Genomic DNA, 57,075 nt, shown 5'->3' on the forward strand with positions numbered 1-57,075 from the left:
TGAATCCGGTGTCATCATCTCCGGCACGGTGATGCAGAACGGCAGCATACAGGTGGCGGCGAAATGATCCGGAAGCTAGCCAAAATCTTCAGCATCTGGATCGCCATGCTTTGTCTGGCTGGGTCCGGACCAGGTCCCGCTTCAGCCCCGGGAACGGGATCAGGAACCGGTCCCGGTAATGTCGCCGATTTCGCTTCAGGATCAAACCTGAGCTTCATCCGGCCGGCAGGTGCTGCTTCCCGTATCAAGGATATTGCCTCCCTGCAGGCCGGGCGTGACAATCAGCTGATTGGCTATGGTCTGGTTGTCGGATTGCAAGGCACCGGCGACGGCCTTCGAAATTCCCCGTTCACCGAGCAGTCGCTCCGCGCCATGCTGCAAAACCTCGGTATTTCGACTGAAGGCGGCGCATCGCGTGTCAACAATGTTGCGGCCGTCATCGTTACGGCCAATCTTCCGCCATTCGCAAGCCTCGGTTCGCGAATTGATGTGACCGTCTCCTCACTCGGCGATGCCAGTTCGCTGCGGGGCGGCACACTGGTGATGACGTCGATGTCCGGCGCTGATGGCCAGATTTACGCGGTCGCCCAAGGGTCGGTGATTGTTTCTGCGGTGAACGCGCAAGGCGATGCGGCTACTTTGCAGCAAGGTATAGCCACTGCAGGGCGCTTGCCCGGCGGCGCGATCATCGAACGCGAAATTCCGGCCACCTTCAAACAGGTTGACGGACTGGTCTACCAGCTTCGCAATCCTGATTTCACCACGGCCGTGGGAATGGCAGATGTCATCAATGCTTTCTCCGAGGCGCGCTACGGCAGCGCAATTGCAGAGGCACGTGATTCCACTACCGTTGCAGTTCGCAAGCCAGCGCGTGCCGATCTTGCCCGCTTGACCGCAGAGCTCGAAGGGCTGGTCGTTGAAACGGATTCGCCCGCCCGCGTTGTCGTCAACGAGCGAACCGGCACCATCGTGATTGGCAATGACGTACGCGTTTCCAAGGTCGCGGTCAGTCACGGTACTCTGACAGTGCAGATCAATGAAACCCCGACTGTTGTGCAGCCATTGCCATTTTCGGATGGGGTGACGGCGGTCGAACCGCTTACCGACATCACGGCGGGCGTTGACGGTGGCCAGGTTGCCATCATCGACGGGCCGGATCTGAGAACACTGGTCGCAGGCCTGAATTCGATCGGCGTCAAGCCTGACGGCATTATCGCCATCCTTCAGGGCATCAAGTCTGCAGGTGCCCTGCATGCAGAACTGGTGCTGCAATGAGTACGAAGACGCAGTTGGTTGCTCGCAGATGGTTACGTGGCGCAGGCGCCGCAGCGGTCATCATGCTTGGCATGATCGCACCTGGCGCATTTGCGCAGCAGGCGCCGGCGCCGAGCCTGGAAGACGAAATCCATGCCTTTTGCGGCAATATCGCAGATGCAGCGCGTGACCAGCGCTATCTCATGCAAAAGCAGGAGCTCGAGGAGCTTCAGGCTGGTGTGGACGAGCGCATCCGCTTGCTTGAGGAGCGTTCCGTCAAATACCGGGATTGGCTGCAAAAGCGCGAAGACTTCATGCGCGTCGCTGATACGCAACTGGTTGAAATCTACAAGAACATGGCGGCTGATTCTGCGGCCGCGCAACTGGAAATTGTCAATCCGGGCATAGCGGCAGCAATCGTCATGAAGCTCAGTCCGCGGCTGGCAAGCCAGATTCTCAATGAGATGGACACCAAAAAGGCTGCCGCCCTGACCAGCATTCTCGCTGCAGCCGCAGCACCCGAAAAAACCGAGGATCCGTCATGATTAGGGCTTTAGCCATTACCGTTGTTGCGCTTACCCTGGCCGGATGCAATTCCCAGACAATCAGAGAGATTGGCCAGGCCCCTTCAATGAGCCCCGTCGGCTCAGGGCTTGCCTATGGCGAAACGCCGCAAATGGCGGCCTATCCGAAACAGCCGCCGGTGCGCTCGAGCAGTTTCTCGCTCTGGGATGACCGCAGATCAAAGCTGTTCCAGGATGCTCGCGCGGTCAGCGTCGGTGACATTCTTACCGTCGATCTAGCCATCAATGACAAGGCCAGCTTCGACAACGCCACCGACCGCAGTCGCAAGAATTCGAGCGGCATGAATGCAAGCCTTAACCTCCCAGTCATCAGTACAATAAATGCCGGAGACGTGAGTTACGGTTCGGACACGTCGACCAAGGGAAGCGGAAAAACGGCTCGTTCTGAAAAGCTTCAGCTGCGCGTCGCGGCTGTCGTCACAGGGATTTTGCAGAACGGCAATCTGGTCATCAGCGGCAGCCAGGAAGTGCGGGTCAACCAGGAACTCCGCATTCTCAATGTCGCAGGTATCGTGCGGCCTCTGGATGTGGATCACAACAATACCGTGGCCTATGACAAGATCGCCGAAGCCCGTGTCTCCTACGGCGGCCGTGGAAGGCTCACGGAAGTTCAGCAGCCTCCGTATGGTCAGCAGCTTGTCGACATTCTTTCTCCAATTTGATGGCATGATCCATGGCTGATTTTGACGCCGCAGACGAAGACGAAGGCAAGAAGAAGTCCGGCCTGATTGTCACCATAGCGATTGTGCTGGTCCTCAGCCTGATCGCTGCAGGCGGCGGTTGGATGCTCGGCGGGGTGATTGCGCCTCAAGTGGATCAGCCTGAGACGGCTGCGGCTGAAGAACCGCACGGGGAAGGCGATAAAAAAGAGGACAAACCCGAAGACAAGCCGCGGGAAAACGTCGTGGTGCTTGAGCCGATCACCACAAACCTGTCATACCCTTCTGACAACTGGATTCGAGTCGAAGTGTCGCTTGTGTTCGCCAATGAACCGGATGAGGCGATTTCGGATCAGATCCACCAGGACATTCTTGCCTATCTGCGGACTGTATCGCTTCAGCAGATAGAAGGGCCGCGCGGCTTTCAGTACTTGCGCGAGGATCTGCGTGAACGCGTGAAATTGCGGTCGGAAGGCCGCGTCAACGACCTGCTTATGAGGACATTTGTGATCGAATGATTCGATTTATCTCAGCCTTTGCAGCCATGATGGCATTTGCAACGGCGGCTCACGGCCAGATTCTGGACCCGAATTTGCTTCAGGCTCCGGTCGACGGTTCTGTTGCCAGCTGGATCATTCGCACCTTCGGACTGTTGACTGTCCTGTCGGTTGCGCCAGGCATACTGATCATGGTGACCAGCTTTCCGCGGTTCATCATTGCATTCGCCATTCTGCGCTCCGGCATGGGATTGGCCACTACGCCTGCCAACATGATCCTGGTCAGCCTTTCGCTCTTCATGACTTTCTATGTCATGGCGCCGACGTTTGATCGGGCGTGGGAAAGTGGTATCAGTCCTCTTCTTGAAAACCAGATCACCGAGCAGGAAGCGATCATGCTGGTCGCCGACCCGTTTCGGGAGTTCATGTTGGTCAATACGCGTCCCAAGGACCTGACCTTGTTCATCGATATCGCCACCGAACGCGACCAGGCCACGGAAACCGATGGCAAGATCGACATGCGCGTTCTGGTTCCCGCGTTCATGATTTCCGAAATCAGGCGAGGTTTTGAAATTGGCTTCCTGGTGGTTCTGCCGTTCCTCGTGATCGACCTCGTGGTGGCGACAATCACCATGTCCATGGGCATGATGATGCTGCCGCCAACGGCGATATCGCTACCCTTCAAGATACTGTTCTTCATTCTGATTGACGGCTGGAACCTGCTTGTCGGCAGTCTCGTGCGATCTTTCGTCTGAACTGCCAACAGCTCGAACAGACCGCTCGTGAGCGGAGATTGCGTCACCTGAAACGGTGACAGCATCGCGACAAGGCCGTGCGTGAAGTTCCGTGCTCAAAGGGGGGATGGCAGCTCTTCGAGGCACCGCAAGTCACACCCAACTGAATGCATCCGGTTTTGATACGCATCGGCACCTCTTCTCGCTCGCGGCAAGCCGGTCCCTTCAGTTTCCGTTAACCATGTTGAAATTGCAAGACTATTTCGAATTCGATTAATCAATTCGAAAGTCGTTGATGTGATTATGCTGGCAACATGACGGGGAAGGAGCACCGCTGCGAAGCCAGCGGGTTTTGACAGGCATGATGCCGAACCGCATGACCGGTAAAACCATAAGCCCGGTATGTCCCTCACTTGTATCTCGTAATTATAAGGGACAACCCTATGACTAGCATCATGACTAACTCCGCAGCTATGTCTGCGCTTTCCACCCTTCGTTCAATCAACAACGACATGGAAACCACGCAGAATCGTGTTTCCTCCGGTTACCGGGTCGAAACTGCAGCCGACAACGCTGCTTATTGGTCGATCGCAACCACAATGCGTTCGGACAACAAGGCGCTGTCGACCGTCAGCGACGCTCTCGGCCTCGGCGCCGCGAAGGTGGACGTTGCCTACACCGGCATGAGCGCCTCGATCGATGTGGTCTCCGAAATCAAGGCAAAGCTGGTTGCGGCCCGCGAGCCTGGCGTTGACAAGACCAAGATCGACAAGGAGCTCACAGAGCTCAAGAACCAGCTGATCTCGATCTCTGAATCGGCTTCGTTCTCCGGTGAAAACTGGCTCAACAACACGACTGCGGCTGCAGCCGGCACCAAGGAAATTGTTGGTGGCTTCAACCGTGACGCCAGCAACAACATCACCATCACCACGCTTGACGTCGACACCTCCAAGACCTCTCTGATGGCTTCTGCTCTCGGCGATGCGCAGAACGGCCTGCTGACCAAGGACGTTGACTCTGACGCTCTTGACCCCGACGGTGTTTCCACGGACGGTAGTTTCTACCTTCTCGACAACGGTGCCACCACTGCAGCGACTGGTAACGAGATCAAGCTCACCGCAACCACCTCGGATTCCGAAGTCACTTCCATGATCCGTGTTGTTGACTCGATCTTGCTCGAGATGACAGATGCTGCTTCGAACCTCGGTGCAGTGAACAGCCGTATCACCATGCAGGAAGACTTCGTCGGCGACCTGATGGACTCGATCTCCAAGGGTGTTGGCCGTCTCGTTGATGCTGACATGAACGAGGAATCGACACGCCTGAAGGCTCTGCAGACGCAGCAGCAGCTGGGCATCCAGGCGCTCTCGATCGCCAACTCGAGCTCGCAGAACATCTTGTCGCTGTTCCGTTAAGGGGCATTTCAAGCTCGTTTCAAGAGTTGATCACAACGAAACGCCGGGGAGAAATCCCCGGCGTTTTTTGTTCGGAGTTAGCCAGTTAAAAGAAGTCGTCCGCGGTTAAATGTTCGGTAACCATAATCCGCCATTTTGGATCTCAAGAAATGGTGGGTCGTTGATCGGAAGATACCGGAAATGACTGGCATGATGCCTTACCACTGTTGCCGGTAACCAACTCCGGCATGTCCCCATGTACACTGTCTAAAGGGACAAGTTTATGACGAGTATCATGACCAACTCTGCAGCAATGTCTGCACTCGCTACTCTCCGTTCTATCAACTCCGATATGGAAATGACGCAGAGCCGCATTTCGTCCGGCTACCGGGTGGAAACTGCAGCCGACAACGCTGCTTACTGGTCGATCGCAACAACCATGCGTTCGGACAACAAGGCGCTGTCGACCGTCAGCGACGCCCTCGGCCTCGGCGCCGCGAAGGTGGACGTTGCCTACACCGGCATGAGCGCCTCGATCGATGTTGTGTCTGAAATCAAGGCAAAGCTGGTTGCGGCCCGCGAGCCCGGCGTTGACAAGACCAAGATCGACAAGGAACTCACCGAGCTTAAGAACCAGCTGATCTCGATCTCTGAATCGGCTTCGTTCTCCGGTGAAAACTGGCTCAACAACACGACTGCTACTGTAGCCGGCACCAAGGAAATTGTTGGTGGTTTCAACCGTGATTCCAGCAACAACATCACCATCACTACGCTCGACGTCGACACCTCCAAGACCACTCTGGTTGCTTCCGCTCTTGGCGATGCGCAGTTCGGCCTCCTGACCAAGGACGTGGACTCTGACGCTCTGGATCCAGACGGTCTCTCCACCGACGGCAGTTTCTACCTGCTCGACAACGGCGCGACCACTGCAGCGACCGGTAACGAGATCAAGCTAACCGCAACCACCTCGGATTCCGAAGTCACTTCCATGATCCGTGTTGTTGACTCGATCTTGCTCGAGATGACGGATGCTGCTTCCAACCTCGGCGCTGTCAACAGCCGGGTTTCGATGCAGGAAGAATTCGTTGCCGATCTGATGGACTCCATCGACAGTGGTATCGGCCGCTTGGTTGATGCCGACATGAATGAGGAATCAACACGCCTGAAGGCTCTGCAGACTCAGCAGCAGCTCGGCATTCAGTCGCTGTCGATTGCCAACTCGAACTCCGAGAACATTCTGCAGCTCTTCCGTTAAGAGTGAGCAAAGCCGGGGCCGCTCTTGGGCGGCCTCAAATAGCGAATTTCAAAAGGCCGCATCGGAAACGATGCGGCCTTTTCCGTTTCACCCCTGGCAACGTCGGCACGAAACAGTCTCATTTTTGGTTGCGTTGCGGTAACGCCTTGAAACGCCAATCATTCAACGTTCGAAAAAAGACACTTTCTGCGAACCGAGCTGCGTTCCCTAATAGATTTAGGGGTTGAATTAACCAGCCGTTAACCATACACGTTTACATCTTAGTTACCAACGATGAACCGGGTAGACAGGCATACGCCAATCCGGTTGCATGACGCACAATCATCGTCACCGGAATTGTGGCCGGTATGTCCCTGGGCAATTATTAGGGGGCATTTAAATATGACCAGCATCATGACCAACGCAGCTGCAATGGCTGCACTACAGACACTCCGTACTATCAATTCCGAAATGCAGGAGACCCAAGCGCGGGTGTCCTCTGGCTATCGCGTTGAAACAGCCGGTGACAATGCGGCTTATTGGTCGATCGCAACGACCATGCGATCGGACAACAAAGCGCTTTCAACGGTGAAAGACGCTCTCGGCCTCGGCGCAGCGAAAGTGGATATTGCCTACACCGGCATGAGCGCCTCGATCGATGTGGTCTCCGAAATCAAGGCGAAGCTGGTTGCGGCCCGCGAGCCTGGCGTTGACAAGACCAAGATCGACAAGGAACTCACCGAGCTCAAGGCCCAGCTGATTTCGATCTCTGAATCGGCGGCGTTCTCCGGTGAAAACTGGCTCAACAACACCACAGCTACCGCAGCTGGTACAAAGCAGATTGTCGGCGGTTTCAACCGTGACGCAAGCAACAACGTTTCCGTCACCACTCTTGACGTCGACACCTCCAAGACCACTCTGGTTGCGTCTGCGCTTGGCGATGCACAGTTCGGACTGCTGACCAAGGACGTTGATTCCGACGCACTTGATCCAGACGGTCTCTCCACCGACGGAAGTTTCTTCCTTCTCGACAACGGCGCCACCACTGCAGCGACCGGCACCGAAATCGCACTTACCTCAACCACCTCGGATTCCGAAGTCACGTCCATGATCCGGGTTGTTGACTCGATCTTGCTCCAGATGACGGATGCGGCCTCCAACCTTGGTGCGATCAACAAGCGCGTCTCCATGCAGGAAGACTTCGTTGCAAATCTGATGGACTCCATCGACAAGGGTATCGGCCGTCTGGTTGATGCGGACATGAACGAGGAATCCACGCGCTTGAAGGCACTGCAGACGCAGCAGCAGCTGGGCATTCAGTCGCTGTCGATCGCAAACACCAACTCGCAAAACATCCTCTCGCTCTTCCAGCAGTAAGCTGGCGCGGCCCGCATCTGAACGGGCCTGCAGAGTGAACACATTCTGCCGTGCCGCCGGTCAACGGTCATGGTGGATCAGCTGGTCCGCACCAAAATTGCCCTTGGTGCGGACCAGCGGCAAACTCGGTGAGAATAGACACTTTTCATCAGGTCGGGCAGCCTGAGGTCATTCTCACACAAGTTTAGCTGAATAGGTTTCTCACGCGCATGAAGGCGCAGTCGGATACTGCAGTCCTCGCCTTCAGATCTTGAAGGGAAAAGACCTTGAACCGGCTATCGTCAGCAATTGCCACGAATCGGAGAGGCTCATGACGGCCAGCTTTGCACGATATCTTCCTGATTTTGAATTCGGCGACATGAGCGGCTTTCACGCTGACCAGCATGTGCAAGAGGAAGACAAACCCGCAGCTCTGCCCAACATAAACATCGAGAGCGTCCGCGCCGAGGCGAGAGCCGAAGGCGAAGCGATTGCCCGTGCCGAGCTGACCCGGAAATTCGAAGCTGAACATCTCGCGATTGAAACTCTCCACGCAGCCGAACTCCAGGCGTTGCGGGAGGAGATGGAAGCAAAAGCCGCCAAAACCATTCCTGATGCAATTTCCGCCAGAAGTGCTGAAATAGCCGAGTTGATCGCCAGCGATGTCGAGACAGTGCTGACGCCATTGATCAATGAAGCAATCCGCAATCAGATCATCTCTGGCCTGGCCGGTGAGGTGCGCAAGATACTTGCGCTCGAAAATGCTCAGGAAATCCGCGTTTCGGGTCCGGAAGCCCTCGTCAGTGCACTGCGCGAACAAATCGGCGCGGATGACGAACGGATTGTCACCCGCGAAAGCGAAGGATTTGAAATCGAGATTGATGTGAATCGTACCCAGTTCGCCAGCCGCCTGGCCGACTGGTCCAAAGCCCTCGCCGAGGTTCTCTGATGGCTGAAGGCGACTCGACCCACCAGGGCAAGAATGAAATCATCATTGTCAAAAGACGTGGTGGCAATGAAGAGGAAGGTGGTCACGGCGGCGTTTGGAAAATTGCCTACGCCGACTTCATGACCGCCATGATGGCCTTCTTTCTGGTTATGTGGCTGGTCAACGCTGCCAACGAGGAAAGCAAGGCATCGGTTGCAAGCTATTTCAATCCGATCAAGTTGATGGACGACAAGCCGACCGATCGCGGCATCAAGCAGGTCGGCAATACGCAGGATGGTGAGGCCAAGGCGCCAAAATCAAAATCGGATGGTGAGGGGACCACTGACGGTTCAGCCGCGGAAGCCGGCGACAAGGAAAACGCTGCGGCCGGCGAGAAACAGGATTATTCGGAATCTGACTATTTCGAAAACCCTTACGCTGTCTTGGCAGAAATTGCCCAGGAAACCGGAACCCAGACCAACATATCCGAAAAGGGTGATGGCGGCGCCTCACAATCGGGACCAGCGAGTGGCGCTTCCGGCGGCGAGGCATATCGTGATCCGTTCGATCCCGATTTCTGGTCCAAGCAGGTCGAACAGGAGCGCAAGCCGCTTGAGGACACTCAGGCCATGGTCGCGGCTGATGATTACCAGAAAAGCATGGCTCCGCCTGATGCAGTAGATGATTTCGGTCTGCAGGACGATCCCTATGCACAGGCCGGAAATTTCGGTGGCAAGACGCAGGACGGGCCGCAGGGCAACAAGGCTGCGGAAACACCTGGCGAGGGCGGAACCGGAACCCAAGCCGAGCAGGCGCAGCAAGCCAAGGTAGCCAAGATCGAAGCCGACGCAGAGGTTCTCAAGGAGGAAATCGCAAAGGCGCTCGGCGGTGGAACCGGAAGACTTGCCGAAGGTCTGACCGTCACGCCCTCCGAAGGAGGCTTGCTTGTCTCTCTCACCGATCAGCTGGACTTTGGCATGTTCAATGTCGGCTCTGCGGTGCCTGGGCGGGATCTGGTCGTAGCCATGGAGAAAATTGGCGAGTTGCTGGCAAAGCGTCCCGGCGCGATTGCAATCCGCGGGCACACGGATGCCCGGCCCTATACGTCCGGCAATGATGACAACTGGCGCCTTTCGACAGCGCGTGCCCATTCCGCCCTGTTCATGCTGGTACGCGGTGGCGTGCCTGAAGACCGGATCACCCAGGTTACGGGTTTCGCAGACCGGCGTCTCAAGGATCCTGAAAACCCTTATGCTGAGGTCAATCGCCGGATCGAGATCCTTATCGAGGCCGAAGGGAGCTGATGGTGCGGCACGCTTGTCATTTTGCGCCTGTCAGCCTCGCCGTTCTTACGGCGATGTTTGCGTTCGGGGCTTGCGCTCAAGAGCCGCAACAACCGCTTCCATTCGAGATCTTTCACGGTGCTCAGCCGGCTACGGACCCTCACGGGGGAACCGCGCCGGCAGATCATGTTGAAACGGCGCCGGAAAGCCATGCCGCTGATGCCGCTCACACCGGCGACCAGCTGCCTGACGCCCACGCAGCTGGTGCCGAAGCTGCAGCCAATTCGGATCAGTCAACCAACGCGCCCGAGATCGAGGGCGTAAAGGCGCCTTTCTCCGAGCCTGGTGCGGTGGCTGGCTTTGAAATGGGCGACCAGATGGAAACGCTCGAACCCTACAAACTGGTCCGATCTCTGCAATTTGTTCAGGATGCGGTTGTGCAGGGCGACCATTCCGCCATGGAGATGCAACGGTTTCTCATCGGCGTAATTGACACCCGTCTGCGCCAGGCGGATCAGAAAGTCTTCGACGATCCGAGAAATGTTGACGCCGCCCTGATCTACGCCATGAGCGGCGGTAATCCCGCAACACTCGATATTCTGGCTATCAAGGATAAGTTCGGAAACTTCGACAACGAAGTCACCACAGTCCTAAGAGCCTACCTGAACGGTCGCGCGGCCAAGACGCAGACAACGCTGAATGACGTGGTCAAGATTTACCGGGACACCGAGATCGGCCCTTATATAACGTTGGTGGCGGCCAATGTTATGGCCTCCATGAATGACGTGTCTGCGCTGGAACTGTTCGATTGGGCAAGGTTGACCGCTCCAGGTACGCTTGTCGAGGAAGCTGCACTCCGGCGGTCGCTCTTTATAACGTCGCAGAAGAACATGGTGGATGAGGCATTGCACTACGCGCAGCTTTATGCGCGCCGCTTCATCAACTCTCCCTATGCAGGTCAGTATGCAGATCTCCTTGTTGACCTTGTGCTGCTGAACTACAAGACGGTGGGCGATGAGGGGCTGAGTGAAATTCTGTCCTTTATGGATCGTCCGAGAAAGCGCGAGATCTATCTGCGTATTGCCCGGAAGGCAGCCATCTCCGGCTTGCGCGAACTCGCGGTCTTCTCTTCCGACAAGGCTGAGTCACTGCTCGGAAGTAATGACCAGACGCCGCAAGCAATGGCGGAACTCTATTCAGGAATGGCCAAGATACCCACTGATGGTGTTGATGGTGTCCTTCAAAGTATAAATGCCTTGTCCGGAGCGCGTTTATCCAGGCGAGACCGCGCTTTACGCGAGGCGGCAAGGGTTGTTGCAACCGAGGTCGTCAGGAAACCTGTGCTCGACAGCTTCACACAAGCATTACCGTCCATCATGGCGCAACCGGCCGTGAAACAAGATGATGAAACCATCAAGTTAGCGGCCGACACAGAGAAGGCAGACACAGAGAAGAAAGCCGAGAGTTCGATCTTCAGGCGGGCAAAATCCGATGATGAGTTGAACCGGGCTGCTGAGGAAGAAGCATTCAAGGGTTTTGTATCCGACCGGAAGCTAGCGCTAGAGCGCATAGACAAGCTGCTTGAATGAATTGAAAAGGAACGCGTCGTGAGTGCATTGGATATGGTATTGCAGCGGCAAGTGCCAGCACGGACAGCCGCCAAGACCGGCGAGGGGTCCAGCGGTGCGGATACGGCTGCTGACACCAGGAATGACGCATTCTCGGCCGCTCTTTCTCAGGAAAAACGCAGCGCAGCTACCGAGCGCGACAAGGTTGAATTAACAGACGAACCGGAAGTCGGCGCGAATATTGATGATCCGGTCGGCTCTGACGCGAGCCAGTCCGACGATATCCTCAACCTGCTGGCCGGGTTGATGTCGAGCGCTTCCTACAGCGACGACGCAGAACTCGGAACAGTCGTAGGAGTAGATGGCGAGCTGGCTGAAGCGGCCGCTGCGGTTGAAGCCGAGGCTGCGATCACCGAAGACGCTGACGCAGCCATCCCGCTCAATACGAACCTTGCTGCGACGATTGATGGTAATGCTGCCGGGGCGAAGGAGACTGCCAAAGTCGCAGTTGCCAGGAATGCTCAGGTATCTGCCGAAGCTTCTAAGGAGGCTAGCGATGCTGAGGCTGTTGCAGCAGCCAAAACCGCAGAGAGCCAAACCGGACAGACATCCGTTACCGACAAGTCAACTGCGCCAGCACCTGCCACTCTTGTTTCCGCGGCTGGTGGCGCACTCGCGGTCCAGGGCACACCAGCACAGCCAAAGAGCACCGATTCAGTATCGGAGCGGCAGAAGGCCCAGGCAGCGGTCAAGGATGGCTCGCAAACCGTTGGTGGCCAGGGCGAAGCTGAACCAGCTGATGCCGAAGTTGTCCAGTTACAGACCCGGGTCCGCAATACAGGTAACAGACAGAGCGATGCCGCTGATCGTCGGATCGAAGAGCGTGCAGGCTCCAAGGACGGCAAAGTCGAAGTCATTGAATCGCGCCGTTTCATGCCTGTTCAGAACATGACGGCAAACGGCCAGTTGCTAACTCGTTCGCTGGTTGACGCGAGCAGTGCCGCACTGGCGACACAGCGTGCCGCGGCGGCGGCGGCGCAGCCGGCTGCGGGGACGGCAGTACAACAGACAGGGCAAACGCTCCATACACTCAAGCTTCAGCTCAATCCGGTCTCGCTTGGCAGCGTGACTGCCATATTGAAGCTCTCGGGTGATGAACTGTCTGTCGAAATCAAGGTGCAGACTGCTGAAGCATACCGGCAGGTCAAGGAAGACAATCAGGCAATGATCAAGGCTCTGCGCGGGCAGGGCTTTGGCGTTGAGCAGATCACCGTACAGCATGTCACCGGGCCAGACCGCTCTTCAAGCCAGACCCCTCAGCAGGGGTTCCAGGCGGGCCAGCAGGGACCTGGATCTAGTGACGCCCAATCTTCCGGCAGGGAGAGCGGTCGCAACAATGCAGGGCAGCAAGGCTCCGGCAGCCAAGGGGGGCAAGGCCATGAACAAGGTTCGTATACTGGTTCTGGCACTGGTCGCACTGACGGCGTTTATCTCTGATGGTCTGACACAGCGTAGTGCTTTTGCCGCGACAGGTGTCTGCGAGGCGGAAATCATGTCCGCTGCAAGAGCCTACGGCGTACCTCCGGGGATCCTGCATTCAGTCGGTCTGACAGAGACAGGGCGGAAGGGGTCTCTCTATCCCTACGCCCTGAACATCGAGGGGCGCACGGTCTTTGCCAAGAGCCGGAGCGACGCACTGCGTGAATTTGAGCAGGCCAGGGCCGAGGGCAAGACCCTGATCGACCTTGGATGCATGCAGATAAACCACCGCTATCATGGCGCTGAGTTCCCTTCGGTAAGTGCTATGCTGGACCCGCATGCCAATGTCGCTTACGCGGCACGCTTCCTGGCCCGGCTGCATGCACGCCATGAAACCTGGACGATGGCGGTAGCGCGCTATCATGCAGGCCCTAATAATGATCCTGCACAGAAGAAATATGTTTGCCGGGTCATTGCAAATCTGGTCGCAACCGGTCACGGAGCGTGGACAAATGAGGCTCGGTCTTTCTGCGGATAATGCAACCTTGGATAGCAGCTGCCGTTTTTCTGCCTGATTTGTAGCAATTTGTTAAGATTTAGGCGGTTCTAAACAACGCAAGAAAAAAATTAACCTTTTGTTAACTTTTCCCAACAAAATTGTGTGTGATGTCGGATTGGGCTACCATATCTAGGCAAATCAGCGGAAAACATGGTTAATCAATTGTTAATTGTCACCGGATTCATTTCATAGTTTACCAAGATTCAGCGGATTCGTACTTCTAATGCAATGAAGCACCACACTGATTCGGAGGCGAACGAATGATCGTAGTGGTTGATGATCGGCAATTAGTAAAAGATGGCTACACATCCCTTTTTGGGCGCGAAGGAGTTCCTTCGGCGAGCTTTGATTCCGTTGAATTCGGCGAGTGGGTGCACACGGCGGCAGATTCCGATCTTGCTGCGGTAGAAGCATTCCTTATCGGCCAGGGAAAACAGATGATGGATCTGCCCAGGGCGATCCGTGATCGTTCACAGGCTCCGGTGATCGCAGTCAGCGATACGCCATCACTTGAATCGACACTGGCGTTTTACGACAGTGGTGTGGACGACGTGGTGCGCAAGCCGGTCCATCCCCGGGAAATTCTGGCGCGGGCAGCGGCGATCCGTCGTCGTCTCAAGGCGATTACGACTCACGTCGAAATCGGACCTATCCGGGTCTTTTCCGATGGCCGGGATCCAGAGATCGAAGACCGCACTTTCGCGCTTCCAAGACGCGAACGCCGCATCCTCGAGTATTTGGTCGCCAACCGCGGCCGCCGTGTGACAAAACAGCAGATTTTCAGCGCCATCTACGGGATCTTCGACGAAGACGTCGAAGAGAACGTTGTTGAGAGCCACATTTCCAAGCTGCGCAAGAAGCTGCGCAAGCGCCTGGGCTTTGACCCGATCGATTCAAAGCGGTTCCTCGGATACCTGATCGACTGGAAGTAAGTGGGCTTTGGCCAGCTGATAAAAATCGGTTGGCCGGCGCCATTCGCATCACAAGCAATCAGGTTCACGCAAGGCCCGCAAGCTAATCTAGATCGCAGTAGCAAACGAGGGATTACGCGATGAGCCTTTACGGAATGATGCAGACCGGTGCGTCTGGAATGAACGCGCAAGCAAACCGCCTGAGCACGGTTGCAGACAACATTGCGAACTCCAGCACTCCTGGCTACAAGCGCGCAACTACTGCTTTTTCCTCACTTATTTTGCCCAGTAGCGCCGGTTCGTACAATTCCGGTGCGGTGCAGACCAGTGTGCGTTACGCCATCACCGATGCCGGTTCGCTTGAATTCACAACGTCAAACACTGACCTCGCTATCGACGGCGATGGCTTTTTCATCGTTAGTAATGCCAGCGGCACCCCGTTCCTGACGCGGGCAGGGGCATTCGTAAAGGATGGCGACGGCAACCTGGTCAACGCTGCTGGTTTCACCCTGATGGGTTATGACTACACAGGTGGAACGCCGGCTCCGGTGGTCAATGGTTTCGACGGTCTGGTGCCGGTGAACGTGGAATCAGCTGGTCTGACTGCTACGCCATCCTCAACAGGTACGTTCAATGCAAACCTTGATGACAGCGAGGCTATCATCGCGCCGGCAGACCTGCCTTCGACAAACTCTCCGACCGCACAATACTCCCACAAGAGTTCGCTGGTGGTCTACGACACGGTCGGCAAGGAAATACTGCTCGATTTCTACTATTCCAAAACTGCCGATGATAATTGGGAGGTTGCTGTCTACGACCGCTCGACCGCAACACCGGGGACGGGTTTTCCCTACGGTTCGCCCGCTCTCGCCACCCAGGCGCTGACATTTGACCCTGCACTCAACGGCGCCCTCGCGGCAGCCAGTGCCACAACGATCACTATGGCCGTCCCTGGCGGCGCATCGCTGACCATCGATATGGCAAAGATGTCGCAGCTCAACTACCCCTTCACGGTGGATGCTGCCGACGTTAATGGCAACGCGCCAAGCGCCGTTACCGGCGTCGAAATCTCGTCCGATGGTACCGTCTACGCGAAATATGAAAACGGTGATCTCAAGCCGCTCTATCAGGTCGCCTTGGCAAACGTTCCCAGTCCCGACAATCTCATTCCGCTGCCCGGAAACGTATACTCCCAGGGAATTGATTCAGGCGTCATCACAACCGGTTTCGGTGGGTCTGGCGGCTTCGGTAACCTCATTTCCGGTGCGATCGAGGGGTCGAATGTCGACCTGGCCGGCGAACTGACAGACATGATCGCGTCCCAGCGCAGCTACACGGCCAACTCCAAGGTTTTCCAGACAGGCTCGGACCTTCTGGATGTCCTCGTCAATCTCAAGCGATAGTTTCGTTTCGAGAGCTAGAAAGAACAGTCAATGTCTCTGACATCAGCCCTTAATACAGCGCAAACGTCTTTGTCGAATTACGCGACACAGACCAGCACGATCTCGCGCAATATTTCAAACGCTAGCGACCCCAATTATTCCCGTCGTGATGCAATTTTGACAAATTCGCTGATCGGATCTCAGGGCGTCAGTATTCAGCGTGCTCAGGATAGCGCTTTGTTTGTGCAGAGCGTCACCTACATGTCGGTGTCGAGCGCACAGGAGACCCTGCTCGGGGGGCTGACTGATCTGAAAAGCATTATGGGTGGCAATGACTACGAAACATCGCCCTCGGTATTGATAGCAACCATGCGCGATACTCTCGCGACGTATGCCGCGAAACCTGGCGAAGCGACGCTGTCGCAGATGGCGATCGCCGATGCGGTAACCGTTGCCAATGGACTTAAGGATGCTTCGAACTCAGTCCAGACTGTCAGGTACGAATCTGACAAGGAAATCGGACGTCAGGTCGACCAGCTCAACGAGTTGCTGGCGCGTTTCGAAACCAACAACAATAAGGTCATTAGCGGCACCGGGGCCGGCAAGGATGTGAGCGCTGAGCTTGATGAGCGTGAATCGTTGATCAAGCAGATTTCTTCGATTATCGGTGTGACGCAGGTCAGCCGGTCGGGTAATGACATGGCGCTTTACACAAGCGACGGCGTTACATTGTTCGAGACGATTGCGCGTCCTGTCGAGTTCCAGACCTCTTCTGGGTTTTCCGCAACGCTTCAGGGCAACAAGATCTATGTCGATGGCGTTCCCCTGGCATCCGGCAGCGGCGCCAGCACGACCGGTCAAGGCTCGCTCCAGTCGCTTCTCCAAATCCGTGACGACTACGCGCCGCAGATGCAGACCCAACTTGACGAGATTGCGCGTGCGCTTGTTGTTTCCTTTGCGGAAACCGATCAGTCCGCCATCCCGACCTTGCCGGACATGCCTGGCCTCTTCACCTGGGCTGGCGGAACCGTTCCCGCAGGCGCCACGGTTGTCCCGGGCATTGCTTCGACGTTAACCGTCAACGCAGCACTCGTGCAATCGCTCGGTGGGAATCCTGAATTGTTGCGTGACGGTGGCATAAACGGCGCGGCCTACAGTTCCAATCCAACTGGTGCCACAGGCTATTCCTCGCTTTTGGACTCCTATGTCCAATCGCTTGATGCCCCGATAGCGTTTGATGCTGCAGCAGGTATCTCGACGAACGCAAGTATTTTGGGGTTCGCTGCCGATTCCATTGGTTGGCTTGAACTTAATCGAAGCGATGCGAATTCGTCATCTGTGTCACGCGAAGCTGCGCTGTTCCGGACGACCGAGGCGCTGTCGAATATCACAGGTGTTTCTCTGGATGAAGAGATGTCGATCCTGCTCGAACTGGAGCAGTCCTACAAGGCATCAGCTCGCCTGATTTCTGCGGTCGATGAAATGCTCCAGGCTCTCTTGGCGGTGGCGAGGTAAGTTCATGAAAACGAGTTTTGTATCAACTCTGGCGCTCCAAAATGCCATGCGGCTGACCATCAGTCGGGGGCAGACTGAAATTCAGAAGCTTCAGACTGAAATCGTGACGGGACGATATGCAGATATCGGATTGTCGCTTGCTGCCAAGTCCTCCAACAGCGTTACGCTGAACGGTGATGTGACCCGGCTCAAGGGTATTCTGGATTCAAACTCGCTGGTAACGCAGCGGCTTTCGGCTTCCCAGGCATCGCTGAACATGATGGCTGATGCTGCCCAACAGATGCTGGAGGCCTTCATTACGGCCGAAGGTTCGGATGATGCCAACCGTCTGCTGATTGCACAGCGCGATGTCAGTAGTTCCCTTGAGGCGTTCACGATCGCGGCCAACAGCTCATCCAACGGCGAATTCCTTTTTGGCGGCATCAATACCAACACGCTGCCAATAGACGATTATCAGGTTGCAGGGTCGTCGTCCAAAGCAGCGTTTGATGCACTGTTCCTGGGTAACTTCGGCTTCGCGCAGGATGATCCCGCGGCAGCCTCCATCACGGTCGCCCAGATGGAGAACTTCCTCTCCAACGTAATGGAGCCGGCGTTCTCGGGTACGGACTGGAACACCAACTGGTCAAGCGCGTCCGACACCAATGTCTCGAGCCGCATATTGAAGAATGAGGTGGTGGATTCCAGTACCAACGCCAATGCCGCCGGCATGCGCAACTTTGCGTTGGCTGCGGTTATAGGTGTTGAGCTTCTCAATTCACCGATTTCGTCCGAAGTCCGCAGCGCGGTCAATGACGCCGCGATCAAGTACGCCGGAAGTGCGGTGACCGGTATCGACAATGAACGCAGTACGCTCGGCGTTTCGGAAAGCCGCATCACCAAAGCAAACACTGCGTTGGAATCGCAAATACGTATCCTCACTCTGCACTTGGGTGATGTCGAAGGTGTGGATGCCTATGAGGCCTCCACTCGAATGCAATCCTTGCTGGACCAGGTTGAGACATCCTACACGCTCACCGCCCGGATCCAGCAAATGAGTTTGATGAATTATTTGTAGTTGCATGGCCTGGCGTTGCCGGGCGTAAATGGACAAACATGAAGGGCGTCTGAATGTACCAATTTTCCTATGCGGATGTTCAGGAGGATGGTGTTGCCGAAGCGCGCGAACGCGAGCGAGAGGCTATCAATCATTCGATCTCGCTGCTGGAAGCAGCCAAGGCCAACGGTCTTGAATCCCGCGATGCAATCGAAGCAGTCTACTTTGCCAGCCGCCTCTGGGTGCGGTTCGTTGAAGACCTCGCATCTCCTGACAACCAGCTCGCCGACGACCTTCGGGCAAACCTGATCTCCATAGGCATCTGGATTATCAAGGAAGCGCAGCGGATCCGGAAACGTGAATCGGCTAACTTCCAGGGCATCATCGATATCTCGATCATCATCAGGGACGGGTTGAAATGAAGAGCTCTTTGCGCATTTCCCTCAAGGCCGGCGAACGCATCTTTATCAACGGGGCGGTGCTTCGGGTTGATCGCAAGGTGGCACTTGAGTTTCTCAATGATGTGACGTTCCTGCTTGAAAACCACGTATTGCAGCCTGAACAGGCAACAAGCCCGCTCAGGCAGCTCTACTTCATCGTCCAGATGATGCTGATCAATCCTGAAGGCGCAGATCAGGCAATGGGCATGTTCCGCAAGTCGGTCGTCATGCTTCTCACCTGCTTCAAGAATGAAGAAGTTCTTACCGAACTCAAGCATATTGATGGTATGGTGACTCAGGGACGTGCATTCGAAGCGCTCAAGGCGATTCGCGCGCTCTATCCCATCGAAGAGCATATACTCGATACGGCCGGCATGTCGGCCGGGACAATTGAACAGATTCGCAAGGAGTTGGCGCCATGGACGTAAATGCAGTCAGCAGCGCATCGGCATCCTCTTCTGCCGCGACCACGGCGTCCAAGAAGGCCACGCTCGATTACGATACGTTTCTGACGCTGCTCGTGCAGCAGATGAAAAACCAGGATCCGACCGAGCCGATGGACGCGACCGAACAGATTGCACAGCTCGCGACCTTTAGCCAGGTCGAGCAGACCATCCAGACCAACAAGAATCTTGAAAACCTGCTGCAGTCCTCGACCCTCAATCAGGCGGGATCCATGATTGGCCGCACCATCGTGAGCGCCGACGGGACGATTACCGGCGTTGTTGAAGAAGTTAAGGTTTATTCCGACGGGCTGGTTGCCGTGCTTGAAGACGGCAAGAAGGTTCTGGTCGGTGCAGGCGTGACGATCCGCTAAGATGAATGAAGCTGACGCCCTTGATATTGTACAAACAGCGATCTGGACCGTGCTTGTCTGCTCGGGCCCTGCGGTCTTTGTGGCAATGTTTGTTGGCGTCGGCATCGCCTTTATCCAGGCTCTGACCCAGGTTCAGGAAATCACGCTGACTTTCGTTCCCAAGATCGTCGCCATCCTGATCACTGTGGCCGTATCGGCGCCCTTCGTCGGCGCCCAGATTTCAACCTTCACAGACATCGTTTTCCAGCGCATTCAATCCGGATTCTAGCGGTTCTGTCGGATTCTGCCTGGTCGATATGAAATCCGGCCCACGGTTGAATTCGTCTACGCATCCGTTTTACTGGATCCCAACGGGGCAAGTTGTTCTCTGTGGCTCGTGATCTGAGCGGTCCCCGCAAAACATTCTGACATCTTCGCGCAAGCTTCGGCCGTTAGGGTCGTGATGAACTATTGCGCGGGCATGACGCCTGCGCTGTGCTCCGGAGCTCCGCAAACATGGCCACCCCGCAAGCGCTGGCGATCCAGAAGACAGGTTTTCAGGGCAAGGACATGGGCTTTGCCTTTGGCATTGTCGTCATCTTATCCATCCTGTTCTTGCCAATCCCGGCTTTCCTCATTGATATCGGGCTTGCGTTTTCCATCGCGTTCTCGGTTCTGATCTTGATGGTGGCGCTGTGGATCCGGCGTCCGCTGGATTTCTCATCCTTCCCGACGATTTTGCTGATCGCAACGATGATGCGCCTGTCGCTTAACATTGCGACGACACGGGTCATTCTGTCCGAAGGCCATCTTGGGCCGGAAGCTGCGGGCAAGGTTATCGGCGGATTTTCGCAAATGGTGATGTCCGGTGACTTCGTCATCGGCGTTATCGTCTTTCTCATTCTGGTAACGGTGAACTTCATCGTGATCACCAAGGGCGCCACCCGCATCGCGGAAGTTGGCGCTCGCTTTACCCTCGATGCCATTCCCGGCAAGCAGATGGCCATTGATGCCGATCTCTCGGCCGGCATGATCGATGACAAGCAGGCCCACGACCGGCGTCGTGAGCTCGAGCTGGAAAGTTCGTTCTTCGGTTCCATGGATGGGGCGTCGAAGTTTGTGCGCGGTGACGCCATTGCCGGCCTCTTGATCACGGGCATCAACATGTTCGGCGGCGTCATCATCGGCTATGCCCGTCATGACATGCAGATCGGCGAAGCCGCAGACGTGTTCGTGCGGCTGTCGGTGGGCGACGGACTTGTCAGCCAGATCCCGGCTCTGATCGTGTCACTGGCGGCTGGCTTGCTCGTTTCACGTGGTGGTCAGCTGGGTTCCACCGACGAAGCGGTTATCGATCAGTTGGGCGGCTACCCCCGCGCACTCTTTGCTTCTTCGGGATTGCTCTTTCTGCTGGCTGTGATGCCCGGACTGCCGTTTCTTCCCTTCGTGTTGCTCGGCGGCGGAATGGCATTTGGCAGCTGGATCATCCCCCGCCAACGTGACCAGAAGGCCCGTGCCGAGGCACAGGAGGTTCACCGCTCCGAGCAGGAGGAAAAGGACAAGGAAAAGGATTCCGTCAAGTCCATCCTCAAGACTGCGGAAATCGAGCTGGTGCTCGGCAAGCAGGTTGCGACCAAGCTGCTTGGATCACACGAGGAGCTTGCCTTCCGTGTCGCCAAGATGCGCAAGAAGTTTGCCACCCAGTACGGCTTCGTCGTGCCTGAAATCAAGGTGACGGACGACATCTCGATCAAGGACAAGAGCTATCATATCCGTATTCACGGAACCACGGTGGCCGCAAATGACCTCAGGGTCGGCGAACTTCTGGTGGTTCTCGCCGGCTCCCATCGCCCCTCGCTTCCTGGTGATGAAATTCGCGAACCCGCATTCGGTCTGCCCGCGCTCTCGGTTCCAGAGAGCTTTGGTGAGGATCTCAAGCGCGAAGGTTTCCAGCCGATCGACAACGTGTCCGTGGTGCTGACCCATCTCTCCGAGGTGATCCGCAACAACCTTCCGCAACTGTTGTCCTACAAGGACATGAAGATCCTCATCGACAGGCTTGATCCCGAATACCGCAAGCTCGCCGATGAGATCTGCACCTCGCACATGTCCTATTCAGGCTTCCAGGCGGTTCTCAAGCTTCTGCTGGCCGAGCGTGTCTCGATCCGCAACCTGCACCTTATCCTTGAGGCTGTTGCCGAGCTCGCGCCGCATGTCCGCAAGACCGAGCAGATCGTCGAGCATGTGCGCATCCGCATGGCGCAGCAGCTCTGCGGCGACATTGCCCGCAACGGCCAGCTCAATGTGCTCAGGCTTGGCAACCGCTGGGACCTGGCATTCCACCAGGCGCTCAAGCGCGATCCGAAGGGCGAGGTCATCGAATTCGATATCGACCCACGCATGCTCGAGGAGTTCTCCGAGGACGCAACCAAGGTTATCCGTGAACACATGGACAAGGGCGTGCCGTTTGTGCTGGTAACTTCGCCCGACTCACGGCCTTATGTCCGCATGATCGTTGAACGGATTTTCGCCACACTCCCGGTGCTGTCGCACGTCGAAATCGCGAAGGGTATCGAGATCAAGCTTCTCGGCTCGATTTCGTGATCGAGGACCCGCAAGGCACTGTGCTTGCACTCTTTCTGGCCTTCTGCAGGGTTGGCGGGTGCTTCATGGTCTTGCCGGGGTTCTCCAGCTTTCGCGTCCCGCTTCAGATCCGCCTTTTTGTTGCAGTCGCCGTATCCATGGCGCTGCTTCCTATTCTCTGGGACAATATCTACCCCAATGTAAAGGGTGGCGGCGTCGAATATATTCTTGTTGTCGGCGCTGAACTGCTCATAGGCGTCACACTGGGCCTCGTTGCCCGCTACATTGTCTTGGCCATCCAGTATGCCGCCACCGCGATATCGATGGCTATCGGTTTCAACTCCTCGCCTGGAGGCGGCGTTATTGAAAACGAGGCTGAAGGTCCGCTCACATCGCTGATCACCTTCACCACTCTGTTCCTGCTGTTTCTGACCGATTTCCACCACATGGTGATCGCGTCATTGGTTCGCTCCTACGGCTTCATGCCGATGAGCACCGGCTTCGAGCCCAGAATGGCGCTGATGACGCTCGCCGACACGCTGGGTGGCGCTTTCATGCTGGTTCTCAGGCTTGCCAGCCCGTTTCTGGTCTATGGACTGATCTTCAACCTGTCGATCGGTATGGTCAACAAGCTCGCGCCGCAGATTCCTGTCTACTTCATCTCGATTCCGTTCATTCTCACCGGCGGATTGATCCTGTTCTACTTCGGCTCGAACACGTTTTTCACCTTGTTTATCGATGGGTTCGAAACCCTTTTCATGGGATTGATCTGACATGTCTTCGACGCGCTCGGAAAAGCTCGCCCGTCTGGTCCGTGTTCAGCGACAGATCGAGCGTATGGCCGAGTACGAACTGTCCCACACCTTGCGGGCGCAGGCAGAGACGGATGCGACGCAGGAGGCATTGGTCTCAGCTGTCGGATCCTTCAATCCCATTCATGCGGCAATGTCGCATCATTACGCCCAGCGGTTTCAGCGTCTTTCTGCAAAATCGCAAATGCTGGACGGAGCCAGGAGCGTCCAAGAGCGTCGCGTGCTGACAGAAAAGACCAAGGCTGACCGGCTGGCAGACCAGGCTGGCTTGGCTGCAGCGGCCGAAGATCGGCTGGAGAGCGACGAGAGCCTTTTTGACCTTCTCGACAGTTCGCTGCAGCGCCGCGGATTTGACTGAAATTCCTGTCAGGCTCTGCTGCGCAAGGCCAGCGTAAGCTTCGTAAGACAAAGTGTGCGGGATCATTTCCGGTCAATTTCTGCGAGGGAAGCTCTTTGTCGATACAAACAGCAACCGACATTATCCTTGATGTCGTTCGCGCGGCGGATCCAGCTGTTGCGCAAAGGGCGGAAGCAATGCTCGAAGCGGCTTCGAGCCGCAAGTCCGAGCAGGCTGCCGGTACACCCGCGTTCCAGCATCAGTTGCTGGCTTCGGCCGATCCGTCATCGCTCGCGACAACGGAAGCCAAGAATGACGCGCCCGATAAATCTCTTGAAGTCTATCAGCGCTTTGAAGCGATGATACTGCAGAATTTCATCGGCAACATGCTGCCTCAAGACAGTGAACAGCTCTACGGCAAGGGAACCGCCGGTGAGATCTGGAAAGGCATGATGGCCGAACAGCTTGGTGCGGCGCTGGCAAAGGGTGGCGGCATCGGCATCGCAGCGCGCATGATGGGTGACCGATTCAGCTCGGGCCTGGCGCCTGAGTCAGCCGATGGCGTTGGTTCCAACGTGTCCAACCGCGCGGCCAGCCTGAGCAATGAAATCCAGAAACAGATGCTGGCTGACGTGGCCGGGTCTGACGAATCCACTGACGCGACAGCGAAATCCAGCCAGAGGCAACAAACAGCATGAGCGAACTGAAATCACACGATCATCGTATCATTGGCGTCTTGTCGCGTATCGAGGCCGTTATTGACGCTGAAAATGCGGCAATCGGCAGCAATCCGAACTTTGACCTGGTGCGGTCCAATTCGATCAAGAGCCGTTGCCTCTATGACATGACGGTACTGTTCAATGGCGTCCGTCCGGGCGAGCTCGAACCTGAGCACCAAACCCATCTGGAAACCGTGCGCAGCAAATTGAAAATCAACAACCTCAAGCTCAAGGCGCACATGGAGGCAGTTCGCGATATTGCCGAAATGATCAAGGAAACCGTCTCGGCCTGGGAAGCTGACGGAACCTATTCCGAAGACCAGTTCAGGGCTTCTGAATTGTCATGATCAAAATGCTCGGCACCGGCGTCTGGATATGCGTAGTGGCGCTGGCATCGGTTTATTTTTCGGTTCAGGTCTCCAACAAGAAGGAGGTCGTTGAGCCGGATCCTGCCATGTTTGGCGGGCTGGAAACCATTCGCGGCGAAGTGACCTCAATTCCGGTCATCAGCGGCGGTGCCGTGCAGGGATATTTCCTGACGCGTTTGTCCTACACGGTCGATCCCCTCAAGGCTGCCAAGCTGAGCATACCGGTCAACGAACTGATCACCGATTCGCTCTATACTGCGCTGGTGGGAGAGCCGGTGATCGACTTCCCGGATATGGAGCGGTTCGATCTCGACGCCTTCAAGGCACATATTCTCACCACCCTCAACGAGCGGGTCGGCGAGGAGTTGTTCCAGGATGTGATCGTTGAACAGATCGATTTCCTGTCGAAGGAAGACATCAGGTCCAATGTGCAGCAGGGGCGTTCTCTCAAGAACAACCCAACGGTTGAGCGCACAACGCCACAGCCGCAGGCGGCTGCTGAAGCTCCGTCACACTGATCGTTGGGAAGTCCGTCTTGTCAGACGGCACAGAGGGCCGCGCGCGCCGTCCCCTGTTTCAATTGCTTTCGGGGTTCCGGTACTGCTCATTGACCAGTCCGAACTCCGCCATCAGCCGTCCGACGGCCACCTGTATATGATAGAGGCCGATGACTGCCGAGCCGGTTTGAAAGCCCAGGCGGAGCCCGCGCAACGGCGAAGCTGCCAAGAGCGCCAGCGATTTGGCCAGCGTGCGCATCCGGCCAGGAACACCCGGCCACTGTCGCTTCTCCAGAATTGCTGAAATCGCACCGTTCCTCAACGAACGCGCGTTGAGCCACGAAAACTCGGCCCGTCGCGATGGCAGCGTTTCCATGACTGCCGCTTCCGCGCTCCAGCCGAAGGCAAAGCCGCGGATCTTGGCCCGTCGGTAAAAATCGCTGTCACCGCCGCCAATGAAATTGAAAGCCGGATCAAGATAAGGTCTTGGCATCATGTCCAGCACCGGTCGCGAGATAAGCACATTGCCTGACGAATAGAGGATGGGGACGAGGCCCGATTCACGGTAGTGCGGCGTAAACACCGGATGTCTGCGCCAGCCGTCGAGCGCCTTGTCGGCAAATACCGGGATTTGTGGGCCACCAACCAGATCGGCGCCGGTTTTGAGCGCGGTCTTCATCAGGCCCGACAGCCAGTCCGGTCCGGCAATCTCGTCATCGTCGATCACGGCGATGTGGGTGAGGCGCGGAAATTGCGCCAGTGCGGTTTCCCAGCCGGCATTGTAGGCATGGCAATTGCCGCGCTGATGCGCGACGATGACGATACCTTTCAACCGTGAGCCTGTCAGCCAGTCTGCAGCGGCTCGCGCGCCTTCCAGTCCTTCGGCGTCATTGTCCATGACGATCACGGCCGTATCGTCGCCAAGACCCTGGGCCTGAAGTGAATCCAGCGTCATCACCAGATGATCTGGCCGGCGGAATGTTGGCAGTGTGATCACGACACGGACACGGTCCGGCTTTAGGTCTTTGGAGCGGGCATGCTCGGAAGCGGAAACGGGGTCTGACGACATGATGGGCATCCGGTTGACGTACCCTTATCCAATCATACGATCCTGAAGAATGCCTGAAGGTGACATGCGGCATTTGAAACAGCTGTTAAGGAGCCTTTCAAGCCTTCCTGATATGATCGGTAGTGATATCGGAACGGAACCCGCATGCATCTCATTTTCATTTCCTCGCTTGTCCCGGTGGCAAACCCGGCTTCAGGCTATGACATTGCCAATCGGGTGATTGTCGATGCGGTCCGGTTGCTGGGCCACAAGGTGTCGGTGCTTGGTTTCCTGCAGCCCGGTCACCAGCCATCCAGCGCTGACGAAACCAGGCTCCTCGGGCAGCTCGAAGTGACCAATGCCCGTGTCGGCAAGATGCAGAAGGCACTCTGGCTCAAGGATGCCTTTCTCCATCGCGAACCGGTATCAGTGGCGAAGATGCATGCGGTCACGCCTGGCGACATCCGCTCGGCGCTGGCTGAACTCGCACCGGTCGACGGCTTGGTTCTCAATTCGGTACAATTGCCCGGCGCATTTCGGGATATTTTCGCGGCCTATCCGTCCGTCTTCGTGGCCCACAATGTCGAGGCTCACAGTGCCGCCGACAATGCCCGCAATGCCGCCAGCCCCATAACCCGCTTCCTGTTCAATCGCGATTCACGGCTTCTCACCGAGCTCGAGAATGCTCTCTGCGCCATGGCGAACCACGTCTTCACGCTTGCCGAACCTGACCGGGCCGCACTGGGTGTCGGCGGAGATGATCGCTCCACTATGCTGCCGTTGGTAACCTCGGTCACGCAACCGCCTTCACCATCCCACCGCGCACCTGTCTATGATGCAGGAATGATAGGGTCCTGGACCTGGGCCGCCAATCGCGCCGGGCTTGACTGGTTCCTTGATAGGATTGCACGGCGACTGCCATCTGATTTCCGTATCGCGATTGCCGGCGGCATTGGTGACGACGTGCCGCCTGCGCCGGGCAATGTCACCTTTCTTGGCCGAGTCCCTGATGCCCGCAGCTTTGTTCAGTCCTGCCGGGTCGTTCCCCTGATCTCGCGTAGCGGCACTGGCGTTCAGCTCAAGACGATCGAGACGTTCGAAATGGGACTGCCATCGGTCGCTACAACAAGTGCCTTGCGGGGAATTGCCGTGCAACCGGCCAACTGCGCGGTCGCAGATGATCCCGAAGACTTTGCCACGTCCCTTATCGGTATGGTTGGTCGGGCACGTGACGGAGACCTTCCAGACAGCGACGGTCATGCCTTTCATGGGCTCCAGCTTGAAGGTTTACTGAGTGCTTTGTCACGCGGGCTGCTCGGTTTGGGCAACGTGGTTAACAAGACGTAAATTGAAACCTTAACCGCATTCGTGAAATGCGGCTGCAGGAAAATTAAGGAAGTGCTAAATCGTTTTTCAGGGTCACCCATGAGGGAATTCCCGCACCAAGGCCCAGATCAAGACAGAGTGTTCGGAGACAGCATGCCAGCAATGGAAAACGGTCAGCATCGCGACATCATGGGTATCCGGGTCGCAGCCCTTGGATGGGACCAGGCGCTTGATGTGTTGACGAACACGATCTACAGCGACGGTCCGCAGCGCATTTTCAATTTCCTCAACGCCAACAACGCAAACCTCGCCATGCGAAATCCCAGCTATCGCCATGGCCTCAGCAAGTCCGAGGTTCTGCCTGATGGAGTAGGCGTCGATATTGCGTCCCGCACGCTCTACGGCTCAGCGTTCCCTGCAAATCTCAATGGCACCGATTTTATCCCTGCACTGCTGGTCTATGCCGACAAGCCGCTGAAGGTAGCGCTCATCGGAGCCCGCGCTGACATTCTCGAAAGAGCAGTGGTCAATTTCAAAGCCGCTACTCCCTGGCATGAATTCATCGCAGTAGCGGATGGCTATTTCGACAAGGCCGACAGCTCGCAGGTGCTTGCGGATCTCGCTGCGATCAATCCTGACATTACCCTGGTCGGGATGGGAAGTCCGTCACAGGAAATCTGGATCGACAGCAACCTCAGGCAGGGCCATGGCCGTGTCGTCTTTGGCGTTGGCGCACTCTTCGATTTCGTATCCGGCGCGGTTCCTCGCGCGCCTGAGGTGTTCCGCAAGTTCAGGATCGAGTGGCTCTGGCGCCTGGGTGTCGAACCGTCCCGCTTGTGGCGCCGCTACATTCTCGGCAATCCGGTTTTCCTCTTTCATTTGTTCCGCTACAAGTTTCTTGGTGCAGGTCGGCGAGCCAGGCAGCCTGCCTGACGCCAGCCTGACGATGCAGCTCAGTATTTGACCGGAACTCCCATGAAGACTGCCGTAATGACCGCGTCCTATGTTGGCGATTTCGATCGTTGCGCACTTCTGTGTGAAAGCATGGACAGGTTCATGCAGGGGCAGTGGCATCACTACCTGCTGGTTGATCGCAATGACGTGACACTGTTCGGCCAGCTTGAAGGTCCGAAGCGGACGGTGCTCAGCGAAGCAGACCTGTTCCCCTACTGGCTCAGATCCTTTCCCGATCCGCTGAGCCTTGGCAAGCGACGCCTTTGGCTCAGTCCGTTCTCGGTGCCGTTGCGGGGATGGCATGCGCAGCAGCTTCGGCGACTGGCAATGGCTCGCCATGTTGAAGCCGATACATTGTTGTCCATCGATTCCGATGTCGTGCTCGTGCGCCCCTTCGATCCCGCTTCCCTCTGGAATGGCGACCGGATCCGAATGTTTCGGGCTGATGACGGCGCAAGGAACGCAACGCCCGGACATCTGGATTGGCTTGCCCATGCGGGTCGCGTTCTCGGTCTGCCGCGCCGGCCCGATCCGGCGCATGATTACATTTCCAACATGGTTCCCTGGCGAATGGACAGCGCCCGCGCGCTTCTCGACCACATCGAGAAACACAACGGCGTGAGCTGGATCCGCGCGGTCATTTCATCGCGTGACATCTCCGAATGCATGATTTACGGCCGTTTTGTCGATGAGGTGTTGGGCGGTGCGGGTCACACACCCGATGCGCGCTCGCTGTCCCACGTTCTGTGGTTCAAGGAAACCTTCCCGCAAACGCCCGAAGGCTTGTCCGAATTCATGCGCGGATTGCGGCCTGATCAGGTTGCCATCGGGGTGCAGTCGTTCGTCGACCATCCTCTCTCCGAGATCAGGCGTATCGCTTTTGCCGTCACCCCTGTCTGAGCCGACACTGACTCCAGTGTTTGAGACCAGTGCTTCAGATAACCCGCTTCACAACTGAACGCAGTGCCCGGTAAGTCAGCAACGCTGATTGCAGATAGAGCACAAGGAACGCCACATTCAAGAGTTCGGCCCAGACGACAACTTCCGTATGCAAACCCAGAACATAGGCGAGCAGCAGCGCTTTCATTGCGCCAAGCGAGGCTAGAACCAGCATGCGAACCACCGTCCGTCCGGTCGCATACAGCAGTTCCGAATGGTACTCGATGAGGTTGCGGAATGCCGGTACCAGGGCCACGAAAATCAGCAGCGGCGCGGCCACGGAGACATTGGCGCCCAGCGCACTGGGGAACAGCCACAGGAACCCGGCCATGCCAAGAAGCCCCGCGGTGGAGACCGCGGCTACCGCACCTTCAAGCAGAATCCTGTTCTTGAGATCATCGAGCATTGCCGAGGTGCGCATCAGACGCTGCGTCAGCACTGTCAGGAAAGCCCGCACCGGAAGTGCTGTCAGGTCAACCAGCCGCATGATGATGGCGTAGATGCCCGCCGTTTCAGGCCCGCCCAGTGACAGCACCAGCACCTTGTCGAGTTCCGATTGTATGTAGAACAGCATTTCCGCACCGGCCACCGAAACGGCATCAAGCCAGCGGCGCGTATAGAGCGCGAGCTTCCAGCGAAGCCGCACACGCGGATAGAAAAACACCACCGCCAGCAACGCCGACAGACCGTTGGCGGCAAGATAATACCAGCCCCAGCTGGCGAGCGACCCATCCGCGAGCCATGTGAAAACAACCGCGGCAATCGTCTTAAGCGCGGTCGCAACGACCACCAAAACGGAGCCTGCGCCAAACCGGTTTGCGCCGTAACTGACAATGACGGCGATCTCCATGATCCGCCAGCACAGCACTTCAGCCACAATGATCTTGGCGAACGTTGCCAGTTGCATTTCGCCGGCGAAGATCAGTGCGTATGTGAGCCAGGCCGCGAGTGCGATCACCGGCGTCGACAGCACCAGCCCGCCCAGGAAGCCTGCGGTGTAGACACCCAGCAGCCGGGTCTTGACCGTTGCGATCCGGTAGAGTGGGGAAACGAAGCCAAACGCCAGAAGCCGCGAAAGCATGATGCCGCAAGCCGAAGCGGTGGCGAAAAGGCCGAACTCGCTGATCGACAACGTATTGGCAATCGCGATGAAATAGACAAGGGAAATCACCAGCCGCCCAGCCGATCCGCCCACCATCGATAGATAGGCACGGATCAAGGCGCTGTTGGCGCTTGCAAGGTTTCTCAGGCGAACAAACATCGAGTACCGTTTTGGGAGGACGATTTCAGTTCCTGCAATCGCCAATTCATCTGTCAAATTGTACGATGAATGTATTAATTTGACGTTTGAAATGGCGGCAATTGTGCGATTGCGACCGCACGCCTGATGCTTATATGCAAAATTGCTAAAAAGACCGAATAACCGGCGTTATTCCAACTGTCTTGCCGGAAATTAACCATTTGTTACCCATGAATTTATAGCTTGCCTTAACGAACCCGACAATTTCGACAATCAGGGCGATCAAAGCCGGACATGAGCGATTTCATCGAAGACAGAAGACACCGCGGCCGCCGCGGATCGCTGCTTGACCACGCTCGCGACGCGCAGCCGGGTTCGAATGAACATGCGCGTGAGGCTGCCGATGGAAATGCTCGTCCGGCCCAGCCTTCTGCCGGCACCGCCTCGTCGCTGCTTGCAACACCGGCCCGCTCCGCACGCATTTCGACATCGAGGTCCACCAGGCGCAGCGATTCTGTGGACGAATCGCAGCTTGAATCCGCATCTGACGCTTATGCCGCGGCTGCCGCGCGTTCGCCGAAAGCCCAGCCCCAAGCCGACAATCAAGCCCAGAAACAATCTCAGCATCAAGCCCGGCCTCTGACGGCTTCTTCACGGCAGGAGAAATTTGGCGACAGGATCGCCCGCTTGATCGGAACCATCGCACCCGATGAAAAGCCTGCCACCCCGCAACCAGCATCCCAGGACCAGGAGCACGACCCAGTCCGGGCCGAAGCATCCCGTGATCCTCGCTCCGAAGCGGAGGATTTCCCGCGATTCTCCGCCGAACCGGATCAGCCACCGTTCCCCTATGATCGCCCTCGCGACGGGTCCCGTCCCCATGATGATCACTATCATTGGCATGCGGCTTCTAGCGGCGGACAATATGAAGATGCAGCGCGGCCCCTGCTGGATGCATCGATCCTGATATCAGCTGTCTGGCGGTTCCGCCGGCTGATTGCCGCTACCGCCGTCGCCGGTGCGGTTGTCGGTGTCCTGATGGCCCTGTCGACGCCGCACAAATATTACGCCGAAAGCCGGCTCTTCGTTGATCCGCGGGAAATCCGTGTGACGGAGGATGATGTCCGCAACCAGCAGCTTTCCACCGAAGCCATGCTGGCGATCACCGACAGCCAGCTGCAGATCTTGTCTTCCACCAGCGTGCTGGAAAAGGTCATTGTCGATCTCGGCCTTGACCGCGATGCCGAGTTCAACGGGTCAATGTCGTCGGGCGGCATCATGGGTGGCCTGTCCCTGATCAAGGAGATATTCACCGGCAAGGGTTCAGCATCGGAAGGCGAGCAAAAAGCACTCAACAATCTCAGGAAGGCACTCTCAGTCGGCCGTGATGCGAAGACATTCGTGATCATTGTCGGTGTCGACACCCGTGATCCCGAAAAGTCGGCGTTGATTGCCAATCAGATCGTTGAGACCTACCTCGATTCCGAAGGCCAGGCCCAATCCAACCTGCTCGAGCGGACATCGGAATCCATCGATACACGTATCAATTCCCTGCGCTCCGATCTTGATGCCGCCGAACGGGAAGTCGAACGCTTCAAGGCTGAGAACGGACTGGTTGGCGTCGGCGGGCAATATATCGACGACAAGGTGATCCTTGCGCTCAGCGATCAGCTTGCCAATGCACGGGCCATGAAGGTCGGCATCAGGGTCAAGGCGGACAACCTTGCCAAGGTCAATATCAACGACGTGCTGTCTGGCGCCTTTCCCGAGGAACTGCTGTCGACGAATCTGACCGAGCTGCGCAAGCAATACACCCAGACAAGATCAAACGCCGAATCTCTCGCCACCCGCCTCGGACCACGTCACCCGCAATATATTTCTGCACTTCAGTCGCTTGAGACGATTACCAAGGAAATCAGCGCTGAGTTGCGCCGGATTGTTGCCAGCTCCCAGACGGAACTGCAGCGCGCGGTTGCGACCGAGCAGGAACTGGCAAGCCAGATGGCAGTGGCCAAGAGCCGTGCCATCGACCAGTCGGTGGAACTGGTTACCTTGCGGGAACTCGAGCGCAAGGCCAACGCCACCCGCGGGATCTATGAGGCCTTCCTGACCCGGTCTCGCGAAACCAGCGAACGCTCCAACCTTTCCACTCGCAATGTCCGTGTCATTTCTCCGGCAGAGGCGCCCCTCCAGCCAACGGGGCCATCGCGCAAGATCATCGTTATTGCCGGTTTGGTTGTAGGCATGTTTGCAGGCATTGGCCTGGCCTTGTTGATTGGCGCTATCGAAAGCATACGCGCCTACAATGGAGCCCAGCCGCAGGCCCGCTTCCCGGGCGCACCATCCGGGGGATACCCCGAGCCGCCGGCGCCTGGTCCGCGAACCCCTCCCAACGGCCCTGGCAATCGTTTCTGGCCACGCCGCGACGAAGCCAGCGGCGGCGGGGGGGCCACCACTGGCACCGCACGCGCGCCATACTCCGCTGCCCGCTCCCAAGCCGCTGAAGCGGTCAGCGATGACGACCCCGCCAAGGTCCAGCCAATCCGTGCCCACCCTGCGGTGGCGAAATCCGCAGAGCCGCAACACGCCTGGGCCGAGACCGGCTTCGATGACCGTGACGAGGCACGATCGAGATCCTTCGCGCCATCAGGCTATGAGGCTCCGCAGCAGGCTCGGCCTGAGCGGGCATCGGTGGTCTACCCGCAGCCACAGACGCCACAATCAGCCCCCGAAACAGGACGCAATGCACAGGCATTCATGTCCGGCAACGGGCAATCCCTTCACCAGGCGCACCCCCATTCCATCCCGCACCAGCAGGTTCTGCAACAACCTCAGATGCAGGCTCCTGTGCAGTCCCAGTGGCAGCCCCAGATGCAGCCTCAGTCAATGTATCAGGGCCATCCGCAGTATCAGCAGCCTCCGCTGCCCGCGCCCCTGTTCCATCCGCTACATGCAGTTGATCCCTATGCTGCGTTTCAGCCGTCCTACAATCCTGGCTATTTCCCGGGGCCCGTCGCGGCGCCAACGGCTTATCCTGTTGCGCAACCGCAGATGATGCCAATCCAGCAGTATCCCATGCAGTATGCCCAACAGCCTGCATTCCCGCCCCAGGCCTATCCCGCCCCCCAGCAGATGGCGGCTCCGGCTCAGAGCCACTACGCGGCTCCCTATGCGGTGCAACCCCACCATCCGGCCCCGGTGCCCATGGCGCCTCAGCCGCAGACCGTCCCTGAGACGCATGCAATGCCAGCTGCCGAGACGATGCAGCCTTCCCGGTCCACCGGCAACGATGCGTCGGTCAGCCGGATCCGCCGCGAAATGGATCAGCTGCGCTCGAGGATTGACGGCTACGGCTCTGATCGCCGCCGCGCCTGACACACCATCCCCCGCTTGAATTTTGACACCAGAGGACGCAAAGAGGCTATCAGCCTCTGTGCTTGGTTGCGTAGGGTTCACCAAAGGCGCCGGCCATGGCGCGACCACTGAGGCCGCAAGGCGACAGATCGAAGAGGATTGGGTATGGCGAAGGTGATTGACGGCAAGGCCGTAGCGGCGGGCGTGGTGGAACAGGTGACCGCGGCCAGCAATGCGCTGGAGGCTCAGACCGGTGCGCGCCCGGGCCTCGCCGTGGTGATCGTCGGCAATGATCCGGCCTCCCATGTCTATGTCTCTTCCAAGAGCCGCATGGCCAAGCAGTGCGGCTTCAAGTCGGTGCAGCACACCCTGCCGCTCGAAACCACGCAAGCAGAGCTCGAAGCCCTCGTCGCAAGACTCAATGCCGATCCCGAAATTCACGGCATTCTGGTGCAACTGCCATTGCCGGATCATCTTGATTCCGACACGGTGATCCAGTCGATCCGGCCCGAAAAGGATGTCGATGGCCTGCATGTCGTCAATGCCGGCAAGCTGATGACCGGCGATCTCGATGGCGGCCTGATTTCCTGCACCCCTGCGGGCGCCATGCTGTTTGTACGTCAGACCCACGGCCCCGATCTCTCCGGCCTCAATGCGGTGGTCATCGGCCGCTCCAACCTGTTCGGCAAACCCATGTCGGCGCTTCTGCTAGCTGCCAATGCCACCGTCACAACCGCCCATTCGCGCACGAAAGATCTGCCCGGCGTTTGCCGCGATGCAGACATCCTGGTCGCAGCCGTGGGCCGCCCGCAGATGGTCAAGGCCGATTGGGTCAAGCCGGGCGCAACGGTGATTGATGTCGGTATCAACCGGATTGACGCGCCTGAACGCGGCGAAGGCAAGACGCGGCTGGTCGGCGATGTCGCCTTTGACGAATGCGCTGAAACTGCAGCCGTGATCACCCCGGTTCCAGGCGGCGTCGGCCCGATGACCATCGCCATGCTGATGGCCAACACCGTCACCGCCGCCATGCGCGCTCACGGCCTGAAGCCGCCGTCGTTCTGATCGGCGCTGCCGGGCAATTTGGCGGTTTGGACTGCAGGAGCGATTGATGCTTTCGGCTTAGAGCCGGCCTCCAAGATCCACTCTGGATACCTCCGCGCAGCCCGTCATGGCTGCCATTCGCGAAGAGCGCGACATTTCGACCGGTGAACCGTCGGTCGGCTGACCGCCTGCCGTCGGACACGCCAATATTTATGTGCTCTTGTGCACTGCTAGCACTGCGCGGTAATAACGGTTAACTGGCGTGCCAGATCTGACGTTTCTTGGCACCCAAGGGGCGTCAGGGAACGTCGCTTGGCAGAGGTGCGTAGTGCCTCCACGCGTTTTTGGACAGGCAGGAGGACGGCTGTTGGCAACCCTTTCCCCGAACCTCAGGGGTGCGATGCTGGGCCTTCTCGGCTTTGCAATCTTTGCGACGAACGATGTCATCGTCAAGGTGCTGGGCCAAACCTACGCTCCGGTTCAGACCCTCTTCTTCCTCGTCTTGTTTGGCTTTCCGGTTGCGCTGTTGATGCTGGTGAGTGACCCAACGGAGGCGAGCCTGCGCCCAAGGCGTCCTCTCTGGGTCGGATTGCGGGTAGTGGGCTACCTCGTGAATTCTCTTTGCGGTTTCTATGCTTTCGCTGTGCTGCCGCTGGCACAGGTCTACAGCCTGCTGTTCACCGGACCGCTGATGATCACGCTGCTCGCAGTGCCCATTCTCGGCGAGCGGCTGGGTGTGCAGCGCCTGGCTGCGATCCTCATAGGCTTTGCTGGCGTTCTGGTGGTCTTGCGCCCGGGAGGAGACACCGAGCTGGGCCTTGGCCATCTTGCGGCATTCGGGGCAGCTTTCGGGGGCTCTCTCGCGGCGGTCGCGGGGCGAAAGGTCGGCGACGTTGAGCGCAGCGCGGTGCTGCTGCTTTACCCGATGCTGGCGGCCTTCGTACTGACAGGCCTGGCCTTGCCAGCGGTCTACATACCGGTCCCGCTCGATCATCTCGCACTTTTCGCCCTCGTGGCGGCGCTGAATTTCGCGGCCACGCTGACCGTGATCGCCGCCTTCCAGGCAGGCGAAGCGGCTGTGGTCTCACCCATGAATTACAGCCAGATCCTGTGGGCGACGGCTTTCGGGGCGTTGTTGTTCGGCGAATTTCCCGACCTCATGACGTTTCTCGGCAGCCTCATCATCATCGCATCCGGTCTCGTTATCGTCATTCGCGAACAGATTGGCGAAAGGTCGCTGATGCGCCCGGTACTGACAACCGTGTCGCGGCTTCCCATTGCGCCGGCGGCATGGCGCGTGGCAGGCCTGCGCAGACGCCCGGGAAAGCGCCACGATAAGCCATGATACGGCCCCTTCGAAGAGACCGCACCAAGGAATGAGCCGCCAAAAGCTCAAATCCCCCGGAGAGAACAATGCTGGTCAACTGACGTGTGACAGCCGGGCGGATGGCCGACATCATGATCACCGCCATGCGCGATCACGCAATCAAATCCGCAACCGCCATGATCGGCGCCTTCAGGTAACGTAAGCTGATTGGATCTGGGCATCGCTTGACCCTTTCGGCCCTTAGCGGGCCTTGGGCGATGCAACGCGAATGGCCGGAGACAGCCTGTCCACGACGTACCGGAATGTAGAATCAACGCCGTCCTATCGGATTAACCGTCTCGTGCAGGCCCCTCGCCGAAATGTGCTTAGAGAAGATCCAATGAAGTGTTGATCGGCTGCACGGTCGGACATAACATCAGCTGTCGAAACGCTGAAGAAGGCAATTCCGATGGAAAACATCTCTCCCTATCTGCCGGGCATCATTTTGTCCTACGGCGCGTTCCTCCTCGCAGTCATAAGCCCCGGCCCAGCCATGATGGCGATCCTGGGCGCATCTATGGGAGCCGGTCGCCCGGCGGGGGTCGGATTGGCTATGGGTGTGGTGGGTGGTTCGTTGACATGGGGTGTCCTGACCGCTGCGGGATTGTCGACAATCCTCGCAACCTACGCGTCGGCCTTGTTCGTTATCAAGGTGTTCGGGGGCCTCTACCTGCTTTGGCTCGCCTACAAGGCATTCAGCGCGGCGGCGTCTCGGCATGACCTCGAGATATCGCGGGCGGCACGGGGGCAGCGGTCGGCATGGGAGTTTGGACGGCGCGGTTACATCTTGGCAATGACGAACCCAAAATCCGTGCTGACATGGATCGCAGTCGTTTCGCTGGGCCTGACGCCCGATGCGCCGCTTTGGGTCGCCGCAGCCATCGTAATCGGAACGATCTTTCTGTCGGCGGTGATCAATCTTTCCTATGCGCTGGCCTTTTCGACGCCGATGATGGTCCGGCTTTACACCCGCGCGCGGCGGGGCATCCAGGCGGTCGTGGGGACGTTTTTTGCCTATGCGGGCCTGCGGATGCTGACGGATCGAGGTTAAATTGAACGGCGCGTGCGAGGACGACAGTGGGCCAGCGTCCCACTTGCAGTAACGCTTCAGTTCGTCTTGCAACGCCGATGCGATCCAGACAGCGTATCTGAAAAAAATGGAGCACCCCCATGCGCATGTTTCAGGTCGATGCTTTTGCGGACCGGGTGTTTTCAGGGAACCCTGCGGCCGTTCTCATCGTTGACGCCTGGCTCGCCGACGAACTGATGGTCGCCATAGCGCAAGAGAACAATCTCGCCGAAACCGCATTCGCTGTGCCGAACGGGGAGGGCGTTTGGCTGTTACGCTGGTTCACACCGGTGCACGAGGTTGATTTTTGCGGCCATGCGACACTTGCGACGGCGCACGTGCTTGCAACGGAGTATTCAGTCAACGTTCCGATGGCGTTCGAGACACGCGTCGGGCAGCTCCGAGTTGATATGGATGGCGATCTCTACCGGCTCGACATACCGCGCTTGAATCCCGAAAGCCTCGACGCGCTGCCATCCATACTCGACGGTGTGTTCGCGCAGACACCCGTGGCGGTGTTCCGCAACTTTGAGAACATTTTCGTCGATCTGGGTTCTGAAGCCGCGGTGCGCGCATTCGTTCCGGATCTTTTGCGTATCGCGAAGTTGGGGCCTGTTGGCCTTGTGGTCACTGGAGAAGGCGACAGCGTTTCGGGTGCGGCATTCGTTTCCCGCTACTTCGCGCCCGGGGCGGGGATTCCCGAGGACCCAGTGACGGGTTCAATCCACGCAACACTGGTCCCATATTGGTCGAATTTCCTCGGTGGCGCACGGCACCAAGCGTTTCAAGCATCACCGCGCGGTGGCTGGCTGGACTGCGAACTCGCTGGGGATCGCGTTCTGCTCAGAGGGCGGGCAATCACCTACATGGACGCGGCGATACGACTTTTCCCTTAGTTGATCGCAAAAATTCGCCTTGGAAGCGAGCCCTTTATGCCGGCTGCAGTCAAAAGCCCGGGTTTTCTGCATCTTTGATGTTCGTTCCTTACCCCGCGAACTTCCGCTCCCCGCCCATTCTGACACAGCCGCCCTTCTACTCCGCAGCCTCCGCCGCACGTCCGCGCGCGCGCTTCCCCTCCGCAGGCGCTGGCCCTGTCGTTGCCCGCACCACCAGGTCCACCGGCCAGATCTCCTGCACCGCTCCGGCTTCAACCCCTGAGATGATGTCGACCAGCCGCTCGCAGATGCGGGCGCCCGCCGCTCGGATGGATGAGCGTGTGGTGGTCAGCTGAACGGTGAAACTCTCAGGCTTGAGAAACGGGAACACATCATCATGGGTGATGATGGACACATCGTCCGGCATGCGCAGCCGCAGCTGGTTGAAGGCCCTGACAATGCCCAGTGTCGTGAACATCGAGGCGCTCAGCACGCCGGTGGGCCGGGTCGCGGGGTCAGTGTCGCGAAACAGCGCCATCGCCAGCCGGTAGCCGTTTTCCTCGTTCATTGCCGCTGAATGATGCTGCAACGTTTCGATGGGCAGGCCATGGGCTGTCATGGCCCGGATCACGCCGTTGAGCCGGTGCACCGCGAATGTGAAATCCGTGTCGCCGTTGATGAAGGCTAGGCGCGTGTGCCCAAGGTGCAGCAGCAGCCGCGTCGCATCGTGAAACGCACCCTCATTGTCAATATCGAGAAACGCATATCCCTCCGCAGGGATCAACGCGCGGCCATGCGCCAGAAACGGAATACCGAGCTTGCGCACCAGCGATATCCTCTGCTCGTCATTGCGCATCGAGGACAGGTAAACCCCGTCCACCGACCGGCTTGCGGCAATCCGGTGGTAGGCCTCTGCTTCGCGTTCATAGGGAGCAGGCGTCAGCGAAAGGTCAACCTCCCGCGCCAGAGCGTGCTCGCCCAAGCCGGACAGAAACTCGACGAAATGCGGATCCAGATCTACATTGCGGCCGACCGGCAGCACGTACCCGATCGAGCCGGCCCGCCCCGTGGCAAGTTTGCGCGCGTTTGAATTGGGTTTGTAGCCGTGGCGCTGGGCTGCTTCGAGAACCTTGAGCCGGGTGCGCTCGCTGACTTCCGGATATCCGTTGAGTGCGCGCGAGATCGTGGTCTGCGACAATTCAAGAAGCTCTGAAAGCTGTTTCAGATTCACAGTACGCGGTCCAAATGTTCAAAGCGCTTTGAAAAGGTCCTTGCGCTTTCACAATCTTGTTCATTCCAGACTTTCCCGTCAACCGTAGTCTGAAAATCAGAAAAAGCAAAAAACATAGGCAATGTAGCTGAAAAGCATGTTGCAGCGCAGCAATAGGGTCGATTCTGAGTGTCAGTGCTCTATTTGGCAACTGTCGAGAAAGTTTGAGCTTGACTCAGCCGGGATGTCGTAATCCTCTTAAAGGAAGCCAAAGCGCTTTGAAATTATTGAGGTGCCGGCTGCTAGAACCTATTCAGCTTCACGAGAAGGCCGGAATTGGCCGGGAGGAAGAATTCTATGAAAAAGATGTTTTTGATGAGCGCGGCCGCAGCTGCGCTGGCACTGGGATCGGCACACGCCGCTGATCTCAAGTTCACCCCGGGAGAGGGTGATTTCAACTGGGAGAGCTACGAGGCACTCAAGGCCACCAAGCTCAACGGCGAAGAAGTGACGGTGTTCGGTCCCTGGCTTGGCCCGGACCAGGAATTCGCCGAGTCGGTCCTGGCTTATTTCGCTGAAGCCACCGGCGCGGATGTCAAATATGTCGGCTCCGACAGCTTTGAGCAGCAGATCGTGATCGACGCCGAAGCTGGTTCCGCTCCCAATATCGCAGTCTTCCCGCAGCCTGGTCTCGCCGCCGATATGGCCAAGCGCGGCTTCCTGTCGCCGCTGCCTGAAGGCACTGCCGACTGGGTCAAGGAAAACTACGCCGCCGGCCAGTCCTGGGTTGATCTGGGCACTTACGCAGGCCAGGACGGCAAGGAAGATCTCTACGGCTTCTTCTACAAGGTCGATGTGAAATCGCTGGTCTGGTACATCCCGGAAAACTTCGAGGATGCCGGCTATGAAATCCCCGAGACCATGGAAGACCTCAAGGCCCTGACCGAAAAGATCGCGGCTGATGGCGGCACCCCTTGGTGCATCGGTCTGGGATCAGGCGGCGCCACCGGATGGCCGGCAACCGACTGGGTCGAGGACATGATGCTGCGGACCCAGGCGCCGGACGTCTACGACAAGTGGGTTTCCAACGAGGTCAAGTTCACCGATCCCGCCGTCATTGGCGCGATTGAGGAATTCGGCTGGTTTGCCCGCAACGACAAGTTCGTCGCCGGCGGTGCCGATGCGGTCGCAACAACCGACTTCCGCGACAGCCCGAAGGGCCTCTTCTCCTCGCCGCCGCAGTGCTACATGCACCATCAGGCGTCGTTCATTCCGGCCTTCTTCCCCGATGGCACGAAGGTCGGCACCGATGCTGATTTCTTCTACATGCCGGCGTATGAAGGCAAGGATCTCGGCAAGCCGGTTCTGGGTGCGGGTACCCTGTGGGCTATCACCAAGGACAGCCCCGGTGCACAGGCGCTGATCAAGTTCCTTGAATCGCCGATCGCCAATGAAATCTGGATGGCCCAGAAGGGCTTCCTGACCCCGCACAAGGGCGTCAACACGGCACTCTTCAGCGATCCGACGCTGAAAAAGATGAACGATGTTCTTCTCGGCGCCACCACGTTCCGCTTTGACGGATCCGACCTGATGCCTGGCGGCGTTGGTGCCGGCTCGTTCTGGACCGGTATGGTCGACTACACGGGCGGCGAGTCCGCCGAAAAAGTAGCCGACACGATCCAGAAGTCCTGGGACGCCCTCAAGTAAGCGCGCAGGTTTGATAAATTGGAAGGTTCCGGCGTCCTGCCGGGATCTTCACCCGCACTGCCTTTTGGGAGAGAAGGATGCACCCGGCACTTCAGGGCTTGATCACGATCATCGTCGGTGTTGGCGGATGCGTGGGTTACTTCTATTTTTCCAATCAGTTCCTCGACAGGGTTCTCTTCCCCGCGAGCGGCAAGAACGCCGGACGCAACATCAACCGGGCAAATCAGATACGGCCCTGGCTGTTTCTGTTTCCCGCACTTTTCGCGCTCGGCCTCTATCTCGCCTATCCGGTCTTCGCCACCCTGTGGCTTTCGCTGACCGATCGCGACGCTGGCGGCGCCTTTGTCGGCTTCGACAATTATGCCCAGATGTTCAGCGAGCCGAAATTCTGGGAAGCCATGCGCAACAACATGCTCTGGCTGGTGATCGTGCCCGCGTTCTCGACCGGCTTCGGCCTGCTTGCAGCCCAGCTGACCGACCGCATCTCCTGGGGCGGCATCGCCAAGTCGCTGATTTTCATGCCGATGGCGATCTCCTTTGTCGGTGCGGCGGTGATCTGGAAACTCGTCTATGACACACGGCCTGCCGATCAGGATCAGATCGGCGTTCTCAATGCCGTATGGCTGAACTTTGACGGCGGGATTTTCTCGGTCATTGCGATTAAGGTCATTCCGGTCCTGCTGATTGCAGCCTTCGCCGCCCTGATGGCCTTCGCCATCTATCAGACGCTTCGTCCGGTGCTTGGCGCTGAAAAGGGCCACGGCAAGTCCCATTGGTGGGGGCTGGTCTTGCGCGGCCTGGCCACCATCGCAGCCGCCTGGATGATCTGGATATCATTGGCTGCGATTGTCTCGCTGGTATCCGCCACGCTGCCTTACGGCGAACCGCAGACGTGGCTCACCATCCCGTTCTGGAACTCGATCTTCCTGATGGTGGTGCTGATCTGGATCCAGACTGGCTTTGCCATGGTCATCCTGTCCGCTGCTCTTCGCGGCATTCCCGAAGAAACCATCGAGGCGGCGGTCATTGACGGTGCCAATCCGTTCCAGATCTTTTTCAAGATCAAGGTGCCGCAGATCATGAGCACCATCGTTGTGGTCTGGACCACCATCACCATCGTCGTGCTCAAGGTGTTTGACATCGTCTACGCCATGACCAACGGTCAATGGGAAACCCAGGTTCTGGCAAATTACATGTTCGACAAGTTGTTCCGGGCCAATGACTGGGGCGTCGGCTCGGCAAGCGCGATGATCATCATGCTGCTGGTCACGCCGATCCTGGTCTGGAACGTTTACAACGCCCGCAAAGAAACACGCTGAGGGAGACGACGATGCAATCAAGATCATCGAAGAAATCGCCTCTCACCTGGGCCGTTCACATCTCGGTCGTGGCGCTTGTAGCACTCTGGATGTTCCCCACCGTGGGCCTGTTCGTGTCTTCCTTTCGCACCGCAGACCAGATTGCCAACACCGGCTGGTGGAAAGCCCTGTTCACTCAGGAACGCCAGGCACCGGCGATCCGGATCGAAGGCAAGGAGATGCAGGTCGATGGCGAATTCGTCATCGCCGGTAACCTGTTCGAGGCCGGTGAGGTCAGCATCAGCAAATGGGGCACAAGTTCGCAGGCGCCCGAGGCCTATGTGCCAGGTGATGTCGTGGATCTCGGTGATGGTGAGGTCCTGACCGTCGCGATAGATGGCGAATTCCGCCTGTCCGCTCCGCAGAGCTTTGGCGACAGTCGCCTGCCGCGTGTGTTCACCACGGCCACAAGGCCACCGGAATTCACGCTTCAGAACTATCAGTTCGTGCTGTTTGATCCGGACAACCGGGAAGGCATGGCCAAGGCCTTCTTCAACACGCTGACCGTCACCATCCCGGCCACCATCATTCCCATCGTGATTGCCGCCTTTGCAGCTTACGCACTGGCATGGATGCGCTTTCCCGGCCGCTCTCTGCTGATCGCGGCCGTCGTCGGGCTCTTGGTGGTGCCGCTGCAACTGGCGCTGATCCCGCTCCTCAGGCTCCACAATGACATCGGCATCGGCAAGGGCTATCTCGGCGTCTGGCTGGCCCACACCGGGTTTGGCCTGCCATTGGCAATCTATCTGTTGCGCAACTACATGGTCGGCCTGCCGCGTGATATCATCGAAAACGCACGGGTTGACGGCGCCACCGATTTCCAGATCTTCGTCAAGATCATCTTGCCCTTATCGTTTCCGGCGCTGGCTTCATTTGCCATCTTCCAGTTCCTCTGGACCTGGAACGATCTTTTGGTCGCGCTCGTCTTTCTTATCGATTCGACCGGTGAAACCACCGTCATGACCAAGCAGATCGTTGAACTGCTCGGCACCCGCGGTGGCAACTGGGAGATCCTGGCGACCTCCGCTTTCGTATCGATCGCGGTGCCGCTGGTGGTCTTCTTCGCCATGCAGAAATATCTCGTGCGCGGCCTTCTGGCCGGCTCTGTGAAATAACGAGGCTTTTATGAAAACCATGACTCTTGCCGGAAAGCGGCTGCAAACCGGCATCGAGATGACAAATGACGCGGATTGGTGGCGCGGCTGCGTGATCTATCAGGTCTATCCGCGCTCCTATCAGGACACCAGCGGTGACGGCATTGGCGATCTGATCGGCATTGCCGAGCGGATTGGCTACATCGCCTCGCTCGGTGTCGATGCGATCTGGATTTCGCCGTTCTTCACCTCGCCGATGAAGGATTTCGGCTATGACGTGTCGGACTACACCAATGTCGATCCGATGTTCGGCACGCTTGGTGATTTCGATTACCTGGTCAAGGTCGCCCACGACCACGGCATCAGGATCGTCATTGATCTGGTGATGTCGCACTCCTCCGATCAGCATCCCTGGTTTGTCGAGAGCCGGGCCGACCGGGAAAACCCGAAATCGGACTGGTATATCTGGGCCGAACCCAAGCCCGACGGCACGCCGCCCAACAACTGGCTGTCGATTTTCGGCGGCTCGGCCTGGCAGTGGGATGGCAAGCGTGAACAGTATTTCATGCATAATTTCCTCACCTCGCAGCCGGACCTGAACCTGCACAATCAGGAAGTTCAGGCGGCGCTGCTCGATGTGGTGCGCTTCTGGCTCGATCGCGGCGTTGACGGCTTTCGCCTCGACACCATCAATTTCTATTTCCACGACATGGAATTGCGCGACAATCCGCCTCTGGCCAAGGAACTCCGCAACGATTCCATCGCGCCTGCGGTCAATCCCTACAATCACCAGCTTCATGTCTATGACAAGAACCGCCCGGAAAACCTCGAATTTCTGCGCCGTTTCCGGGCTCTGCTCGACGAGTATCCAGGAACCACCGCCGTCGGTGAAGTCGGCGACGCCCAGATCGGGCTGCAGATCGTGGCCGACTACACCTCTGGCAACGACAAGATGCACATGTGCTATGCGTTCGAGTTTCTTGCCAACGAGAAACTCACGGTCCCCCGCGTCCGCAAGGTCCTGACAGATTTCATGACCGCAGCACCCGAGGGCTGGGCTTGCTGGGCGTTCTCCAACCATGATGTTGTCCGCCACGCCACCCGCTGGCGCAGCAATGTCCACGATCTCAATCATTATCTGCGGCTGCTTGCCGGTCTGATCATATCGCTCAGGGGCTCGATCTGCCTGTATCAGGGGGAGGAGCTGGGGTTGACCGAAGCCGATCTGGCGTTCGAGGATCTGCAGGATCCCTACGGCATCCAGTTCTGGCCGGATTTCAAGGGCCGCGACGGCTGCCGCACCCCGATGGTCTGGTCCGAGCATGAACAATCGGCCGGCTTTACCATTGGCCAGCCCTGGCTGCCGGTTCCGCCGGAACATCGCCAGCTCGCCGTCGATGCGCAGGACAATGTCCAGGCCTCGATGCTCAATCATTACCGCAGGCTGCTGGCCTTCCGTCACGCGCACAAGCCGTTGATCAGGGGCAGTCTCGAGTTCCACGATTCCGGTGATCAGGTGTTGTCGATGATCAGACGCGACGGAAATGAGTCCATTTTCTGCGCGTTCAACCTGAGCGAGGAGATGCAGGTCATCTCCCGCCCTGAAGGGATCATCGAATCGCTGGATGGCCATGGATTCTCGGGCTTCCTGCGGCCGGAGACAATTGAAATACCACCATACGATGCTTTCTTCGGAAGGCTCGGGTGAAGCCATATCAGGCGTGACGGGGAGATAAAAACATGGCCGGTTTGAAACTTAAGGGCCTCAAGAAGTCCTACGGTGCCGTCAAGGTAATTCATGGCGTCGACCTCGAAATCGACCAAGGCGAGTTCATTGTCTTTGTCGGTCCTTCGGGCTGTGGAAAATCCACCCTGCTGCGCATGATAGCCGGGCTTGAGCAGATCACCGCCGGAACGCTGGAAATCGACGGCATGGTGGTCAATGACGTGCCGCCATCCAAGCGTGGCATCGCCATGGTGTTCCAGTCCTATGCGCTCTATCCGCATATGACGGTCTACGACAACATGGCCTTCGGCCTGCGCATCGCCGGGCAGAGCAATGATGAAATCGATAAGCGGGTTCGTTCCGCTGCCGCAATCCTGCAGCTTGAAGACTATCTTGATCGTCTGCCCAAGGCGCTGTCGGGCGGGCAACGCCAACGCGTCGCCATCGGTCGCGCCATCTGCCGTGATCCGAAGGTCTTTCTGTTCGACGAGCCGCTGTCCAACCTCGACGCAGCACTGCGGGTCGCAACGCGCATCGAGATTGCCAAGCTCAACGAATCCATGCCCGACACGACCATGATCTATGTCACCCACGACCAGGTCGAGGCAATGACGCTGGCCGACCGCATCGTTGTGCTGTCCAAAGGCGTTATCGAGCAGGTTGGTCCGCCGATGGAACTCTATGACCGGCCGCAGAACCTGTTCGTCGCCCAGTTCATCGGGTCACCGGCAATGAACATTATCCCCGGCACGATCGAAACGACCGGCGCAAGCGCCACCATCACATTCGCGGCCGATAAGTCGGTCGACACCGGCATTGCGGTTCCCGACAGCGACAAGGGCAAGAAGGCCTCCTTTGGCGTCCGGCCAGAGGATCTGGTGGCCACCACCGGTGATGACTTCCTGTTTGAAGGTACGGTGTCGATTGTCGAGGCTCTTGGCGAAGTCACGCTGCTCTACGTGAATGACCTGACCGAGGACGAACCGATCATCGCCAAGATGCCGGGCCACCAGAAGGTCAAGCGCGGCGACCGGCTGCGGTTTACCGCCGACAAGTCCAAGCTGCATCTGTTTGATGCGGACGGCAACACCTACCGCCGCTGAGCACGCGGCACACGGACTCCTCAACAAAAAAAGCCCCGTCCTTTCGGACGGGGCTTTGCGCAGAACGCTCAGGCTTCGGATGGGGGGCTCTGAGCCCTTGCGTCTGCGGGGGTCTCGGAGAGGATCAAGCCGGTTGGGAGGTGCCCGGCTTCATCCGGTTGCCGGGGTATCAGTGGCCGTAGAGAAACTCGCGCTTCTGTTCGGACATCGGGTTGCGGTCGAACGAGGCGGTTGCGGTGTAGTCGACAGTGCCACGATCAGCTACGATGCCCTTGTTGGCATCGAGATCAGTGACGACGCCGGCAACGAACAGCGGCTGGCTGGTCGATGGGGTGATCTGGAACGCGTCTTCAGCCGAAGCTGCAGAGACGAAAGAACCGGCGGAAGCTGCGAGTGCCAGGCTGAGTGCGATGATTGTCTTGTTCATGGTCGTAGTCCTTTTCCAATTTGGGTTTGAAGCGTGCGGTCGATTGACCGCTCAAGCTTCGCAAGGTCAGGATAGGATAAGGCCGGCTGGAGGAGCCCGGCTTCATCCCGTCACCGGGGTATTAGTGGCCGTAGAGAAACTCGCGCTTCTGCTCGGACATCGGGTTGCGGTCGAACGAGGCGGTCGCGGTGTAATCGACAGTGCCACGATCAGCTACGATGCCCTTGTTGGCATCGAGATCAGTGACGACGCCGGCAACAAACTGCGGCTGGTTGGTCAGCGGAGCAATCTGGAAGGCATCTTCAGCAGAAGCTGCAGAAACGAAAGAACCGGCAGAAGCTGCAAGTGCCAGGCTGAGTGCGATGATTGTCTTGTTCATGGTCGTATTCCTTATCTATCAGGTTCAATTTGGTCGGAACCGGTGGGCGGGGGTGATCGGGTGTCGATCTGTTGTCCGGGCCGCGCCGTTTCGATGACCTAGAAATGGGCCTTTCCCGGATGACTTGCGAAACACATGGATGTGAACGAAGCCGGCAAAAGACGTGCATTTGCTGGTCGGAAAAACGGATGAAACTTTTTAAACTGCTTAATATCAACGTGTTAGGCGATATGTGAGCCTGAAACGGCCAATCTTGCGTCAACCACAGCTGTCATGCACCGTTCACAATTCGGCGCTATTGATGATGGCAAAACCCCGCAAACCCGGGGTTTGCAGAGAGCAAGAAAATCCGCCCCGAATTGCGCCTCGGCCCACCCCACGACGCCAGAGCCCCCGGTTCTCACGACCGATCACGAAACGCGTGATCAGCCAGGGCCGGATGTGATTAAAATTCGAGTTTCCGGTTTAACTTTACCGCCTTGGTTCGTGGCCTGAGATGGTCCACAAGCGGCGGTTCTCGGGTGCTGCAAGAGGAGTCCTGATAACGTCCTGGGTGTTGCAGGCAGGGCAGGGCAAAACACAGAGCGGGCATCCGGTATCGAGACGGAAGGTACGGTGTCGATTGTCGAGGCTCTTGGCGAAGTCACGCTGCTCTACGTGAACGACCTGACTGAGGACGAACCGATCATCGCCAGGATGCCGGGCCACCAGAAGGTCAAGCGCGGCGACAGGCTGCGGTTTACCGCCGACAAGTCCAAGCTGCATCTGTTTGATGTGGACGGCAACACCTACCGCCGCTGAGATCAGGGCGTAGAATCCAGTGAATACAAAAAAGCCCCGTCCTTTCGGACGAGGCTTTGTGCAGAACGCTCAGGCATCGGATGGGGGGCGTCTGAGCCGTCGCATCTGCGGGGGTCTCGGAGAGGATGAAACCGGTTGGGAGGAGCCCGGCTTCATCCTGTCGTCAGCTATTAGTAGCTGAGCTGCAGCGAGTTCTCGTCGGCAATGCGAACCGGAGCGTTCGATGCGCCATTGACCGAAGCGGTCGCGGTGTAATCGACGCCAGCATTCAGATCAGTGACGACGCCTGCAACGAACAGCGGCTGGCTGGTCGATGGGGTGATCTGGAACGCGTCTTCAGCGGAAGCTGCAGAAACGAAAGAACCGGCAGAAGCTGCGAGTGCCAGGCTGAGTGCGATGATTGTCTTGTTCATGGTCGTATTCCTTTTTCAATTTGGGTTTGAAGCGTGCGGCTGGTTGACCGCTCAAGCTTCGCAAGGTCGGGGCAGGATGAAGCCGGCTGGGAGGAGCCCGGCTTCATCCCGCTGCCGGGATATCAGTGGCCGTAAAGAAACTCGCGCTTCTGTTCGGACATCGGGTTGCTGTCGATCGAGGCGGTTGCGGTGTAATCAACAGTGCCGCGCTGAGCTTCAAGGCCCTTGTTGGCATCGAGATCAGTGACGACGCCTGCAACGAACAGCGGCTGGCTGGTCGACGGGGTGATCTGGAAGGCATCTTCAGCAGAAGCTGCAGAAACGAACGAGCCGGCGGAAGCTGCGAGTGCCAGGCTGAGTGCGATGATTGTCTTGTTCATGGTCGTATTCCTTTTTCAATTTGGGTTTGAAGCGTGCGGCTGGTTGACCGCTCGAGCTTCGCAAGGTCGGGGCAGGATGAAGCCGGCTGGAGGTGCCCGGCTTCATCCGGTTGCCGTGGTATTAGTGGCCGTAGAGAAACTCGCGCTTCTGTTCGGACATCGGGTTGCGGTCGAACGATGCGGTCGCGGTGTAGTCGACAGTGCCGCGATCAGCCACGATGCCCTTGTTGGCATCAAGGTCGGTGACGACGCCTGCAACGAACTGCGGCTGGTTGGTCAGCGGAGCAATCTGGAAAGCGTCTTCAGCCGAAGCTGCAGAAACGAAAGAACCGGCGGAAGCTGCAAGTGCCAGGCTGAGTGCGATGATTGTCTTGTTCATGGTCGTATTCCTTATCTATCAGGTTCAATTTGGTCGGAGCCGGTGGGCGGGGTGATCGGGTGTCGATCTGTTGTCCGGGCCGCGCCGTTTCGATGACCTAGAAATGGGCCTTTCCCGGATGACTTGCGAAACACATGGATGTGATCTGAGCCGGCAAAAGACGTGAGTTTGCTGGTCGAAAAAACGGATGAAACTTTTTAAACTGCGTAATAACAACGTGTTAGGTGATATATGAGCCTGAAACGGCCAATCTCGCGTCAACCGCAGCTGTCATGCACCGTTCACAATTCGGCGCTATTGATAACCGCAAAACCCCGCAAACCCGGGGTTTGCAGAGAGCAAGAAAATCCGCCCCGAATTGCACCTCGCCTGCCCCGATGACGCCAGAGCCCCCTGTTCTCACGACCGATCACGAAACGCGTGATCAGCCACGACCGGATGTGATTAAAATTCGAGTTTTTGAGCCAGCTTCGCCGGCTTGGTTGAGTACGCAGGACGTGCGCGCGGTAGATCTTTCCGCGTTCGCGAGATCAGGTATGTCAAATCTTTCGCTTGATTGGATCTGTGTGCAGGCAATCGCCTAGGTTCTCGAGCCTGGCGCTTGCTGACCGGACCGCGGCACTCCCGCGGATCTCGCCGAAAGCCCGACAAACCTTGGTGTTTGGTCCCGATGTTTCGGGGTTCGGTGACAGCGATTGCCGGCAGGAGCCATCAGATTTTCTGATTTAGAAATAACTAATCAAAACTTTTCAAAGGGTTACGGCGCGATGCGATCATCGTCCGTTAATCTTCGTTTGCTAGCATGGCTTCATATCACCAAAAGGCTAACAAGGAGAACGTGCCATGGGTGCTCCGGGGACAAACTACCTGCAGAGAGAAGAATCCTTCATGTACGACCGTGAGGTCAGGTACAAGATGGAAGAAACAATGAACGAGGCTCGGATCGAGTACACAGAGAAGGGCGTCATGCATCTGGCCTCGCGCCGCTGCCAGCTGCTCGGTATTTCGCCAGCCAGCGCCGTTCTCGGCATTCTTACCCAGTACAAGATTCCGCAGGAATTTTGCCTTGATATTCCCGAGGCGCGGATTTCCAACATTGGCTGCGTGCTGACGCGTACCTACGGCAACAACACCGTCGAGGTCAGGTTCCTGCGCCAGGTCACGGAAAAGGAAATGCACCGCATTTTCGTCTTCAGCGCCCACCCCAACCATCGTGACCACGTCATGGACGTGCGTTCCTGGTAAGGTCGCTTCGTGCAGCTTTAAAGCTGCCGCTATTAAAACAGAACGCTGGCACCCTCATCGGCGGTGCCGGCGCTTTCGCGGAAACGGGCGAACAATTCCCGGCCCAGGCCCCATTCATTGTGGCTGAGGTCGGCAGTCGCCGGTTCGCGGCTCGCAAATTCCTCGGCCGGCACAAGAACCTCAAGCGATCCCGCCACCGCATCGACACGGATCATGTCGCCGTCGTGGATACGGCTGATCGGCCCGCCATCCTTGGCCTCCGGCGTCACGTGGATGGCGGCAGGCACCTTGCCTGAAGCCCCCGACATGCGTCCGTCTGTGACCAGCGCAACGGCCTGGCCACGGTCCTGCAGCACGCCGAGCGCCGGGACCAGCTTGTGCAATTCGGGCATGCCGTTGGCCTTTGGTCCCTGAAAGCGCACTACGGCAACAAAATCACCGGTCAGCTCTCCGGCCTTGAACGCATCCTGCAGCCCGGACTGGGTGTCAAACACCCGCGCCGGCGCTTCGACCACATGGCGTTCCGGCTTGACCGCGGAAATCTTGATCACGCCCTTGCCCAGATTGCCGGTCAGCATCTTCAGGCCGCCATTTGCCTGAAACGGCTTGTCGGCCGTGGTCACCACCTTCGCATCACCGCTGACCTTGGATATCGGTTCACGCACCACTGTGCCGTTTTCGCCGAGCTTGGCTTCCACCGCATAGGACGAAAGGCCCTTGCCCCAGACAGTGCGTACATCCTCATGCAGCAGTCCGACCGAGAGCAGCTGATCGATCATGAAACCCAGACCGCCGGCGGAATTGAAATGGTTCACATCCGCAGGCCCGTTCGGATAGACCCGGGCGAGAAGCGGCACCGCGTCCGACAGCTCCGAAATATCTTCCCATGTCAGCCTGATGCCTGCCGCCCGCGCCATCGCCACAAGATGCAGCGTGTGATTGGTCGATCCGCCCGTGGCATGCAGCCCGATGACGCCGTTCACCACCGAGCGCTCGTCGATCATTTCGCCCACCGGCGTGAATTCGTTGCCAAGTGCGGTGATCGCAAGCGCCCGTTTCGTGGCTTCCGTCGTCAGCGCATCCCTGAGCGGTGTGCCCGGATTGATGAACGACGCGCCGGGCATGTGCAGGCCCATGATTTCCATCAGCATCTGGTTGGAATTGGCGGTGCCGTAAAACGTGCAGGTGCCCGGCCCGTGATAGGATTGCGACTCGGCCGCGAGCAGTTCGTCGCGGCCCACCTTGCCTTCGGCGTAGAGCTGGCGGATCCGCACCTTCTCGTTATTGGAGAGGCCCGTGGTCATCGGCCCGGCAGGAATGAATACCGCCGGCAGATGCCCGAAGCTGAGCGCCGCGATCAGCAGCCCTGGCACGATCTTGTCGCAGACGCCGAGATAGACTGCCGCATCAAACATGTTGTGCGACAGCCCGACGGCAGCCGCCATGGCGATCACGTCGCGCGAGAACAGCGACAGCTCCATGCCCGGCTGGCCTTGGGTGACCCCGTCACACATCGCCGGCACAGAGCCCGCCACCTGCGCCACGCCGCCAGCGTCGCGCGCAGCCTGTCGGATCAGCTCCGGATAGGTTTCGAACGGCTGATGCGCCGAGAGCATGTCATTGTAAGAAGTGATGATGCCGAGATTGGGCACCACGTCGCCGGCAAGATCCGCCTTGTCGTTCGGGCCGCAGGCAGCAAATCCGTGCGCAAGATTGCCGCAGGAGAGGGTCGAGCGGAACGGTCCCTTTGTCGCCATTTCGCGCAGGCGGCCGAGATAGAGCTCGCGGCTTGGTTTCGAACGTTCGACGATACGGGCTGTGACAGCTGCAATACGGGGATCGACAGTCATGGCTGGCATCCTTCTCTCTATAGTGTGTGAGGGCGCGTGGCCCTTGGCTCACTTGGGCGCCTGATCGGATCAAGCGCTGGCCCGGGCGTCAGGGCGCCCAGTAAATCTCGACCGGCTTCCGGGCGTGACGCAACACGGAGCGCACCGGCATCTCTGCTTCCGGCCCGGCGCCGAGCGCTTTTGCCAGCACCGTCTTCTTCTCGTCTCCTTCTATATGGAGCACGATCATGCCTGCTTCCACAATCCGCGGCAGCGTCAGTGTCAGGCGGGGCTCGCCCGCACCCGGTGCTTCGATTGTCATCACGCTTTGGCGACATGCGGGATCGGTCACCGCGCCCAGCGTCGACCCGCCGGGGAAGAACGAGGCCGTGTGCCCGTCGGTTCCCATGCCCAGCACCACCACATCAAATGGCAGCGCCAGCGCGTCGATCTTGTCTGACGCAGCTTCAGCCACCGCCTCGGCGTCGCCGCTTGCAGAGTAGAGCGGCACGAAGCCGGCTTCCGCCGCGCGGTTCTGCAACAGATAGAGACTCGCAAGACGATGGTTCGACCGCTCATGCGCCGGCGGCACCATGCGTTCATCCACCAGCGTCACGGTCACCTTGTCCCAGCTGGTCGCGCGTCTCGATAAGGCAGCGAAGAACCCCTTTGGCGTGTTGCCGCCCGAAACCGCCAGTGTCGCGGTCCCTCTGGCTGCTATAGCCACGGTCAGAGCACCCGCCACGGCATCAGCCAGCCCCTCGGCCAGTTCAGCGCCGCTTTCGAAGGTCGATTGCCTGATGTTGTTATCAACCATCTCAGTCTGTTTCATGCCAGGTCCTGCCATCGCGTTCAATCAGCGCGATCGCCTGGCTCGGGCCCCAGGTGCCTGCCGTATAGGGCTGCACCTGCTGGCCGGACTCCGCCCAGGCCGTCAGGATAGGGTCAACCCAGTGCCAGGCAGCTTCCACCTCGTCGCGGCGCATGAACAGGGTCTGGTTGCAGCGGATCACGTCAAGCAGCAGACGTTCATAGGCATCCGGATTGCGCTCGTCGAAACGGTCGGCAAAGCTCATGTCGAGCGACACATGCCTCAGCCGCATGCCGCCCGGACCTGGATCCTTGATCATGATCCACTGCTTCACGCCCTCGTCGGGCTGCAGCCGCATCACCAGCTTGTTGGCTGTGATCCGCCCTGCAGTGGAACCGAAAATCGAATGCGGGATCGGCTTGAAGGCCACCACGATTTCCGAAATTCGCTCGCTCAGCCGCTTGCCGGTCCTCAAGTAGAACGGCACCCCGGCCCAGCGCCAGTTGTTGATTTCGGCCTTGATGGCGACAAAGGTCTCGGTGTTGGACACGCCGCCCTCGAGCTCCTCGAGATAACCCTTCACGGCACCGCCTGCCGAAGCGCCGGCCTTGTACTGGCCGCGCACTGTCACGGTGTCGGCATTGGCTTCAGTGATCGGCTTGAGCGAGCGCAGGACTTTCAGCTTCTCGTCGCGCACTGCTTCGGCATCCATCGATGCCGGCGGCTCCATGGCGACAAGGCACAACAGTTGCGCAATATGGTTCTGCACCATGTCCCTCAGCGCGCCCGCCTTGTCATAATAGCCAGCGCGGCCTTCAAGCCCCACAGATTCCGCCACCGTGATCTGCACATGGTCGATATGGGCCGAATTCCACAATGGCTCATACAGCGCATTGGCAAACCTTAGTGCCATCAGGTTCTGAACCGTTTCCTTGCCCAGATAATGGTCGATACGGTAAATCTGTTCTTCTTCGAACACTTCGCCGATGGTTCTGTTCAGCGCCTCGGCTGATTGAAGATCGCGACCGATCGGCTTTTCCACCACGATGCGGGTCTGCTTGGTAATCAGCCCGGTTGACCGAATGCGCTCGGAAATGTCGCCAAACAGCGCCGGCCCGACGGCCAGATAGAACGCCCGGACCCGGTCATTGCCTTCCTCGAGAATATTCTTGAGATCAGACCAGCCCTTTTCCGATTTCGCGTCGACGGCGACATAAAACAGCCGCGAGAGGAATTTCTCCACCTCGTCGTCCTGGTATTCATCCTTCTTGAGGTGTTCTCTCAGCGCATCGCGGGCAAAATTCCGGTAGGCGTCATGATCCATCTCCGAGCGCGATGCCCCGATGATCCGCGTCGGATCGGTCAACTGCCCGGCAATCTGCCGATGGTACAGCGCCGGCAACAGCTTGCGCTCGGCAAGGTCCCCGGTGCCGCCGAAGACAACGTAGTCAAACGGGTCGACCGGAATAATGATCTGGCTCATGGGTGGCATCCTGTCCATCAACGGTGCCTTTCTCTTAATCTAATCGATTAGATAAAGCTAGGGGTGGGAGGGACGACGGGTGTGGTTTTGCTGCCGCAGTTTTGACGCATGGGCCTCATGCAATGGCTCGCGGCAATGCCGCCGGATTGTGACGATCAGGTTGCAGATGCCCGCGATAGCGCACTATCAGGCCTGCGCCAAATGGTGCCTTCAGCGCTACATCAAAATGAAATACTCCGTTCAGGGCGTACTCCCGGCTTTCACTTTTTGGCAAAAGGAAGCGCGGCAAAGGAATGCCGAGGCACCACCCCCGGCGAACCGGGAAGCGTAAACTGCGATCGTCCAAAGGCAGGTCCATCTCGAAGGTGAACGGCCAAAAGCGTTCCCGAATGCGGTATCGAGTGGCAGACGGTGTGCAATGGGAACGAAAAACGCGTCCGCCAAAGCTCCGCTCCCAGGTTTCGCCTTGCCTCGTGCGTGTTTTGACCACCGTGACAGGTGTCTCATCGGCGGCGGCCGGGAAGCCGAAGAACCAGGCTGCGAGCCGGGCAATCAGGGAGCCGCCGCGTGTTACCCGGGCTTTTCCCGAAAAGCTCTCGATGTCCTGAACGCTGTGCAGCGATTGAACTTCTGGCGGCAGATCTGCCCATCGGTCGGCAAGCACGGCTTCAAACAACGATGGAGACGGAACCTCATGCTTGACCGTTGAAACAGCGAGATCGGCCATGGCTTGCTCCATTTCTGCCCGCGGCGCTTCCGCCAGACAAGGGCGCGCACCTGGCCTGACCTGCTCAATGCGCCGAATAATGGCGCGAGCGGCCACTGCGGGAATGTAAGGCCCGTCTCCCGCTTCTGCGACGAGCCTCCATTCGCGCCGCATCACTTCGGTGCCCCTGCGACCGACAACAGCAACCCGCATACCGCCGCGGTCCGTTCCAAAGGGGAGAAAAAGATTTGCGAATTGTTGGAACAGCGCGGCCCGTCTCGGCGTGATATCGAACATCCACCGCTGTCTCAGCAGCGCGACGGCACGCATGCCGATGTTCATGATACCGAGCTCCATGCCTGCTCTGAACATCACCGATCTTGCGCCGAAGAAAGCGGGAAACAGCACTATATCCGGTACCTCGATGAATTGCCCGGACCGCTCAAGATCCGGAGCAAGACGCACGCGGCGGGAGTCGCTCCAGCACTGCTGGTCGCGCCAGACGCCGCCGCGCCAAACAGCTGACTTTGTTCCCAGTTGACCAACGATGCTTGATATTACGGACGCCCCGCGAGGCGCCCGGTTGCCAGGCAGGATAGCTGTATCGATGAGGAGGATTTCATCCAGGCCCTCGCAGAGATCCGCCGCAATGGAAGATGACAGTCCGGGTACGCTCGACCCTCCCGACAGCAGCCTGCGCTTGGCCGCGCGGGCTTGATCATCAAGCACTGCCAGGCCGGTTGTAAATGCCGCATCATCGGAAAGATCCAGATAGTCCGCACCATGCTCGATACAAAGGCGCGGTATGGCATAGGGATCGCGCCCGTAGCTCTGGAATGGTCCAGCGGCATCGACCACGATATCAGGCAATGACGCGAACATGGCGTCCGGTTCGGCACGGGCATCCAGAGCCATGGGTGTGCAACCCAGCCTCATTGAGAGTGCGCGTGCTTTGCTCAGACTGCGCCCGGCCACCACCACGTCATGGCCATCGCGCACGAGAAGTTCCGCCAGTCGGGAACCGAAGACGCCGTAGCCGCCGAGCACGATTGCCTTCATTCCAGAATTCTTGCCTGCAGCGCCGGATCGGGGATGGCGCACATGTCGGCGCGACCAAACAGGCGATACCGGTTGCGGGCGATCCGCCGATAGAGCCAATCCTGTGCGTATCGCGGAAGAAGTCGCAAGGGTTGCAGCAACAGGCCCACTCCGCCCACGCGACGGCCTGCGCGAATGAACGCTTCGAGCGATGAATAGGCCTGCCCATCAACAATATAGAGCCAGCTGTCCGGATCTTCGGCAGATAGTCCGTAGTGACGAAGAAGGCTCGCTCCGAGCATTGTCTGGGATCGGCAGATTCGAAACTCTCCGACCTTGTCGAATCGAGCGATCAGCCGGGCGCCAATTGAGCAGAGCGCGCACTCGCCGTCCATGACCGTCACAGGCCCGCGATCATCAAAATCTGGAACGGTGGGGTCCGCCCGGTAGGAATATGGTTCCTTTGAAACGAAGCTTTGCATGACAGCCTCTCAACCGTTTGTCGCTCGACGGTAGTCATCTCTTGTTGCAATTACTGTGTGGCATGTCGCCACTGCGCACTGCTCATGTAAGAAGTGCATGGCATCTGCAAACATCTGCCGTTGGGCTTCAGCCGCCCACCCCTCAGAACTTGTCCCTCAACGAAAACCACGTCAGCGCCAGGAACAACAGCGGCTTGCGGAAGCGGTCGCCGCCGGGGAAGGGGCCGACCTTGAGGCCGCGCATAACTTCCAGATCCTCGGATCCGCCGTTGATGAAATCGGCATAGAGCTTGCCGCAATAATTCGACAGCATCACGCCGTGGCCGGAAAAGCCGCCGATCGAGGTCACATTGGGCATGACTTC

At 58.1% G+C, this 57,075-nt stretch carries 56 protein-coding genes and 1 pseudogene (2 of these 57 only partly in view); 43 read left to right on the forward strand and 14 right to left on the reverse strand.

Annotated features, from left to right (window positions below):
- The 28 genes from flgA to WNZ14_RS07485 all read left to right on the forward strand — a co-directional run.
- A protein-coding gene (gene flgA, locus WNZ14_RS07350; RefSeq protein ID WP_342867921.1) for a flagellar basal body P-ring formation chaperone FlgA crosses the window boundary here: on the forward strand, window positions 1-67 show its 3' portion. The gene continues 416 nt to the left of window position 1, outside the view; 67 of the gene's 483 nt are visible here — the last part of the coding sequence; its start codon lies beyond the left edge, outside the window; it ends in the stop codon at window positions 65-67.
- On the forward strand, window positions 64-1,275 hold the full coding sequence (locus tag WNZ14_RS07355; RefSeq protein WP_342867922.1) for a flagellar basal body P-ring protein FlgI: 1,212 nt from the start codon (window positions 64-66) through the stop codon (window positions 1,273-1,275). Before flgA ends, WNZ14_RS07355 begins: the two co-directional genes overlap by 4 nt.
- Window positions 1,272-1,799: a MotE family protein gene (locus tag WNZ14_RS07360; protein WP_342867923.1), complete on the forward strand. Its 528-nt coding sequence runs from the start codon at window positions 1,272-1,274 to the stop codon at window positions 1,797-1,799. The genes WNZ14_RS07355 and WNZ14_RS07360 overlap by 4 nt, the downstream gene beginning before the upstream one ends.
- The gene (gene flgH, locus WNZ14_RS07365; RefSeq protein WP_342867924.1) at window positions 1,796-2,500 is read left to right on the forward strand and encodes a flagellar basal body L-ring protein FlgH; all 705 of its coding nucleotides are present in this window, start codon (window positions 1,796-1,798) and stop codon (window positions 2,498-2,500) included. Before WNZ14_RS07360 ends, flgH begins: the two co-directional genes overlap by 4 nt.
- 11 nt (window positions 2,501-2,511) lie before the next feature.
- On the forward strand, window positions 2,512-3,015 hold the full coding sequence (locus tag WNZ14_RS07370) for a flagellar basal body-associated FliL family protein (protein ID WP_342867925.1): 504 nt from the start codon (window positions 2,512-2,514) through the stop codon (window positions 3,013-3,015).
- A complete protein-coding gene (gene fliP, locus WNZ14_RS07375) occupies window positions 3,012-3,749 on the forward strand; it encodes a flagellar type III secretion system pore protein FliP (RefSeq protein WP_342867926.1) in 738 nt (245 codons plus the stop codon). Before WNZ14_RS07370 ends, fliP begins: the two co-directional genes overlap by 4 nt.
- Window positions 3,750-4,171: 422 nt before the next feature.
- Complete coding sequence (locus tag WNZ14_RS07380; RefSeq protein WP_342867927.1) at window positions 4,172-5,143, forward strand: flagellin; 972 nt, start codon at window positions 4,172-4,174, stop codon at window positions 5,141-5,143.
- 262 nt (window positions 5,144-5,405) lie between these two features.
- Complete coding sequence (locus tag WNZ14_RS07385) at window positions 5,406-6,377, forward strand: flagellin (RefSeq protein ID WP_342867928.1); 972 nt, start codon at window positions 5,406-5,408, stop codon at window positions 6,375-6,377.
- Between the two features lie 381 nt (window positions 6,378-6,758).
- A complete protein-coding gene (locus tag WNZ14_RS07390) occupies window positions 6,759-7,733 on the forward strand; it encodes a flagellin (protein WP_342867929.1) in 975 nt (324 codons plus the stop codon).
- 310 nt (window positions 7,734-8,043) lie between these two features.
- Complete coding sequence (locus WNZ14_RS07395; protein WP_342867930.1) at window positions 8,044-8,661, forward strand: hypothetical protein; 618 nt, start codon at window positions 8,044-8,046, stop codon at window positions 8,659-8,661.
- Window positions 8,661-9,944, forward strand: coding sequence for a MotB family protein (locus WNZ14_RS07400; RefSeq protein WP_342867931.1), 1,284 nt, complete (start codon window positions 8,661-8,663; stop codon window positions 9,942-9,944). Before WNZ14_RS07395 ends, WNZ14_RS07400 begins: the two co-directional genes overlap by 1 nt.
- Window positions 9,945-10,300: 356 nt before the next feature.
- Complete coding sequence (locus tag WNZ14_RS07405) at window positions 10,301-11,512, forward strand: chemotaxis protein (protein WP_342867932.1); 1,212 nt, start codon at window positions 10,301-10,303, stop codon at window positions 11,510-11,512.
- A gap of 18 nt (window positions 11,513-11,530) precedes the next feature.
- On the forward strand, window positions 11,531-12,988 hold the full coding sequence (locus WNZ14_RS07410) for a flagellar hook-length control protein FliK (protein WP_342867933.1): 1,458 nt from the start codon (window positions 11,531-11,533) through the stop codon (window positions 12,986-12,988).
- Entirely contained in the window at window positions 12,930-13,508 is a 579-nt protein-coding gene (locus tag WNZ14_RS07415) for a transglycosylase SLT domain-containing protein (protein WP_342867934.1), read from the forward strand. Before WNZ14_RS07410 ends, WNZ14_RS07415 begins: the two co-directional genes overlap by 59 nt.
- Window positions 13,509-13,789: 281 nt before the next feature.
- Complete coding sequence (locus tag WNZ14_RS07420; RefSeq protein ID WP_342867935.1) at window positions 13,790-14,461, forward strand: response regulator transcription factor; 672 nt, start codon at window positions 13,790-13,792, stop codon at window positions 14,459-14,461.
- A 119-nt stretch (window positions 14,462-14,580) separates the two neighbouring features.
- Window positions 14,581-15,843, forward strand: a complete 1,263-nt coding sequence (locus tag WNZ14_RS07425) for a flagellar hook protein FlgE (protein ID WP_342867936.1) — start codon at window positions 14,581-14,583, stop codon at window positions 15,841-15,843.
- Between the two features lie 30 nt (window positions 15,844-15,873).
- A complete protein-coding gene (gene flgK / locus WNZ14_RS07430; protein ID WP_342867937.1) occupies window positions 15,874-17,337 on the forward strand; it encodes a flagellar hook-associated protein FlgK in 1,464 nt (487 codons plus the stop codon).
- A 4-nt stretch (window positions 17,338-17,341) separates the two neighbouring features.
- Window positions 17,342-18,394, forward strand: coding sequence for a flagellar hook-associated family protein (locus WNZ14_RS07435; protein WP_342867938.1), 1,053 nt, complete (start codon window positions 17,342-17,344; stop codon window positions 18,392-18,394).
- A 53-nt stretch (window positions 18,395-18,447) separates the two neighbouring features.
- The gene (gene flaF, locus WNZ14_RS07440) at window positions 18,448-18,795 is read left to right on the forward strand and encodes a flagellar biosynthesis regulator FlaF (protein WP_342867939.1); all 348 of its coding nucleotides are present in this window, start codon (window positions 18,448-18,450) and stop codon (window positions 18,793-18,795) included.
- Window positions 18,792-19,241, forward strand: coding sequence for a flagellar biosynthesis repressor FlbT (gene flbT / locus WNZ14_RS07445; protein WP_342867940.1), 450 nt, complete (start codon window positions 18,792-18,794; stop codon window positions 19,239-19,241). The genes flaF and flbT overlap by 4 nt, the downstream gene beginning before the upstream one ends.
- Window positions 19,232-19,630, forward strand: coding sequence for a flagellar hook assembly protein FlgD (gene flgD / locus WNZ14_RS07450; protein WP_342867941.1), 399 nt, complete (start codon window positions 19,232-19,234; stop codon window positions 19,628-19,630). The genes flbT and flgD overlap by 10 nt, the downstream gene beginning before the upstream one ends.
- A 1-nt stretch (window position 19,631) precedes the next feature.
- Window positions 19,632-19,898, forward strand: coding sequence for a flagellar biosynthesis protein FliQ (gene fliQ / locus WNZ14_RS07455; protein WP_342867942.1), 267 nt, complete (start codon window positions 19,632-19,634; stop codon window positions 19,896-19,898).
- 227 nt (window positions 19,899-20,125) lie between these two features.
- Window positions 20,126-22,213, forward strand: a complete 2,088-nt coding sequence (flhA, locus tag WNZ14_RS07460; protein ID WP_342867943.1) for a flagellar biosynthesis protein FlhA — start codon at window positions 20,126-20,128, stop codon at window positions 22,211-22,213.
- Window positions 22,210-22,965, forward strand: a complete 756-nt coding sequence (fliR, locus tag WNZ14_RS07465; protein ID WP_342867944.1) for a flagellar biosynthetic protein FliR — start codon at window positions 22,210-22,212, stop codon at window positions 22,963-22,965. Before flhA ends, fliR begins: the two co-directional genes overlap by 4 nt.
- Before the next feature lies 1 nt (window position 22,966).
- Entirely contained in the window at window positions 22,967-23,362 is a 396-nt protein-coding gene (locus WNZ14_RS07470; RefSeq protein WP_342867945.1) for a hypothetical protein, read from the forward strand.
- A 95-nt stretch (window positions 23,363-23,457) separates the two neighbouring features.
- Complete coding sequence (locus WNZ14_RS07475) at window positions 23,458-24,039, forward strand: rod-binding protein (protein WP_342867946.1); 582 nt, start codon at window positions 23,458-23,460, stop codon at window positions 24,037-24,039.
- A complete protein-coding gene (locus WNZ14_RS07480; RefSeq protein ID WP_342867947.1) occupies window positions 24,036-24,407 on the forward strand; it encodes a hypothetical protein in 372 nt (123 codons plus the stop codon). Before WNZ14_RS07475 ends, WNZ14_RS07480 begins: the two co-directional genes overlap by 4 nt.
- Complete coding sequence (locus tag WNZ14_RS07485; RefSeq protein WP_342867948.1) at window positions 24,404-24,946, forward strand: hypothetical protein; 543 nt, start codon at window positions 24,404-24,406, stop codon at window positions 24,944-24,946. Before WNZ14_RS07480 ends, WNZ14_RS07485 begins: the two co-directional genes overlap by 4 nt.
- Before the next feature lie 58 nt (window positions 24,947-25,004).
- On the opposite strand, the gene WNZ14_RS07490 is transcribed toward WNZ14_RS07485, so the two are convergent.
- Complete coding sequence (locus tag WNZ14_RS07490; protein WP_342867949.1) at window positions 25,005-25,994, reverse strand: glycosyltransferase; 990 nt, start codon at window positions 25,992-25,994, stop codon at window positions 25,005-25,007.
- 144 nt (window positions 25,995-26,138) lie between these two features.
- On the opposite strand from WNZ14_RS07490, the gene WNZ14_RS07495 reads away from it, so the two are divergent.
- The 3 genes from WNZ14_RS07495 to WNZ14_RS07505 all read left to right on the forward strand — a co-directional run bounded on the left by WNZ14_RS07495 (window position 26,139) and on the right by WNZ14_RS07505 (window position 29,153).
- Window positions 26,139-27,320, forward strand: coding sequence for a glycosyltransferase family 4 protein (locus tag WNZ14_RS07495; RefSeq protein ID WP_342867950.1), 1,182 nt, complete (start codon window positions 26,139-26,141; stop codon window positions 27,318-27,320).
- 132 nt (window positions 27,321-27,452) lie between these two features.
- Window positions 27,453-28,232, forward strand: coding sequence for a WecB/TagA/CpsF family glycosyltransferase (locus tag WNZ14_RS07500; protein WP_342867951.1), 780 nt, complete (start codon window positions 27,453-27,455; stop codon window positions 28,230-28,232).
- Between the two features lie 42 nt (window positions 28,233-28,274).
- The gene (locus tag WNZ14_RS07505) at window positions 28,275-29,153 is read left to right on the forward strand and encodes a DUF6492 family protein (RefSeq protein ID WP_342867952.1); all 879 of its coding nucleotides are present in this window, start codon (window positions 28,275-28,277) and stop codon (window positions 29,151-29,153) included.
- A 34-nt stretch (window positions 29,154-29,187) separates the two neighbouring features.
- Here WNZ14_RS07505 and WNZ14_RS07510 read toward each other — a convergent pair whose 3' ends face one another.
- The gene (locus WNZ14_RS07510; protein ID WP_342867953.1) at window positions 29,188-30,453 is read right to left on the reverse strand and encodes a lipopolysaccharide biosynthesis protein; all 1,266 of its coding nucleotides are present in this window, start codon (window positions 30,451-30,453) and stop codon (window positions 29,188-29,190) included.
- A gap of 273 nt (window positions 30,454-30,726) precedes the next feature.
- Between WNZ14_RS07510 and WNZ14_RS07515 the strand changes: the two genes are divergently transcribed.
- The 5 genes from WNZ14_RS07515 (at window position 30,727) to WNZ14_RS07535 (ending at window position 38,161) form a co-directional block, all read left to right on the forward strand.
- Complete coding sequence (locus WNZ14_RS07515; RefSeq protein ID WP_342867954.1) at window positions 30,727-33,807, forward strand: GNVR domain-containing protein; 3,081 nt, start codon at window positions 30,727-30,729, stop codon at window positions 33,805-33,807.
- A gap of 144 nt (window positions 33,808-33,951) precedes the next feature.
- On the forward strand, window positions 33,952-34,851 hold the full coding sequence (gene folD / locus WNZ14_RS07520) for a bifunctional methylenetetrahydrofolate dehydrogenase/methenyltetrahydrofolate cyclohydrolase FolD (RefSeq protein ID WP_342867955.1): 900 nt from the start codon (window positions 33,952-33,954) through the stop codon (window positions 34,849-34,851).
- Window positions 34,852-35,197: 346 nt separating this feature from the next.
- Window positions 35,198-36,175: a DMT family transporter gene (locus tag WNZ14_RS07525; protein WP_342867956.1), complete on the forward strand. Its 978-nt coding sequence runs from the start codon at window positions 35,198-35,200 to the stop codon at window positions 36,173-36,175.
- Between the two features lie 430 nt (window positions 36,176-36,605).
- Complete coding sequence (locus WNZ14_RS07530) at window positions 36,606-37,247, forward strand: LysE family translocator (protein WP_342867957.1); 642 nt, start codon at window positions 36,606-36,608, stop codon at window positions 37,245-37,247.
- A 119-nt stretch (window positions 37,248-37,366) separates the two neighbouring features.
- Entirely contained in the window at window positions 37,367-38,161 is a 795-nt protein-coding gene (locus WNZ14_RS07535) for a PhzF family phenazine biosynthesis protein (protein ID WP_342867958.1), read from the forward strand.
- 136 nt (window positions 38,162-38,297) lie between these two features.
- Here the strand turns inward: WNZ14_RS07535 and WNZ14_RS07540 are convergent, their stop codons facing one another.
- Window positions 38,298-39,371, reverse strand: a complete 1,074-nt coding sequence (locus WNZ14_RS07540) for a substrate-binding domain-containing protein (protein ID WP_342867959.1) — start codon at window positions 39,369-39,371, stop codon at window positions 38,298-38,300.
- 336 nt (window positions 39,372-39,707) lie between these two features.
- Here WNZ14_RS07540 and WNZ14_RS07545 point away from each other — a divergent pair, with 336 nt between their 5' ends.
- The 5 genes from WNZ14_RS07545 to ugpC all read left to right on the forward strand — a co-directional run bounded on the left by WNZ14_RS07545 (window position 39,708) and on the right by ugpC (window position 46,338).
- The gene (locus WNZ14_RS07545; RefSeq protein ID WP_342867960.1) at window positions 39,708-41,057 is read left to right on the forward strand and encodes an ABC transporter substrate-binding protein; all 1,350 of its coding nucleotides are present in this window, start codon (window positions 39,708-39,710) and stop codon (window positions 41,055-41,057) included.
- Window positions 41,058-41,134: 77 nt separating this feature from the next.
- On the forward strand, window positions 41,135-42,376 hold the full coding sequence (locus WNZ14_RS07550; RefSeq protein ID WP_342867961.1) for a sugar ABC transporter permease: 1,242 nt from the start codon (window positions 41,135-41,137) through the stop codon (window positions 42,374-42,376).
- Between the two features lie 11 nt (window positions 42,377-42,387).
- Window positions 42,388-43,530 (forward strand): carbohydrate ABC transporter permease, encoded by a 1,143-nt coding sequence (locus WNZ14_RS07555; protein ID WP_342867962.1) that lies wholly within the window; start codon window positions 42,388-42,390, stop codon window positions 43,528-43,530.
- 10 nt (window positions 43,531-43,540) lie between these two features.
- Window positions 43,541-45,217, forward strand: a complete 1,677-nt coding sequence (locus WNZ14_RS07560; RefSeq protein WP_342867963.1) for an alpha-glucosidase — start codon at window positions 43,541-43,543, stop codon at window positions 45,215-45,217.
- 32 nt (window positions 45,218-45,249) lie between these two features.
- A complete protein-coding gene (gene ugpC / locus WNZ14_RS07565; protein WP_342867964.1) occupies window positions 45,250-46,338 on the forward strand; it encodes a sn-glycerol-3-phosphate ABC transporter ATP-binding protein UgpC in 1,089 nt (362 codons plus the stop codon).
- A gap of 169 nt (window positions 46,339-46,507) precedes the next feature.
- Here ugpC and WNZ14_RS07570 read toward each other — a convergent pair whose 3' ends face one another.
- Both WNZ14_RS07570 and WNZ14_RS07575 read right to left on the reverse strand, forming a co-directional pair.
- On the reverse strand, window positions 46,508-46,765 hold the full coding sequence (locus tag WNZ14_RS07570) for a hypothetical protein (protein ID WP_342867965.1): 258 nt from the start codon (window positions 46,763-46,765) through the stop codon (window positions 46,508-46,510).
- Window positions 46,766-46,886: 121 nt separating this feature from the next.
- Window positions 46,887-47,144: a hypothetical protein gene (locus tag WNZ14_RS07575; RefSeq protein ID WP_342867966.1), complete on the reverse strand. Its 258-nt coding sequence runs from the start codon at window positions 47,142-47,144 to the stop codon at window positions 46,887-46,889.
- A gap of 606 nt (window positions 47,145-47,750) precedes the next feature.
- Between WNZ14_RS07575 and WNZ14_RS07580 the strand changes: the two are divergent.
- Window positions 47,751-47,945, forward strand: a pseudogene (locus WNZ14_RS07580) (TOBE domain-containing protein); the annotation flags it as partial.
- Window positions 47,946-48,115: 170 nt separating this feature from the next.
- On the opposite strand, the gene WNZ14_RS07585 reads toward WNZ14_RS07580, so the two are convergent.
- The 3 genes from WNZ14_RS07585 to WNZ14_RS07595 form a co-directional block, all read right to left on the reverse strand.
- Window positions 48,116-48,358, reverse strand: coding sequence for a hypothetical protein (locus WNZ14_RS07585; protein ID WP_342867967.1), 243 nt, complete (start codon window positions 48,356-48,358; stop codon window positions 48,116-48,118).
- 122 nt (window positions 48,359-48,480) lie between these two features.
- Entirely contained in the window at window positions 48,481-48,738 is a 258-nt protein-coding gene (locus WNZ14_RS07590) for a hypothetical protein (protein ID WP_342867968.1), read from the reverse strand.
- Window positions 48,739-48,859: 121 nt separating this feature from the next.
- Entirely contained in the window at window positions 48,860-49,117 is a 258-nt protein-coding gene (locus tag WNZ14_RS07595; protein ID WP_342867966.1) for a hypothetical protein, read from the reverse strand.
- An 843-nt stretch (window positions 49,118-49,960) separates the two neighbouring features.
- On the opposite strand from WNZ14_RS07595, the gene WNZ14_RS07600 reads away from it, so the two are divergent.
- The gene (locus WNZ14_RS07600) at window positions 49,961-50,362 is read left to right on the forward strand and encodes a hypothetical protein (RefSeq protein WP_342867969.1); all 402 of its coding nucleotides are present in this window, start codon (window positions 49,961-49,963) and stop codon (window positions 50,360-50,362) included.
- Window positions 50,363-50,394: 32 nt separating this feature from the next.
- Here the strand turns inward: WNZ14_RS07600 and edd are convergent, their stop codons facing one another.
- From edd to WNZ14_RS07630, 6 genes are all read right to left on the reverse strand, one after another.
- The gene (gene edd / locus WNZ14_RS07605; protein ID WP_342867970.1) at window positions 50,395-52,212 is read right to left on the reverse strand and encodes a phosphogluconate dehydratase; all 1,818 of its coding nucleotides are present in this window, start codon (window positions 52,210-52,212) and stop codon (window positions 50,395-50,397) included.
- An 88-nt stretch (window positions 52,213-52,300) separates the two neighbouring features.
- Window positions 52,301-53,023, reverse strand: coding sequence for a 6-phosphogluconolactonase (gene pgl, locus WNZ14_RS07610; RefSeq protein WP_342867971.1), 723 nt, complete (start codon window positions 53,021-53,023; stop codon window positions 52,301-52,303).
- Window positions 53,010-54,485, reverse strand: a complete 1,476-nt coding sequence (gene zwf / locus WNZ14_RS07615; RefSeq protein ID WP_342867972.1) for a glucose-6-phosphate dehydrogenase — start codon at window positions 54,483-54,485, stop codon at window positions 53,010-53,012. Before zwf ends, pgl begins: the two co-directional genes overlap by 14 nt.
- A 115-nt stretch (window positions 54,486-54,600) precedes the next feature.
- Window positions 54,601-56,250 (reverse strand): DUF4166 domain-containing protein, encoded by a 1,650-nt coding sequence (locus tag WNZ14_RS07620; RefSeq protein ID WP_342867973.1) that lies wholly within the window; start codon window positions 56,248-56,250, stop codon window positions 54,601-54,603.
- Complete coding sequence (locus WNZ14_RS07625; protein ID WP_342867974.1) at window positions 56,247-56,711, reverse strand: DUF393 domain-containing protein; 465 nt, start codon at window positions 56,709-56,711, stop codon at window positions 56,247-56,249. Before WNZ14_RS07625 ends, WNZ14_RS07620 begins: the two co-directional genes overlap by 4 nt.
- 142 nt (window positions 56,712-56,853) lie before the next feature.
- Window positions 56,854-57,075, reverse strand: the final stretch of a protein-coding gene (locus WNZ14_RS07630) for an FAD-binding oxidoreductase (RefSeq protein WP_342867975.1). 1,065 nt of this gene lie beyond the right edge of the window; only the last 222 of its 1,287 coding nucleotides appear in the window; its start codon lies off the right edge, out of view; the stop codon is at window positions 56,854-56,856.

Origin of the sequence: Hoeflea sp. AS60, from assembly GCF_038900115.1 — a bacterium.
Lineage (GTDB): Bacteria > Pseudomonadota > Alphaproteobacteria > Rhizobiales > Rhizobiaceae > Hoeflea.

Coding starts and splice junctions, on each gene's coding strand:
- WNZ14_RS07355 (WP_342867922.1), top strand. CDS start 64: ATGATCCGGAAGCTAGCCAAAATCTTCAGCATCTGGATCGCCATGCTT.
- WNZ14_RS07360 (WP_342867923.1), top strand. CDS start 1,272: ATGAGTACGAAGACGCAGTTGGTTGCTCGCAGATGGTTACGTGGCGCA.
- flgH (WP_342867924.1), top strand. CDS start 1,796: ATGATTAGGGCTTTAGCCATTACCGTTGTTGCGCTTACCCTGGCCGGA.
- WNZ14_RS07370 (WP_342867925.1), top strand. CDS start 2,512: ATGGCTGATTTTGACGCCGCAGACGAAGACGAAGGCAAGAAGAAGTCC.
- fliP (WP_342867926.1), top strand. CDS start 3,012: ATGATTCGATTTATCTCAGCCTTTGCAGCCATGATGGCATTTGCAACG.
- WNZ14_RS07380 (WP_342867927.1), top strand. CDS start 4,172: ATGACTAGCATCATGACTAACTCCGCAGCTATGTCTGCGCTTTCCACC.
- WNZ14_RS07385 (WP_342867928.1), top strand. CDS start 5,406: ATGACGAGTATCATGACCAACTCTGCAGCAATGTCTGCACTCGCTACT.
- WNZ14_RS07390 (WP_342867929.1), top strand. CDS start 6,759: ATGACCAGCATCATGACCAACGCAGCTGCAATGGCTGCACTACAGACA.
- WNZ14_RS07395 (WP_342867930.1), top strand. CDS start 8,044: ATGACGGCCAGCTTTGCACGATATCTTCCTGATTTTGAATTCGGCGAC.
- WNZ14_RS07400 (WP_342867931.1), top strand. CDS start 8,661: ATGGCTGAAGGCGACTCGACCCACCAGGGCAAGAATGAAATCATCATT.
- WNZ14_RS07405 (WP_342867932.1), top strand. CDS start 10,301: ATGGAAACGCTCGAACCCTACAAACTGGTCCGATCTCTGCAATTTGTT.
- WNZ14_RS07415 (WP_342867934.1), top strand. CDS start 12,930: ATGAACAAGGTTCGTATACTGGTTCTGGCACTGGTCGCACTGACGGCG.
- WNZ14_RS07420 (WP_342867935.1), top strand. CDS start 13,790: ATGATCGTAGTGGTTGATGATCGGCAATTAGTAAAAGATGGCTACACA.
- WNZ14_RS07425 (WP_342867936.1), top strand. CDS start 14,581: ATGAGCCTTTACGGAATGATGCAGACCGGTGCGTCTGGAATGAACGCG.
- flgK (WP_342867937.1), top strand. CDS start 15,874: ATGTCTCTGACATCAGCCCTTAATACAGCGCAAACGTCTTTGTCGAAT.
- WNZ14_RS07435 (WP_342867938.1), top strand. CDS start 17,342: ATGAAAACGAGTTTTGTATCAACTCTGGCGCTCCAAAATGCCATGCGG.
- flaF (WP_342867939.1), top strand. CDS start 18,448: ATGTACCAATTTTCCTATGCGGATGTTCAGGAGGATGGTGTTGCCGAA.
- flbT (WP_342867940.1), top strand. CDS start 18,792: ATGAAGAGCTCTTTGCGCATTTCCCTCAAGGCCGGCGAACGCATCTTT.
- flgD (WP_342867941.1), top strand. CDS start 19,232: ATGGACGTAAATGCAGTCAGCAGCGCATCGGCATCCTCTTCTGCCGCG.
- fliQ (WP_342867942.1), top strand. CDS start 19,632: ATGAATGAAGCTGACGCCCTTGATATTGTACAAACAGCGATCTGGACC.
- flhA (WP_342867943.1), top strand. CDS start 20,126: ATGGCCACCCCGCAAGCGCTGGCGATCCAGAAGACAGGTTTTCAGGGC.
- WNZ14_RS07470 (WP_342867945.1), top strand. CDS start 22,967: ATGTCTTCGACGCGCTCGGAAAAGCTCGCCCGTCTGGTCCGTGTTCAG.
- WNZ14_RS07480 (WP_342867947.1), top strand. CDS start 24,036: ATGAGCGAACTGAAATCACACGATCATCGTATCATTGGCGTCTTGTCG.
- WNZ14_RS07485 (WP_342867948.1), top strand. CDS start 24,404: ATGATCAAAATGCTCGGCACCGGCGTCTGGATATGCGTAGTGGCGCTG.
- WNZ14_RS07490 (WP_342867949.1), bottom strand. CDS start 25,994: ATGTCGTCAGACCCCGTTTCCGCTTCCGAGCATGCCCGCTCCAAAGAC.
- WNZ14_RS07495 (WP_342867950.1), top strand. CDS start 26,139: ATGCATCTCATTTTCATTTCCTCGCTTGTCCCGGTGGCAAACCCGGCT.
- WNZ14_RS07500 (WP_342867951.1), top strand. CDS start 27,453: ATGCCAGCAATGGAAAACGGTCAGCATCGCGACATCATGGGTATCCGG.
- WNZ14_RS07505 (WP_342867952.1), top strand. CDS start 28,275: ATGAAGACTGCCGTAATGACCGCGTCCTATGTTGGCGATTTCGATCGT.
- WNZ14_RS07510 (WP_342867953.1), bottom strand. CDS start 30,453: ATGTTTGTTCGCCTGAGAAACCTTGCAAGCGCCAACAGCGCCTTGATC.
- WNZ14_RS07515 (WP_342867954.1), top strand. CDS start 30,727: ATGAGCGATTTCATCGAAGACAGAAGACACCGCGGCCGCCGCGGATCG.
- folD (WP_342867955.1), top strand. CDS start 33,952: ATGGCGAAGGTGATTGACGGCAAGGCCGTAGCGGCGGGCGTGGTGGAA.
- WNZ14_RS07530 (WP_342867957.1), top strand. CDS start 36,606: ATGGAAAACATCTCTCCCTATCTGCCGGGCATCATTTTGTCCTACGGC.
- WNZ14_RS07535 (WP_342867958.1), top strand. CDS start 37,367: ATGCGCATGTTTCAGGTCGATGCTTTTGCGGACCGGGTGTTTTCAGGG.
- WNZ14_RS07545 (WP_342867960.1), top strand. CDS start 39,708: ATGAAAAAGATGTTTTTGATGAGCGCGGCCGCAGCTGCGCTGGCACTG.
- WNZ14_RS07550 (WP_342867961.1), top strand. CDS start 41,135: ATGCACCCGGCACTTCAGGGCTTGATCACGATCATCGTCGGTGTTGGC.
- WNZ14_RS07555 (WP_342867962.1), top strand. CDS start 42,388: ATGCAATCAAGATCATCGAAGAAATCGCCTCTCACCTGGGCCGTTCAC.
- WNZ14_RS07560 (WP_342867963.1), top strand. CDS start 43,541: ATGAAAACCATGACTCTTGCCGGAAAGCGGCTGCAAACCGGCATCGAG.
- ugpC (WP_342867964.1), top strand. CDS start 45,250: ATGGCCGGTTTGAAACTTAAGGGCCTCAAGAAGTCCTACGGTGCCGTC.
- WNZ14_RS07570 (WP_342867965.1), bottom strand. CDS start 46,765: ATGAACAAGACAATCATCGCACTCAGCCTGGCACTCGCAGCTTCCGCC.
- WNZ14_RS07575 (WP_342867966.1), bottom strand. CDS start 47,144: ATGAACAAGACAATCATCGCACTCAGCCTGGCACTTGCAGCTTCTGCC.
- WNZ14_RS07585 (WP_342867967.1), bottom strand. CDS start 48,358: ATGAACAAGACAATCATCGCACTCAGCCTGGCACTCGCAGCTTCTGCC.
- WNZ14_RS07590 (WP_342867968.1), bottom strand. CDS start 48,738: ATGAACAAGACAATCATCGCACTCAGCCTGGCACTCGCAGCTTCCGCC.
- WNZ14_RS07595 (WP_342867966.1), bottom strand. CDS start 49,117: ATGAACAAGACAATCATCGCACTCAGCCTGGCACTTGCAGCTTCCGCC.
- WNZ14_RS07600 (WP_342867969.1), top strand. CDS start 49,961: ATGGGTGCTCCGGGGACAAACTACCTGCAGAGAGAAGAATCCTTCATG.
- edd (WP_342867970.1), bottom strand. CDS start 52,212: ATGACTGTCGATCCCCGTATTGCAGCTGTCACAGCCCGTATCGTCGAA.
- pgl (WP_342867971.1), bottom strand. CDS start 53,023: ATGAAACAGACTGAGATGGTTGATAACAACATCAGGCAATCGACCTTC.
- zwf (WP_342867972.1), bottom strand. CDS start 54,485: ATGAGCCAGATCATTATTCCGGTCGACCCGTTTGACTACGTTGTCTTC.
- WNZ14_RS07620 (WP_342867973.1), bottom strand. CDS start 56,250: ATGAAGGCAATCGTGCTCGGCGGCTACGGCGTCTTCGGTTCCCGACTG.
- WNZ14_RS07625 (WP_342867974.1), bottom strand. CDS start 56,711: ATGCAAAGCTTCGTTTCAAAGGAACCATATTCCTACCGGGCGGACCCC.